The following is a 57671-nucleotide window of genomic DNA, read 5'->3' as shown; positions in this document are numbered from 1 at the left end:
GATAATACCAGTTTACATGGCTGTGACATAGAAAATTGACGAAAAATCCCCCATAGAGGCTATGGGGGACGATTTTTAATAAAATTTATTTATTTTAAAAATAAATTTTAAGCTACTTTTTCTTCTAACCCTTGCTTTTCCCATACTCTCGCTTTAAAGCTCATAAGTACTAAAACAATACCAACACCAATACTAAACAACGCTATTTGTAAGTATAGGTTAGGGATTTCTTGAACGTTATTCGGATCAAAGTTACCAGCGAGTAAGCCTGCGATGATATTACCGATTGAGTAAGTTAATACAAACACACCCATCATTTGACCTGTGTAGCGCTTAGGCGATAGTTTACTTACCGCACTTAATGCTACAGGGCTTAAACATAGCTCACCCACAGTATGTAAAAAGTAGGTAGTAACCAACCAGTAAGGTGCCACTTTTAAACCTTCAGCAGCGTAATGAGCCGCCATGAACATTACTAAAAAGCCCGAAGCCATAATAATTAAGCCCATTGCACATTTTACGCTGTAAGTAGGTGATACCATTTTCTTTGATAAATTAATCCAAAGAGCAGCAAAAAATGGTGATAAAGCAATAATGAATAGTGAGTTTAAAGATTGAAACCATGTTGTTGGAATTTCAAACGTACCAATTAGGCGGTCAGTGTAATCACGGGCAAATAAGTTTAGTGATGAACCCGCTTGCTCAAAACCAGACCAAAAACACGCAGAGGCAACACACACTAAAAATAGTGCCCACATTCTTTGTTTTTCTTCGCCAGTTAATTTACCTTTAAAATAGATAAGACCAAAATACACAAAGAATATAATTGTGAATATAACGGCTGTGTAACCGGCTACAATCGATGGGTTTATAACTATTACACCAGTCATTGCAGCTATTGTTACGCCAGTAACAACAGCGACAAATAATGCGATACCACCCCATGCACGTGAAGTACCTTTAGGGCCTAATGGATTAGCCGGTAAAGCGCTGTGCTTTGGTAAGTTATTAAGTGTGAGTTTGTACTGCACTAAACCAATGGCCATACCTACAGCTGCCGCACCAAATGCCCAGTGCCATCCTACGTTCTCCATAAAGTAACCACATACGTAGTAACCAAGTATAGAGCCCGCATTAATACCCATGTAATAAATAGCGTAACCGCCATCACGACGCTCATCAGCATCGCTGTATAACTGGCCTACCATTGCACTGATATTTGGTTTTAGTAAACCAGTACCTGTTGCTACAAATATTAAACCAATAAAAAATGAATAATCATGTGGAATAGCCAAAATAATATGGCCAATCATAATAATTATGCCGCCATACCATACTGCTTTTTGACCGCCAAACAATCTATCTGCTAGCCATCCACCAGGTAAACCTAAAAAGTATACCGAGCCTGTATATAGGCCATAAATTGCAGCAGCAGTTGCAACAGTAAAGGCAAGGCCTTCCTCTTGTAAACTTGCTGTCATAAATAACACGAGCATCGCTCGCATACCGTAATAACTCATTCGTTCCCACATTTCAGTGAAGAACAATGTTGAAAGTCCTTTAGGGTGACCAAACCAGCCACTATCTGGAGCTGAACTCATATTTACTTCCTAACTTTAAGTATTGTTATGATGGCCTTATAATTTTTTGCTTTAGCTATTTTAGGATTTGTAAATACTAAAATGCTCGACCAACAGTATATTATTTGTAGCTAAGATAATGATTTGCTATATGGTTGTAACACCACAAGGTAAGAGACACACCCTTATCCTAGTTACAATTGCGCTCAAGTATACATATACCTAAGTGCTAGGGGAAGTATTCGCGGTGTATCACCGTCCACCGCGTTAAAAGTCAGCGTAAGGGATAATTGGCGTTCCCGGAAACTCTAATGTGCCGTACACAGGGTTGAAATAATAGCGGATATAAAGCTGGCCAAAGTTTGGCTCGTAAAAATCTGAGCGATCAATAGCTAAGTAGCCGCCAAAGAACCAGTGTGGAGTTACACGATATTCAAAGCTACCTTCGATGTTGTACGATACGCCAGAACTGTCGTCACCCTCAAATACGGGGTCAACGCCGGTAATCGACTCTCTATCGTAGGCTTGAAGTTGAAGATCGGTATCATTTGGAAAAAAGTCAATGGCTTGGGTTCTCGTTTGTGAATACGATAAACCTGTTTTTAAGCGGTATACAAAGTCATCGCCCCAGCGTGCGTCATAGCTAACAGGGACCGATAAGCCTACATAGTTTTGTGGACTGTAATAACCACCATGTCCCCATGTTTCTTGACTTAGATTAAACTTATATGCCCAATGCAATAAACTTGCGCCAATAGTTAATTCACGCTTTTGATTACTAATTGCTCGGTAATATGTTCCACCCATAACTCTATAGCGTTGATTATCTTTGACATTTTGACCTCTATATAAGGTAAAATCGGCGCTGGACCAAAAGCCCCAATTGCCACCCAAGTCATGTGATAAGTTGGCCGTAAGGCCTGTAGAGCGAACTCCGCCCCAAATTTCACCTGTGTTTATGTCCTCAAGGCCAGCATAAGAGAGAACCGAATTTGTTACAGGTCGCTTTTCAAGCTCTAAACTATAATTAAAGTCGCCAAGACTATCAGCATAATTTACGCCCCAAACAATGTCTTCAATTAAAAAACCAAGTGGCGTTGTACCTACATCTACACGCCAGTTTTCATTTTGCCAACCTATACCAACATCAACACCTTTTTCTTCCGGGGTAACCTCATCTATTGCACAGGTAAAAATACATAAGGCACCTTGGCCATAACGACTACCAGCAAATTGTTCATCAAAACGTGTTGTTTGTGCACTAATACTTGTGGGGTCTATTTTTATAAACCCTTGTCCTTGCCAAAGTGGAAAGTAAGCTTCAATAGGTACTGAGCCGGCGCCAAGTGTAGCATCACTTTCTGTACTTGTTTGGCCGCTAAAGTTAACGCCAATGGCAATGTAAGCTTGGTTTTTGTTTTGCTCATTTATGAGCTCACGCTTAGCACCATTTATGTACCAGGGATCGGTTTCATCTATTATTAAAAGTGAGCTGTAAAGTTCTTTATCATTTAAGGTGCGCTCAGGCGAAAGCGTTTGTGCATACCAAGATTTTGCTTGCTCTGATTCATTAAAGTTGCTTGCAACTTGAGCGCCTAAATAACGTAGCTCTTGATCGTTTGGTGACTTATCAATAAGTTGTTTAGCTAAATAAAGCGCATCTCCTGAATAATTTAATTCATTTAAAGATGACATGATTTGGCGCTGCAAGTAACCCTCTTGTGAGGTGGTTTGTGTTATTGCTTGTTCTGTTACTTCTTTTGCCTGAAAGTCGTTACCAAGTTCTTTGTATGCATTTGCAATAGCAAGCATTGCTTGCGGCTCGATTGTTTGATTGCTTTGCACTTTTCGCTGATACAAAATCACTGCTGCTTCATATTGTTCTAGTGCCAGGTTTGCATTAATAAGTGCGGTAGTTGTTGCTGGGATATTTTTATATTTTTGATCTAGCTGATTGAGCTTAGCAATCAAATCACTACCGGTATAAAACTGGTTTAGATAGTTATTCTGCAATTGAACATACTGAACTGTGTCGGTTTCAGAGGCGCTCTCTGGTAACACGTAATCCTCAAACCAGCTTTTGATTTCAACTTTGTTACCTTGTTCTAATAACCATTGGCCTTGTAAAATATGCCAATAAGGCGACAATAATGGGTCAGATGACAGGGCACTTGAAAGTAACTTAAGTGCGTGTAGTTTTTCATCAATTTTGTACCAACTATTTGAAAGCTCGGCTTGCATTTCGGGTGTTAGCTCTCTCGCTTCTAAGTTACTTAAGTGATAAATAGCGACAGATTTATTTTTTAAATCAAGATATTGCTGACTTTGTGTAAGAGACTCATTGAGCAATAATTGCTGCTCTAGGGCAATAATATCGGCATCTCGGTTTTTAAAAGGAATGTATTTAAGTGTATCTAAAGCACCTTCATAATCATTTATAGAGCGTAAAAATAAAGCATGGCTATATCTTATTTGGGAGTTTAACGGGAATTGCCACAATACATTATTAAACAAATTACGTGCTTGCTGGGTAAGACCTTTTTGTTGGTATATAAAGGCTAAATCGTAATAAAGCCAAGGTTGCTCTGGTGAAAGTTCAATTGCCTGTTTAAGTAATTCTTCTGCTTTTTCTAGATCACCCTCATTAGTATACTCACTTGCTTTATCTCTTAGAGTATTACTAATTGCAGTTGCATAAGAAGGGTATATTAAATTTCGCTGCTTAGCATTTAATGAGTTATAAAAATTGCTAATTGATTTTTGGTTTTGATCAAGCTGCGCAATATTCAATAAGCCAAGTAAAGCATTTTCATATAAAGGGTTTGTTTTTAGTGCGCCTTGATAGGCCGCCGCTGCTTGTGTGTAGTTTCCTTGAGCAACTAACAATAAGCCTTTGTTATAAAGGAAAGCTTCTTGGTCATGATTTAATTGCTCAGCTAGGTTTAGTTTTAACTGTGCAGTTTCAAAGTCGGATTGCTCTATAGCGTCTTCCATTTCAGCCATGTACTGCCAAAACTTCGCAACAGTTGCGAGTTCTTTAAGTCCTTCACGCTCATCAAAGTTAGGTGTATATTTTTGAGCGGTAAAAAAATAGTAATACGATTTTTTATAGTCGCTTTTGGCTAAATATAAATACCCCAAGCTACGCATCACTTCTTTATCGGTTGGCCGACCTTTTAAAGCCTTTAGTAGCAGGGGTTCAGCTTCTTTTAATTTTTTTGCATTGAGTAAGCGATCACCCTTACGCCAAAGCTGATATGCAGGATCAGCAAGTAAGGCTTGTCTTACTTTTAAATCTCTTTGGAAGTCTTCATATTGTAGCTTACCTTTACTACTAAACGGATAAACAGAGAAGTAACGCTGGTACTGCTTAACTGTATTTTGAGTAAGCTCCATACTTTTTAAAGTTGCAAGCCAAATAAATTCGACTTCATTAATAAAGGTAGGACTTGCTCCGTATTTGCTTAAAATATCTATAGCTTTTTTATTTGTAGGGCTTTTTTTCAGCAAGTGCCGTGCATACGGAACTTCTACTTGACCTATATTCGAATAAGCTTTTAATAAGGTTTTATAACCCTTTGTTACGCTTTGCCATTGTGTATCATCTTGTGAGTACCAACTTAAGTGTTCTAGTTCGTAGCTCAAAGAAGGGTATACACCTTTAAACAATGAATTATAAATAGCCCTTGCTTGTTCATACCTACCAGCTCGAGCTAATAACTTAGCCTCCTGAATGCGTGCTTTATCAACACCTTCGGCTTTTGAAAGTGCACTGAGCTGAGCAACACAGGGATGTTGTATTGACCCCCCTGTTTTTATTTTATTAAGTAGCTGATTTGCCTTGCTGTATTGTTTATTAGCAAAGTCGTACCGCGCTAATGCACACTGCGTTTCTATTCTGGAAGGGGCAATCGCCAACAGTTTCTCTAAGCTGTCTTCAATAAGCTTTTTATTTTGCTGTGCTTCGCCAATATTTATTTGGCTTAATAGCCAATCAACAGACTGTGTATCAATATCATTGATTGTATTGGCACTTAACCCTGAGCTAAGGGCCAATGTACAAGCTAGGGCAAACCTTAACGGCATTCAGTGCTCCATGCTGGTTGTAGCGTCCCATCTGCTGTTATTGAAAAACGTTTATTGAATGCACTAGTACCAAATAGATTAAGTATACTGTCGTAATAACGAGTTCGGGTAAATGATTGATCGACCATTAGCTTTTGTTGAATAGCCATTACAACAGCGCTATCTGTATTTTCAGCAAGTAAAGGTAGTAGCGCTGAGTTAAAGCCAACAGGGCCTCTTTTTTCAGACTTTCCAGTTTTAGAAAAAGTGTTTAAAGGTACATACCCTCTATCATTAATTGTCTCTATAAAAGGCTTAAACTGTGCTAAAAGTTCTTTTTTGTAAGGTGCATCGTTTGCCATCATGCTGGCCCACAAATAGACTCTAATTGCGTTATAGCTACCTAAGTCAGTTGTTTTTCTATCATAGTAAAACCCGTTATTAGCATCATACATCACCCAGTCAGGGCTAACCCCTTTATTTGCGGTATCTAAAATAAGCTTGGCTGAGCCTTCGTGTAACTGATGCCAAGGGGAATGTGGGTATAGCTTTTTAAATTGCTGGTAAATAAACAAAGGTGAGTAGCTCGGGTTTAACTTAAAGCGTTCTTTATCAAATTCAAAACCTGATGGAGCGGGTAAAAGTGATAAACCAAGGCCTGAAATATATGCTGTTTCTTCACGTATTATACGCTGTGCAAGGACTGCGGCTAAAATACCGTAGCGGCGGTCATCCCAGAGCGTTGCCGCTTGCGATAAGCTATAAGCTATCCACAGATCAGAATCTGAGGCTGGGTTAGAATCTAAAATTCCGCTTTCTTTGTTTTTATTAGTTCCCCATTGCCATGCCGGTAAACGCGTACTTAAGTCGCCTTCAGATAAGTGCTCTTGAGTCCAGTTAAGCACTAAATCAAATGTTGCTTTATCATTTGCAATAACTGCAAAAAATAATGCATAAGATTGTCCTTCAGAAGTAGTAATGTTTTGCTCACTGCCTAAGTCTATAACTCGGCCATCTTGGCTTATAAAATTACTTTTAAATGTTTGCCACGCGCCCCATGGTTTACATTGTTCAATCTGTGCGCTGGCATTAAAAGTAATCAATGCAATCACAGTTAAAAATACATTAATGAGTGATTTCATTATTTATCTCCTTCAGCTAAGCGTTTGTATGTAAGCGCTTGTAGTAATCGCCATATAATAAATGAGATCAATAGCAGGGTTAAAATAGACAGTAGTGCAAGCACGAATGGGTGATCCGATAAGTGGAACCAAATTAAGGTATGCACTGGAATATGGCCAATAAAATACTGCTCGTCGGTTTTTATTGTTTTAATTCCTTGCGAGTTAATAACAGCTGCACTGCCTTTAATTTGTGCAAGAGATTCTGAATTCATTAGTGCACTATCTAATAAGTTAAATCCATTTAGAGACGTCGCACTGAGGGAAACTATAGAGCGCTCGGAATCAAACGGAGACTGAAAGCCTGTAATTACAGCCATATCGCCGGTGCTTGTTATGCTCACTTGTACTTTTTCAGATTCACTTTCATCATAAGCGCCGTTGTATATAGCTTGTTTTATAGCGCGTTGATTACCATTTAATAAAATATTAGTTTGCGAGTTTTCATCAAGTTCTTTAGCTGCGGTGCTAGCGTTGGCAATCACTAAAATGTCTTTATCATCCAAGTCAGCATTTTGATTTAAATGAGCAACACTCATTCTGTGAGTTGGGTAGCCTGTAATTGCACCAAAATGCCCAGTTAAGTTAAGCAGTACCGAAATTACTTGGGTTGTTGGTTTTTCGTCAATAAGCACTAAAGTTTGTTGTAAATCAGCATATTTAGTAAATGGAAAGCCACTATTAGCAAATACGTTTAAATCAGGCAATGCGATGTAATGGTCAAACCCACTTACGTCTATATTAGAGTTTCCATCTATTACGCCAAACTCACCACCAGGAGGGGCGGCTGGACATTCTCCTTTTTGCAGCACTGCAAATCTAAAGTCAAAGTTAAGCTCGTTTCTGTTAGCGAGCTTAATACCGTCTAACGAAAAATCTTCAGCACTTTGCGTTGTATCTGTATTGGCTATCAATGGCAGTAATGTTTTTGTTGTTGAGGGTGATGAATCGTCTTTTTTTAACAAAAAACCACTAATAAACTCTTGGTTGATAAGCATATTTAAGCGTGAATCTAACGTTTCACTTTCTGGAGTGTTTCTGTATTGCAACGTAATAGGAATGCCTTTTTCACGCCATGTAAATAAATCGGGCGCAAAACGAATATTTAATTTAATCGGGCCATTATTTAGGCCTTGTGCTTGTAATTGAGTTGGGTAGTCGATTAATTCATCAAAGTGAACAGGGCGATCACCTCGTAGCCAGCGCGGGGCATCGTATGCTTTGCGCAAGGGAAGTTTATTAATTGCTTCTATACTTGCGCTTCTGCCTGTCATTATTTTGTGCCCAAACACAAGCCCAGTTACTGCTGTTTTCAAGTCTTCTTCATCACGGCCAAGTATTAACAACATTTTGTTATATCTATGGATAGGGCTTGAGATAAGCTCTATGGTAGGCTTTTCAACATCTGGGTAGTCTATTAAAAAATCAGGTTTAGAATCGTTAGTAATAAATACGATGCTATGCTGCTCTGGTGCTTTATTTAAGATTACTGGGAAGTCTGCACCGCGCCAATCTGCTTGTGCACCAAACCAGCTAGATAAAGTCGCAGCTGCTTCAATTGCTTTTGTGCCTGGTGTTGTTGCAAATATAAATGGCAAATTTAATTTACCGTAGTCTTTGGTATCAAAAAATGGTTCGGGCAAATACTCCAGGCGGCTATCGATAGCTAATTGCTTTTGGTCAAGTGTGATGTTGCTCGACTTATTTATTTCAGTCCAAATAGAGCGGTTAAAATAGTCTTGGCATTGTAAATCATAATAGCCAACTAACTCAAAGCGAACCTGGTTGAAGTCTTGAACGTATTTTGCGTTAAGGCTTAAGCTGTGGTTAACCGTATTCTTAACAACGCTTAACTCATCGTTTATAGGTAAAACAGTAACTAGGTTATCGTTAAAATAAACTTTTAAATGCGACACATTAGCGATTAATGAAGGCGAATTAGTGTATGAAAAATTAAGCTTTAAATTTGTACTCAATTTATCAATTCTATTTGTAAAATCGACGCGTGAATTATTATTTATACCATCTAACTTGTAGTCATTAAATCCTAAAGCTTCAAAATCTAAACGTAGGCTTGAAACCTGTGCACTCTCGGGATACCCATTTATAAATATAGATTTATCATGTATGGGCTCTATAGCCATCACCTGATGAGCAATACTAATGAGTAACAATGTCAGAAATGTATTAAGTAGCTTTTTAATCATAATTATTATGCACTATCGGTTTTTTTGGAGTGAATGAGTTTACGTAAATGACAATATTGGTCATAAATTTAATAATAGGTTGTAACGGCCTAGGCGCATGAAATAATAGATTACTAAACCCCCTTAAACTTGTTTTTTGTACTTCTTTAAAGCTATACGAAGGACGATCGTGTCTAAAGTTATTCTGCCAATCTAGCCATGCATCTGCTCTTGAAAATGTACACTGAATGAAAGCACGTTGCTTTTCAAGCGACAAATCTTTTATGGTTAAACCTATTTGTTTTTTACGGGTATTACATACATGTGTGGTAAACGAAAACTGTTTATTACCACGGCTCATTAAGAGTTCTATTTTATCGTTTACACGACATAAGTGTGCATGTTCAGTTTCGATACCTACCCCATTATCTGAATAATCTGTAATTTTAACCTTTAGGGTATGTCCGTTAGCTAATCGAATACCTGCCGGGAAATTAGCTTTAATACGATGTGAGTGCCTTACTTGTCGAGCTTCTGCCGCTACAGCAACTGCAGCGCCAAGGATTATAATATTATAAATAGCCCAACCCATACTTATTATCAGTACGCCTATTTGGCTAGGATCGCCCAGAACGAGTCTTGAAACACCTACAAGTATACTTAATAAGTTAATGATTAAGAGAATTAGATAAGGCTTAGAAATTCCCCAGTCGTAATGCTCCTCATCGTTTAGACCACCTTTTTCTGTCACGTTAAACTTACCCTTATTAGGGTTAAATAAAGCCACGGTGGTTGGTTTTAATATATACCAAGCAAGTACTGATTCGTAGACTTCTCCCCAAAATGAGTACCTGTACTTACCTTGAATACGTGAGTTGGTCGCTTTTATTTGGATAAGCGTTGGCACGACATATATAAAGATGGCCAAAAATGGAGCGTAAATAATATATGCATTAAAGTATATAAGCGCCAAAGGGGCTGTTAGAAACACTATACGTGGAATACCCGATAAAAAATGCAGCATAGCATTTATGTAACATAAGCGCTGAGGAACACTTAAGCCTTTTCCCATTAACGGGTTATCGAGTCTAAAAATTTGCGCCATACCACGAGCCCAACGGATACGTTGACCTATATGGGCTGAAAGGCTATCGGTAGCAAGACCCGCTGCTTGCGGGATATTAATATAGGCTGTTTTATAGCCAGCACGCTGCATACGAAGAGCTGTATGCGCATCCTCAGTTACCGTTTCAAAAGCAAAGCCGCCAATGTCTTCAAGTGCTTCTCGTTTTAAAACCGCACAAGAACCACAAAAGAAGGTGGCATCCCACATGTCGTTACCATCTTGGATAAGCCCATAAAATAGCATGTTTTCGTTGGGGATCTGACTGTGGTTGTTAAGGTTTCGCTCGAATGGGTCCGCGGAGAAAAAGTGATGCGGTGTTTGAACTAAACATACTTTACTATCTTTTAAAAATTGTCCCATTGTCATTTGTAGAAATGAACGAGCGGGGACGTGATCGCAATCAAAAATAGCGATGTATTCGCCATCGGTATAACGCATAGCGCTATTCATGTTACCCGCTTTTGCATGATTGTTATCTGGACGTGTTAAATAGCCAACACCAACCTCTTTAGCAAATTCACCAAATTCAGGGCGTTTACCATCATCAAGTATATAAACGTTTAATTTATCTGCTGGCCAGTCAATGCTTAATGCCGCAAGTGTGGTCGGTTTGACAACACTTAAAGGCTCGTTATAAGTGGGTATATAAACATCCACCGTGGGCCATAAATCTGTATTTTTGGGGAGCGGAATAGGTTTACGTTCAAGCGGATTTATTGTTTGAAAAAAGCCTAAAATAAGCACAAGCCACGCATAAGTTTCTGCAAGTAATAATCCCGCACCTAACGTAAGTGCAACAGGGTCACCCCAATTTAAGGTTTCGGTATAGCGCCACCACAAATAGCGAGAAGAAGTAGTTACAGAGAGGGTGATCATGACAATGGTAGCCATTTGCCCTTTTACACGTTTAAGTGCATACGCTACGATTAATATAAAGCTGATAAAGACAGCTTGTGCTTCTAGGCTAAACGGAATGGTTATAAAGATCGCTAATAAGAAAAAAATAAATGCCAGCGTTAAATATTTAATAAGCTTATTTTGCCAAATTCGCGCTTCAGACATAGCTTTGAAGGCACTTTTTTTTGGAGCTTTTTTATTTTTTGATAGTAAGCGTCTAATTAATTTCCCTAATTTCAAATCGAACCAACGTAGCTGCCTTAGCACGTAGCTAACCCGATTATAAAAGTAATCGACAGCGGTTTCTTTTATAGAGTATGAGCTTTCTTTAAGCCTATTTTTAAAAAACATTAAAAATAGGCTCTGAATAATAAAGCGTATTATATTTGAATAAACATATGTTCTATAAGGAAGCCTTAGGTGCGGGTAGTAGCTGTAAAGCACCAGTTCAAAATCAAGTTTGTTTTTTTTAATATTTATAAATAACGAACTGAATAAAGTAATAAAAGGCATTAAGAAGGCTTCAATTACATTTACTTTATGCTGATTAAAGTAGCTATGAAATTTAAATAGAATATAGCGAACAAGTTTATCGGTAAATAAAATGCTCAACAGTATATATAAAGTACTGTGAATTGGACGATTGTAAAAAATGGTAAAGCTCATAGTTACAACGCAGCTTTACTAACAAGCCAGCCGGCGAGTGTTTCAAAGTCATCATTAGCAATACTATACGGCGCGCAGTTAAGGGCAACGTTTCTATAAGCCGTGGATTCCTTGATGACTTCATCGCTGTTAATAAAAAACGGTGCCATCAAGGGAAGGGTTGATTGCCAAAGTGAGAACAAGTCAAATTCTAAAACAGAGGCAGAGTTATAGCGATTAACTAAAAAGTAGTGTTTCCAACTAGAATCAGTACTTTTTAGCTTTTTAAGGCGTTTATATATTAAGCTGTGGCAAGTCGCATCGCAATTTATGAGCTCTATAACTATATCATTCGGTTCCAAAGGTAAGTGTGCTAAGTCGATATAAGAGGGACAATCGAATAGAAACCATGAATTTTGTGGGCAATCCAGCTTTTTGCAATTGTTAACAATGTGGGCAATGTCGTTTTGATCAACATTAATGTCACCAAAAGGTAAAAAAATGACACCGTCACTATCTTGATGGAAGTGTAAAAGTACATCTTCGAAATTGACTTCGTTACTCCAACCTTTGGTCGACTTCCAGGGCAGACCAAAATGTAAACCCAAGTCACTTTTAGGATCTAAATCTATTGCAATGACATTAACATGAGACTTTTTTAACACGCACGCGAGATTGGCAACAACAGACGTGCTACCTAATCCACCTTTGATACCTTTAACAAAAATTCTTTGCAACGTTAATTTACTCGCTATGACAGGGATTGATTGCTGCGTTTAGTTCATTATTTATTTCTTTTAATAAAGCATATTTATTGATTGTTTGAATATTTTTTTGTTTATTTACAATTTCAATGTAGTCTTCACGTTTACCACCAAAGCGAAGCGCTAGGTTTTCTATGTCACTAGATGTTAACGTTTGTGAATCTTTATAAGTTAAACTGTTCATCGTGGCCTTTGGGTAACGTTTTAATTATTTTTATTATAGGTGGACAATATTTGGCTATTATATATAGAATAACGGTTAAAACTAGTAAAAAAGTATTTTTTTATAGGGCGTTTTAAGTGCATAACTTTAACATAACGGGATTAGAGCCTGCAGCAAAAGAGTTAAAACCGGCTTCAAGTTATGCTGTTTTGGCTCCTTTGGACAATTTTGTTATTGAAGTGTCGTTACATTCAGTTAACGCAAGTTTGAATAATGATATATTTATAGTTTCTCAAGAGATTGAATCATTTTTTGATTCTTCTTTCTCTCATGCATTAAATTTAGCGTATGAACAAAGTAGAGTGCATCCTTTTTCTCTTTCCTCGGGTACACAGCAATTTACTGCTAGGCAATTAAATCAAAATATAATAAGAGAGATCAGTGCTTATAAGCGACTAAACAATGCACTTGTTTTGATTCACTTTAACACGGCGCAAATTAATAGTGTCGATGATGCAAGTTTAAAATTGATTATGAGGGAATATAATGACTTTTCCCAAAAAACAGGCGTTACCCTATTATTTTTGATATCAGGCCCTGATATTGCTAACTATCGTTTTTTATTCAGATGCCTCAATAAGTATTTAGATGGTTTAATGTTTGTTGATAACGACTCGGCTATGCGAGTACTCGAATATGACTACTGGGGTCACAGTAAAGGCATAATCGCGAGTGAGCATTTTCAATTATCAATAAGTGGTGATCAGTTTGTCGTGCAAGAGGCTTTAAATAAAGAAAACAAGTCACTTCAAGAGTCGGCTATTGCCGATGAGAACGAAGTTTGGCTAGTTCAAAATGTAGTACCAGAGGGTACTAAACTACCAGCACACTACAAAACGCTAAAAGATAACAATGCTTTATTTAATAAAGGGCCAAAAGTCGAGGCTGCTACATTAATTTTTTCAGTAACACGTTATACCGATTTATCGCTATTAGGTAAGCAGTGTTTCGAATTAAGAAAAAACTGTGGACGTTGGTTAAAGTTAGTTATTCAAAACGTTGATGGTGTTATTCGCCATCAAGATGAGTGCTTACTTTTAACATTGGGTGTAAACCTTATTTTGTATAGCTCCACAGAACCATCTAGGTTGTTGTCACAAGTACAATCAATACAAGGGTTTCAATACACAAGACCATTACCTCCATCGGTTGAGCATGTACTTAAATACACTGAAAACACGTTTTCTAAAGGGTATTTACCTTTTAACGAGTTTACAAAACAAGTAGAAGTTCACAGTGATTCTGCCGTAAACCTCGGTGTTAGCGGGGTATTAGTCAAATTAGAGCTTTTACCAAGAATAGATCCAATCCATCCCCTTCATTTATTTCATATCAAGCGTGAAGGAGATGTCTTTAGTATCGCAGAAAATACAGTGTACTTATATTTACACGCCTGTAGAGAGAATGATGTTAATAATGCAATAAAGCATTTATTTAAATTAACAACGAGTGATTTTTTTGCACAACAAAACGTAATATCAGATCATTTTTACATTCAACAAGAATGTAAGCAGCTTAGGCGTTTTTATGCGGGTAAGAAGCTTGTAGATTTCTCTAAACAATTGTCAGAGAATGAGAGTTATAAATTTGCCCCCGATATGCCGGAGAGTGTTATTGATAACTTAGAGGCACCTGAGCTTATTAATAAAGGTCGAGCCGATGCTAAGCCTTTTATAATGAAACTAAAGGGCAATGTATGAGTGTTAATCAACTTTTTTTGACCGCTTTTTTTGCGATGATATTAGGTGTTGTACTGTGTATGTTTGGTACGTACTTATTAACCCGTGTAAAACAATATTATTATAAGCTTACTTTTAAACATGAAGTACTAGAGCCTTATACACCAAATAAAACAAAAAGGGATAAGCAGTGAAATTGTCAGGCTTAGGGGTGTGGAACCTTTATTTTTTAGTTAAATTCGCGCTCTATTATTATGGTGCCATTGATTTTAACGTGCTCACTAATGCCGCTTTTGCAGCCATGTTAGCTATTGAATTCAAAAAGCCATTAATAGAAAAAGCAAAACATGCATTAGGTAGTGTACTCGCGGTTGTATTACTTTATCAGGACTCTTGGCTTCCACCAATTAACCGATTAACTAAACAAGCAGGAAATGTTCAAGATTTTAGCTTTGGTTATTTTATTGAGTTGCTTACTCGTGTTGTGAATGTTGATATGTTGTTGGCTTTGTTCGTGATGAGTGTGTGCTTTTGGTATACATCGCAGTGGATACGCTTCACAACAATGACAGTGGTAGGGCTATTAGTTGTAGGTTGGCAAGGCACCAATGCACAGGTTCAGGTAGTAAGCACAGCCCCTAATACTGCCGCAATAGCGAGAAGCCAGAGCAGTACTTCATCACCTATCGTTACAGAAGCGACACAGTCTCCGGATCAAAAGTTAGCTGACTTCTACCAGCAACAAAGTTTATTAATGAGCAACTTTCCTGCTCAAGTGAATGGCGAGTTGTTTGATGTAATTATATTAAATGTGTGCTCGATGGCTGTTGCTGATTTAAAGGCGATTGGCGTAGATATTACAGATATGTATAAAGATTTTGACGTAGTTTTTTCTGACTTTAACTCAGCGACTTCTTACAGTGGCCCTGCTGCTGTTAGGTTGTTACGTGCAAGTTGTGGGCAAACTAGTCAAACAGCCTTATTTGAAGATGCTCCTGAGCAATGCTACCTATTTAAAAATCTAGAAAAGTTAGGCTATGAAAATAATGTAGTAATGAATCACGACGGTCATTTTGATGAGTTCAAAGGGTTGATAAATAGATATGGTGGCTTAGACGGCACACCATTAAATATAGACTCAATGCCTGTTGCACTTAGAGGTTTTGATGACAGCCCAATATACTCAGATGAGGCTGTGCTAGATGGGTGGTTAGAGCAGTCAAAGGACTGTAAGCCTTGTGCTATGTATTACAATACAACAAGCTTGCATGATGGTAATCAACTTGAAAATCAACCAAGGGTAAACAGTAAAGAAACCTATCCAATCAGGCATAAAAACTTATTTGCCGATATCAATCGCTTTATTAAAAAATTAGAAAAGCGCGGTCGTAATGTTATGTTAATGGTAGTGCCTGAGCACGGCGCTAATTTAAAAGGTGATAAAGTTCAATTTGCGGGTTTACGTGAAATTCCTAGTCCTGCAATTGTTTCAGTGCCCGTTGCTATTAAATTTATAGGCCCTGATGTACAAAATTATTCGCAAATTGTGGTGGATGATTCTACTAGTTACTTTGCTCTTTCTGAGCTAATTAGTAAGGCATTACAAACCGATGTATTCGGTGGGAATAATAGTGTGGCGAACCTATTAGAAAACCTACCCGTAGCCCCTAAAGTCGCTGAAAACGAAGGCACAATAATGATGTATGTTAATAAGCGGCCTTATATCCAATTAGATGGTGGAGACTGGTCTGCCTACCCTCAAGATAATTAAGTAATCGCTAAACCTTGAGCAATACTTGCTGTAGACAAGCATTGCTCAAGGTCACATTTATTATACAAAAGCCATTTGTCCAAAAATGTTTACATTGAGCTACCTTCTCAATGCGACTTAGCGTATTATTCCACTAATATAGTTTTTCCTTCTTTGAGGATGTATGCGTCTAGATATTCACTGTGCTGATCGAATGGGTATTGCCCAAGAAATCCTTAATATATTAGTTAACTACAGCGTTGATTTAAAAGGGATTGAAGTCGATTCTGTTAATTGCCGTATGTACGTGAGCTTTCCTGAAATTGAATTTGAACAATTTCAAAAAATCATGCCTTCGATACGTTTAATAGATGGCGTTCATGATGTGCGTACGACCGCATTTTTGCCCTCAGAGCGTGAACATAACGAACTAAATACATTACTACGTGCATTACCCGATGGTGTTATATCAATTGATGCTAAAGGTTGGGTACGTTTATGTAACGATGCTGCATGTAAAGACCTACAACTTATCGAAAAAGACGTTATTGGAGCAAACATTAATAACTTGCTCAAAGGGTTTAACTTTACGCGCTGGTTAGAAGGCAAAGAAGTGCTTGGCCAAACTACACGTGTTGAAGTTGCTGGTGAAGACTTTATTGCCGACATTTTACCTATCGCAGTGCCGCAAGGTGGCGAAGGTGATGTACTTGCAGGTGCCGTTATTAATATTAAATCGCAAAGCCGACTAGGGCAGCAAGTAAGTGCCTTTAGGCGCTACGGGCAAGAAAGCTTTGCAACTATTCACAGTTTTAGTACCGCGATGCGCCGAATTGTGCGCGAAGCACGTAAAATGGCGCAATTAGAAGCGCCTATTTTAATTACTGGCGAGACTGGTACGGGTAAAGAGTTACTCGCTCGAGCTTGCCACTATGCATCGAATCGTTCTGTTAAGCCTTTTATTGCGCTTTCTTGTGCGTCGCTTCCTGATGATGTTGCTGAGTCTGAATTATTTGGCTACGCCGGATATGAAGAAAATACAGCGCCTAAACGTGGTGTATTGGAGCAGGCTGATGGTGGTACCGTGTTTTTAGATGAAGTTGGCGAAATGTCGACTCAATTACAAACTAAGTTACTGCGCTTTTTACAAGATGGTACGTTTAGAAAAGTGGGCGATGAAAACGAAGTTAAAGTAAATGTACGTATTATTGCAGCGACTCAAAAAGACTTACCAGCAATGGTACAAGAGGGCGTTTTTAGGGAAGACTTATATTATCGCATCAATGTGTTAACCCTTGAAATAGCGCCATTAAGAGACCGAAAAGCTGATGTTGGGCCGCTGGCTGAACACTTTATTCAAAAGTACGCACAGCAAAATGGTCATGCAATTCCATTGCTTTCACAAGAGTGTTTAAGCTTTTTACAGCAATACCCTTGGCCTGGGAATGTACGCCAGCTCGAAAATGCAATATACCGTGCAGTATCATTGTTGGATGACAGTGAGCTACGTGTAGAGCATTTGCAGTTACCTACTTTTACTCATGACTTAGGGTATTTAGAATCAGACTTTGAAGGCTCCTTAGATCAAGCTGTGAAACGATTTGAAGCTACTTTACTTCGTAAGCTTTATCCTGCTTATCCTAGTTCACGACAGTTGGCCAAGCGTTTAGGCTTAAGTCATACCGCAGTGGCAAATAAATTGCGTGATTACGGTATTAACCGTAAAACTGTAAAGGTGTAATAATAAGTTTTAAGGGCACTCGTTTTTAGTGCCCATATTTTTTAGTAACCCCATCGATAGCTATTGTTTCTATACCGCCTTCATTAAAGTTCATTACTATACTTCTTTGTTATGAGTAAAAAGTAACTACGACCATTGAGTTCATATAACATAGCCACCTTTTATCGGAACGATAAACGGCTGCTTTTTACTACAACGTTATGATCGTCAATGTGTCATTCAAACTCTTTAATAAAGCCGTTATTAAACGCCAGCCACCACACTTGACTATTATCTTTAGCAAGTGTGATTGCAACAAAGTAAGCGCTAGGTATTTGCCCATATTGTAGCTATTTGAGGCTATAGTGAACTTTTCAGCTTCCTGTTGTCATTTAAACCCAACTCCTTAATTACACCTGTTGGGTAGGTAAACGTCCCTTTGCTTGGCAACGAAAAGTCGGCAAACGCACTATAACTAGGTGTTATCAAAATAAGGGCAGGAATAACATTAATATTTAATTTCATGATTTTACTTTTTATTATAATAATGATTTAAGATTAAATTAGAAAATTCGTGTTAGTAAATGGCTGTGCTACACTCGTGTAAAATTAGCTGGTAAGACCTTTGTTGTGAACCTATATATTCGACTTTTATTATTATTTTTTAAAATTAAACGCAATCAGCATTATCAAGATTTACTCGATACAGTAGATATTGATTACAAAGCGTTGCCTACGGATTGCGATATTAATATGCATCTAACAAATTCTCGCTATCTTGCGATGATGGATTTATCTCGTACGTGGATGATCGAAAGAATTGGCTTATTAAAACAAGTAATGAAACGTCGTTGGTTTCCTATAGTGAATGCTACAGCTATTACTTATATTCGTGATATTAAGCCTATGCAGCGCTATACAATAAGTACTAAATTAGTGGGTTGGGATCATAAATATTTTTATATAGAACAAAAGTTCCATTCAGAGCGAGGCCTACATGCTGTTGCATACGTACGTGGTGTGTTTAAAAGTAAAAAGGGGATTGTGAGTATTGAAGAAATGCTCGAAGTAGCTGGCTTTGAAGGTCAAACACCTATTTTACCAAGCGAAGTTATGCACTGGAAAGAAATGCTAGAGCAGAAAAAGATAACTAACTTACCTAAATAACACTAACTCATATAGGCGCTTAGCGCCTATTTATGCTTTTATGTTTAACTTACCTTGAAAGTCTTGCCACCCAGGTGGAAATTGCCCTCTTAATACATACGAAAAAGCAATTAACTCGGCAATCACATAATACAGCTCTTTGGGGATTTCTTCACCAAGCTGTAAGTGTGACAGTGTTTTAGCGAGCGCCTCATCTTGGTGGATCATAATCCCTTTTTGCTCAGCGGCTGCTATTATTTCATCTGCTAATTCACCAAAACCTTTTACACTGACTGTGGGCGAGTTGCCTGCTTCGTATAAAAGGCCGATGGCTGATTTATCATTAGGTGCATTATTCATAATTAAACCTTAATGTTAATAATGGCGTGAGATTTATAAAAATCGCTGTGCTTAGCATCGCCTCTTTTTAAATTTAGCTCACCAACTTGTAAGCCGTGCTTAGCCAGTTTTGAACGAAGGTTATCTAAATGCGGGTGAGCAATAGCAGTTACTTCTTGGCTTGAGGCGAGTAGTTGGCAATCAAGTGCTTTATCCATTAACTCTGCCGTAATTTGTAGCTGGCCAAGTTGAGCGTAATCAAAATTTAGCCTTACAAACCATACATTTTTATCTTCTAATTTATCTGCACTTGGTTTTTTATATTGCCCCAGAGTTATTTCGGTTTGCCCTGCTTCAGGTGGCAGTTTCATAGGAAACAAAAACTGCGCTAGCGGGTTTGTATCAATTTGTTGATTAGGAGTAAGCGCACTTACTTGAGTAAGCGTGTTTTTTACTTGTACTATTTCGCTTGCCAATGCTTGTACTTGAGCTTGTTGTAATTGCTCGAGTATTTTGGGACCTGAATTGCCTGTTTTAAATGTAGGAATAAGTACTTGAAGTAGGGCATCTAAACCAGTTTGATTATTAAAGGTCAAAGGCGTGACTGATTGGCTAATAATAGGGGCTGCTAAGATACTAACCGCTACTTGCTCAAGCCCTTTACTAAAGCTACTTTGTAATGATTCGTTTGAAAGCAGTGTCGGCTGTATCGTTGCTAATATCTCACGTTGAACTGTAGTAGGGTTTATATTGCTACTCGATACCATTCTATTAAATGCCTGGTTAACTAGGCGAGTTAAATCGGGAGTGTTTTGTGTGGCTTTATGTGCTATTTCTGCAATTTGACTACTTAGCAAAGGTTTCTCAGTTACTATGTTTGGTGCTGTTACTGGTAAGCTTAATAATTTACTGAAAAGCTTAGCTTCAATAGGCTGCAACATTTGGCTTCGTGAAGGTATTTCACTGGGTAACTGATTTTGCACGCCTTTTACTGTTTTAAGCTGAAGTTCAGAGTCTTTTGGAATTAGAGATATCTGGATTTGTTGAGCGTTGTGCGTAGAGGATTGCCAAACATTTACACTTGCTTTAACTAACTGTGTTAACTGCATTAAAGCAGGCAGTTGATTAAAGTGTTTTTGTAATGCTGTATCTGGGTTTTTAATTTTATTTAAAGCGTTATCTACATGTTGAGTAATATTTGTTTGCGTTATTAAAGGCTTATCTAATTGTTTTAAAGCTTGAGTTAATGTGCTTTGGTTTTGCTCAGTCGTATTAGCACTCAATGAGAGTTTTGAACTGTGAGTAAAAGGTCTGCTTTCAAAATATTTAACAGCGTCGTTAATGCGAGTTTTAAAATCACTAAAGCTTGTTTGTAACCACGACTTTATAGGGCTGTTAGTACTAATTAAAGGGCTTGGCGTATTGTTTAAAGTTTCAGAAGGTAAAGCGATTGGCTGAGCACTCACAATGTTGTTAAACGCCTTAGTAAATGAGTTATTAAGGGTTACTTGCATTGTGTTTATTTGTGTTTTTATTAAAACTTTGTCGGCTTGACTCGTTAAGCCTACTTTTAAAGCGGTGTTTGGCAGTTCGCTCACTTGTTTGTTGTTTAAAGGTATTGTGAATGAGCCCTGTTTTTGTGGATGCGTTAAAATAGCAAGTTTGGGTGTTGTTTTTAGCTCAGCACTTGGTAATAAAGCCGTAAGTAGTTTAGTTAATTTTGTTTGCGCTAAGGGCTGTGAATGCACGGTATCTGCAAATCGATTTACAACATCAAGTTGAGCGCCTTTATTATTTGTACTCACGATTACTTTTAAAGGTTGCTCCGATGAAAGTATTTGCGCCACATCTTTATTTATAGCAATACTGGCATTGAGTTTTTCAATAACTAGTTTAGGTGAAGGCGAAAGCACTATTTGTACTGGCATTGGTTTGCTCTCTACCTCAGTGCCTGTATTTATGTAATTAAGTAAACGCTGTAATTGCGCCGGCTGGTTTAATGACACTGTTGTATTATTTGGCGTTATAGTGAGTTGTTTACCATCGGGACTTAATTGAATATTCGCACTTACTATTTTTTGCGTACTTGATGTTTCACTTGAGGTGCTCAGTCTTATTGTTTGCCAATGTTTATCTACAAAAACATCAAGTGTGATTGAGCTTTTACTAAATTGAATGTTTTTGGCCGCAATAACCTCATCGGGCAATTGTGTTAATTCATTAGTGTGCTTGTTGGTCGTTTGATTGTTAACCAATGAATTAGATAATGTTATTTGCGTTGGTGTATTCATTATTTTAAATCAAGTTTTCGTTAATCGATTATAAAGCAATATTCGTATTACCCTATCATTATGGTAGACTAACGCCTAATTTTTGGCATAGAGAATCGTCATCTTGTTACACATTAAGTCCGTCACCTGCATCAAGCAAGACCGTTGTTTGTTTGCGGATCTTAATTTTAGCCTTAATAGCGGTCAAATCATGCAATTAGCGGGTCCTAATGGGGCTGGTAAGACATCGTTATTGCGTATTGTAGCGGGCTTTTCTGTGCCTGACGAAGGCGCTGTTTTATTTAATCAGCAGCCTATTAATAAGTACTATGAAGAGTATGCACAAGAGCTGCTATTTATAGGTCATAAAACAGGGGTTAACACGCAGCTCACCGCAATCGAGAATGTACAATATTGGTTGCAAATTAATGGCTATCAAGACACTCCCGATCTGTACCCTATTTTAGCTAAGCTTGGCTTGGTTGGCCTTGAAGACGTGCCGGTAAGAATGCTCTCTGCAGGGCAGCAAAGGCGCGTGGCATTGGTGAGGTTATGGCTAAGTGATTGCAAACTTTGGGTATTAGATGAGCCATTTACTGCTCTTGATAAAAGCGGCGTAGCTTACTTGCAGCAACGCTTTGGTGAGCATTTAAAAACCGGCGGCGCTATTTTATTAACGACCCATCAAGACCTAACCACTCACTTTGATAACTTGCAAACGGTTACGTTGGAGTATCGTCACTAATGACTCGTCAACATTCTTACTGGCAGCTATTTAGCGCGGTATTTAGTAAAGATGTAAAGCTTGCATTTCGCCAGCGTGCCGAAATAGTTAATCCTATTTTATTCTTTTTGATCGTTATTTCATTATTTCCGTTAGCAATTGGACCTGAGCCCGGTCTACTTGCGAGAATGGCGCCAGGTATTATCTGGGTTGCAGCGCTACTTTCTACTATGCTTGGACTCGATAAATTATTTAGAGATGACTATAACGATGGCTCATTAGAGCAGTTAATTGCCTCTTCTTACCCGTTATCTTTATCAGTTTTAGGCAAAGTGGCTGCGCATTGGGTTGTAACAGGGCTACCACTGGTATTAATGACTCCGCTTTTTGCCTTATTACTAAATTTAGAAAGCCAATCATTACACGCAACCGTATTAACCTTATTATTAGGTACGCCATTATTAAGCTTTATAGGCGCAATAGGTGCGGGCCTGACTGTAGGACTACAAAAAGGCGGCATTTTAATGAGTTTACTGGTATTGCCTTTGTATATTCCTGTTTTGATTTTTGCAACGTCTGCTATCGATACCAGCTCCATGTCGCTGGATTATAGTGGGCAGCTTGCCATCCTTGGTGCCATGTTAGTTATTGCTATTATAAGTGCGCCAATTGCCATATCGTCAGCTTTAAAAGTGAGTGTAAGTTAATGTGGAAGTGGTTACATCCCTATGCTAAAGCGGAGCGTGCATATCAGCTATGCAATACGTTACTGCCTTATTTTGCCGTCGTTACGGTTATTACTATGATTGTTGGTTGGGTTTGGGGGTTAGGTTTTGCGCCTGCCGATTACCAACAAAAAGATAGTTACCGTATTATTTTTATTCATGTGCCTTCAGCTATTTTATCCATGGGCGCGTATTCCTCAATGGCGATAGCCGCAATTGTTGCACTTGTTTGGCAGTTACGTAATGCAGAGCTTGCAGTAATTGCTATTGCGCCAGTAGGGGCGTGTATAACTGCCATTGCACTTATTACCGGTGCCGCATGGGGTAAACCTATGTGGGGAGCATGGTGGGTATGGGATGCACGTTTAACCTCAGAGCTTATTTTATTGTTTTTATACTTGGGAGTGCTTTCGCTTTACCACGCTTTTGAAGATAAAAAATCAGCTGGTCGTGCGGCTTCAATTTTAGCAATTGTAGGGGTTATTAACTTACCTATTATTCATTACTCAGTAGAGTGGTGGAACACCCTACACCAAGGTGCAACTATTACAAAACTCGACACAAAAGCCATTGACCCTAGTATGTTTTGGCCACTCATGGTGAACATTTTAGCGTTTGCAGCATTTGTAGGTACTGTGACTTTAATTCGTCTTAAAAATGAAATTTTACAACGTGAAAAGCATCGCCCTTGGGTGCGAGCGTTGTTAAATAAGGGGTAGTTATGCAGTTTGACTCTTTTTCAGATTTTATTGCTATGGGAGGCTATGGATTTTATGTATGGCTTTCTTTTGGTACATGCGCACTTATTTTACTCGGTATTTTAATAAGCTCACTTAGAGACACCAAACGTATTATGGCCTCTGTAGAGCAACAAATAATACGTGAAGAAAGAATTAAAAAAGCTAAGCAGGAACAAACATCATGAACCCACGACGTAAAAAACGCCTATTAGTGATTATTGCAGTACTGTTTGGTATTGGTACTTCTATTGGTCTTGTGTTGTATGCACTACAAGAAAACATAAACTTGTTTTACACACCAAGCGAACTAATTGACGGTAAAGGCCCAAATAAAGAAAAACCACACATAGGTCAAAAGTTAAGAATTGGTGGTATGGTCGTGCCTGGCACTGTTGAGCGAAACGAGCAAAGTTTACAAGTAAGCTTTAAGCTCATTGATACAGGCCCATTAGTAACGGTTCGCTATCAGGGCATTTTGCCAGACTTATTTCGCGAAGGACAAGGGATTGTAGCGCAAGGTGTTTTAGTTGAACCAAATGTAATTGAGGCCTTTGAGGTGCTTGCAAAGCATGATGAAGAATACATGCCAGCAGAAGTTGCTGAAGCAGTAAAAGGCATCAAACACGAAAAACCAAAATACAACCTAGATAGCGGTAGTTAATATGATCCCAGAACTTGGTTATTTTTCTTTAACGCTTGCGATGGTGCTTAGTGTTTTACTGTGTATTTTTCCGCTTTGGGGCGCGCATACCGGTAATCTTCGTTTAATGCGTGCAGCCCCTTCATTAGCCATTGGGCAATTTGCTTTTGTACTGCTTTCGTTTGCAGCGCTTATTTATGCCAGTTTAACGGATGATTTTACCGTATCGTATGTGGCGTATCATTCTAGTAGTACATTACCTTGGTATTATAAAGTTACTTCTACCTGGGGTGGCCATGAAGGCGCCATTTTATTGTGGCTAGTTATGCAAGCAGGGTGGACCGCAGCGGTCGCTGTACGCTCTAAATCGCTGCCGTGGGTACTACGCGCGCGTGTATTGGGTGTGCTTGGGTTTTTAGGTGTAGGTTTTATGATGTACACCTTATTACTTTCAAGCCCTTTTGAGCGTTTATTACCTTATTTTCCGGTTGAAGGGCGCGATTTAAACCCGCTACTTCAAGACCCAGGAATGATTATTCATCCTCCACTACTGTACATGGGTTATGTTGGGCTATCGGTTGCTTTTTCTTTTGCTATTGCCGCACTTTTAACAGGCAAGCTTGATAATACATGGGCTAAATGGTCACGCCCATGGACAATGACCGCTTGGGGTTTCTTAGGCCTAGGTCTTACTATTGGCAGTTGGTGGGCTTATTCAGAGCTTGGCTGGGGCGGCTGGTGGTTTTGGGATCCAGTAGAAAATGCAGCGCTAATGCCTTGGCTTGTAGCCACTGCATTACTGCACTCCTTAAGCGTAACCGAAAAACGCGGTATTTTTAAATCGTGGACGGTATTATTAGCAATAGCTGGTTTTTCATTAAGCTTGTTAGGCACCTTTATTGTGCGCTCGGGCATTATTGTATCGGTGCATGCGTTTGCTACCGATCCTGATAGGGGCTTATTTATACTCGCCTTTTTAGGTGTGGTTGTCGGTGGCGGCTTAGCTTTGTATGCACTGCGTGTATCGCAGGTATACAGCGAAGGTCGATACAAGTTTGTATCGCGCGAAGTGGCGTTGTGGCTCAATAATATATTTTTAGTGGTTGCTACATTAATTGTTATGTTAGGTACGCTATTACCTATGGTCCATAAAGAAATGGGCTTAGGTAGCATTTCTATTGGCGAACCGTTTTTTAATAAAATGTTTGCCATTTTATTAGTGCCTTTTGCAATTTTAATGGGCATAGGGCCATTTTTACGCTGGAAGCAAAATAAATGGGCTTTTTTGCAAAACAAAATTTTAATGGGTGTATTAGCAAGTGTAGTAATAACCTGCACTTGGTTATTCTCAAGTTACGAGATCGTAAAGCCGCTTACGCTACTAGCGACAACGCTTGCAGTTTGGGTTGCTTTATCAACAGGGATTGATATTTACACCAAAGCAGCTGTGCATGGCACCTTAACAGAAGGGTTAAAACGCTTTACTGTAAGTTATTGGGCTATGGTACTTGGACATATTGGTATTGCATTTATTATTGCGGGTGTATCACTTACATCTGCTTATTCAGTTGAACGCGATGTATCTATGAAACCAGGTGATATTGCCCAGCTTAACGAATATGACTATCGCTTTGATGGTGTTAAAACTATTAGAGGGCCAAACTACAGTGGTCATGCAGGCGTTGTATCAGTTCTTAAAAATAATGAGCTAGTAACACGCTTACACGCCGAAAAACGTAAATATGATATCGGAATGCAATTTATGACCGAGGCTGCAATAGATGCCGGTTTTAAACGTGATTTATATTTAGCGTTAGGTGAGCAGCTTAGTGGCGATGCATGGTCGCTTCGAATTTACCATAAGCCGTATGTTCGCTGGATTTGGATTGGTGGTGTACTTATGTCATTTGCAGGCTTCATGATTCTGTTTGATAAACGCTATCGTACATCAGCTAAAACAGTGCGTAAGGCTACATCGGAGAGTGCTTTATGAACCGTAAACTTTTAGCTATTGCACCGCTTTTAGTGTTCGCTTTTGTCTGTGTGTTTTTATACCAAGGGCTATTTGCAAACCCAAGAGAGATTCAAACTGGGCGATTAGGCCAAGATATGCCAGCCTTTAACTTGCCTGATTTAATGCAAGACGGCAAACGCTGGACTAACGAGTCGTTAAAAGGCGAGGTGTATTTACTTAATGTCTGGGGGACATGGTGCCCAACATGTTTAGTAGAGCTTGGCTATTTAACTAAGTTACGTGAGCAAGGCGTTAAAATTATTGGTCTTTACTATGTGCAAGGTTACGACGCTGATTTTGATGGGCCATTCGATATGCAGGCTCTGCGCACAGACGTAACAGATATGCTTGGTCGCGCGGGTGATCCGTATCAATTTAATATTTTAGACTTGCACCGTACGCTTTCGCTTGATTTAGGTGTATCGGGCGCGCCAGAAACATTTTTAGTTGATAAAAACGGCAAGATTTTACTGCATCATACGGGTGATATAAATCCTCGAGTATGGCGCGCTAAATTTGCACCCGTTATGCAGGAGCTAAATTAATGAGAATTTTTTTATTAAGCCTTAGTTTTTTTATAAGCATGGCTGTAAGCGCTGAGCAAGATCGTTATCAGTTTGATAATAATGATCAAGCCGTGCGTTTTGAAGAGTTAACAAAAGAGCTTCGCTGCCCTAAATGCCAAAATCAGAATATTGCTGATTCGGATGCTGTTGTTGCCAAAGATTTACGTGACAAAGTGTTAGTACTTGTAAAAGAGGGCAAAACAAAAGACGAAGTAATTGACTATATGATTGATAGATATGGCTACTTTGTTCACTACGACCCTCCGGTTACGCCAGCTACGCTGGTGCTTTGGGTGTTACCAGTACTCATAGTGATTATTGGTTTTGGCTTTATTGTAATTCGTCAGCGTAAAGCGTCTGTAAAGCAAACGTGGAGCAGTAACGATGAAGCGTTGCTTGCAAAGCTTATTGCTGATAATAAACGTCAGGAGCAAAGTTAATGATTTTAATGTGGGCGTGTTTTGCTTTACTCACACTAATTGCTATCGCATTTGTGGCGTTACCTTTTTTACAAAAAGAGCGAGTGCAAACGATTACGCACAATGCTAATGCTGAGCTTATCAGCATATATGAGCAGCGTTTAGTTGAATTACAAACTGATCTAGATAACCAACGTATAGATTTAAAAAATCATAATGAATCGGTTATAGAGTTAAAACGTCGTTTGCTTAATGAGTTATCACCTGAAAAATCGCTAAACAGTAAAGGCAATAACCGCATATTTGCATTAACAGGCGCTGCTTTTGTTATTGCTTTAACTAGTGTGTTTTATACGTTTACCGGAAGTGAGCAACAAATTGCTGCATGGCATGATGCCATGGACAACCTTGCTGATTATGGTGAGCGTGCTGTTATGCAAAAAGGCGAGCCTCTTAGCCAAAATGAGCTGCAAGCATTTGCTTTAGCACTTAGAACAAAGCTTAGCGAAACAGGCGATGATGAAGTTGCTTGGATGTTATTAGGCCGCGTTGCAATGTCACTTAATGAGTTTGATATGGCGCAGCAGTCCTTTGATAAAGCACTGCAAATGAACCCTGATAATATGCAAGTGCTAATAAGCTTTAGCCAAGTTTTATTATTAGAGGGCAGTGAAGCTAATATGAGCCGTGCAGCGGGTATGCTTTCAAAAGTATTAAAAGTTGAGCCTACTAATTTAGATGCAATATCGTTATTAGCGTTAATAGCCTATGAGCGAAAAGATTGGCCTCAAGCTAAAGCTGCATTTGAAGTACTTCTTGCTAGCATGCAGAAAAATGATACGCGTTATGAAATGATTTCAGAGCGCATTGCAGATATCAATCAGCAAATGCAAGCCGAGGGCTCTGTTTTACCCGTTACTACACAAAGCGTTATTAATGTAACAGTTAAGCTTGCAGATGAGCTTAAAGCGCAACAACCACAAAATGGTATTTTGTTTGTATTTGCAAAAGCTGCGCAGGGCTCGCCCATGCCGCTTGCTGTTTTAAAGCTTGAAGAGTATAGCTTTCCTGTGAGTGTTAAATTAACAGATGCCAATGCAATGGTGGCTGGGCTAAACTTATCAAGTGCACAAGATATCGTTATATCTGCGCGAATATCTAAAGATGAAACGGTTATGCCAAGCTCAGGTGAGTTAGAAGGGTTTTCAGATATACTAGTACGTGAAGATGTGAGTGACTTCACACTTACAATTGATACATTAATACCTTAAGGACATTAGATGTTAAAGCATAGTTTTACTTTTTTGTGTTTACTGATACTTGCAGGGTGTGCGCAAGTACCAGAAAATAAAGTGGATGAACGAGATCCACTACAAAATATTAACCGTCCGTTGTACGACTTTAATATGGATGTACTTGATGCCTATATTCTACGTCCTGTCGCTGTAGGGTACGTTGAAGTAACGCCTGCCCCGGTTAGAAATTCAATTGTAAACTTCACTGATAATATTTCAGCACCAGTGGACATGATTAACGCTGGACTTCAAGGTAAACCAGGCAATGCAAGTGTGAGCCTCGCCCGCTTTTTAGTGAATTCAACTGTAGGTATATTTGGTATATTTGATGTAGCCAGCTCACTAGGTTTGAATCATGTAGATGAAGACTTTGGACAAACGTTAGGAGTGTGGGGCGTAGGAGATGGCGCTTATTTAATGCTGCCAGCAATGGGCCCGACGACTGCACGTAATTTAACAGGTGATGTTGTCGATAACTTTGTTTTACCGGAAATTGCGCTTACTACACCGCAAACTATTTTAGTATTTGTATTAAAAGCAGTAGAAGCGAGAGCGTCGCTAATCCCTCAAGAAGGTTTATTAAATGATTCACTTGATCCGTACCTTTTTGTAAAAGATATTTACTTTCAACGTCAAATTTATGAGCTGTATGATGGTAACCCGCCGATTAAAGAAGAGCCTGAAGACTTTGATGAAGATTTTTTAGAAAGTCTATAAAAGGTGATTGTGACATAAGCGTTAAGCCAACATAAAAAATGCCAGCAAATATGCTGGCATTTTTAGTTTTTTATTAGAGGTTATTATTCGTTAACCATTAACTGCATTTGCTCACTTACCCAGCCTAAGGCTTCGTGATAGGCATCGGGTACTTTATTTCCAAGGTTAAGTTCTTTAGTAAGCGCATTAGCGGCATCCCAATCTGCTTGTTCATAATATTTAACTAAGTTTAAATATTTAGCTAATAGGCCTTCGTCTTCTAATAGAGCCGCTTTAATGTCGTTCGACAAAGGAAGTTTTTTCATAACGCTTTGCATGCTTTCATCTAAAATAGCGTCCATTAGCGACATCATGCCGGTTAAAAACGCCATGCCTGTATCTTTAAATTGACCATGAGATATTGCAAGTAGCTCTGCAAAACGAGCGCGCGTGAGTGATAACCTAATTAGCTCTACAGGTTTGTTGGCAGACACTTGTGCTGCAAATAGTAGCGATAATAATTTTTTTATTTCGTTCGCGCCTAAAAAAATAAGGGCTTGTTTTATCGTGCTTATTTCTGCACGTCGAACAAACGCCGCTGAATTAGAATAACGAAGTAACTTGTACGATAGATTTACGTCTCGCTCAAACACATCTGTAATTTTTTGCAGATCTATATCAACGTTGGAGGTTTCGTATAAAAGCTCGGCTAAGGCCATCTCAGAAGGCGGCAGTGTTTTACTTTGTACCATTTCAGGTTTTGAGAAAAAGAACCCTTGAAAATAATCAAACCCAAGATCTAATGCTTGTTTATAAATATCGTAGGTTTCTACTTTTTCTGCAAGTAACTTAATGTGTGGGTGCGGTTTTAAATCGTTAATTATGGTTTTTATTGCATCTACATCGCACGATAAAAAGTCTATTTTAATAATATCTATAAATGGATAAAAATGACGCCATACAGGTTGATGCATGTAATCATCTAGTGCAATCGTATAGCCTTTGTCTTTTAAGTCTTTGACTATTGCTAATAAGCGTTTACCTGGCTGTACAGTCTCGAGTATTTCTACTACAACAGACTCTTTACTTAACATGCTAGGGTAACCTTTAAGTAAGGTATCTAAGGTAAAGTTAATATAAGCAGGCTTGCTATCGGTTAAATCTTCTAGGCCAAAATTAAATTGACTACCTTCAATTAATCGAGTTGTTGCTTGATCTCCGTCTATGTCAGGGAATACGTTATCAACGCCATCACGAAATAAAAGCTCATAACCGATGAGTTCTTTTTCTCGATTTAATATAGGTTGGCGCGCAGCGTAAAAATACATAAACAGTTCCGTTAGAAGTAATGTCAGTGGGCATTGTAATAATATATGGCAAAAGATTCAAAATAGCATTACTAATATTAGTAAGATTAAGAAGTTATCATTAATAATTTGGCGTTTTGTTTGCGTATTATCATTTTTTTTTGTTATTTTGATGTAAAAATATGCAATATGAATATTTTTAAATCAAGAAAATGTAACTAGTTGGAGATCTGCTCAAAAGGCATGATATAGTCATCGAGAATGGTTTTTACCCCAATAGTGTCTTAACTATAAAACTTTAAGAGTCATTATTCGGATTAAAAGCCTATTATTTAATTATTGTGCGGAGGCTAATTTGGAAACAGGAATGATTATTTCACTAGCGTTATACTTTATTGTAATGTTAGGTATAGGACTATATGCATATAAACAATCAACAAGTGATGTCTCTGGTTATATGTTAGGTGGACGAAGCCTTTCACCGAGTGTTGCAGCGCTATCAGCTGGTGCTTCAGATATGAGTGGCTGGATTTTAATGGGTCTACCAGGTGCGATGTTTGTTACTGGCTTTAGTAGTACTTGGATTGCTATAGGCTTGGTAATTGGTGCTTGGCTCAACTATTTACTGGTTGCTCCTAGGTTGCGTGTATACACAGAAAAAGCCAACGACTCTATCACTATCCCAGATTACTTCTCAAATCGTTTTAACGATAAATCTAACTTATTACGTGTTGTATCTGCAGTTGTTATTATCGTTTTCTTCACTCTTTATACTTCATCGGGTGTTGTAGCCGGTGGTAAACTGTTCGAAAGTTCATTTGGCTTGAGCTACGAGATGGGCCTCTATATCACAACAGGTGTTGTGGTTTTATACACTTTATTTGGCGGCTTTTTAGCTGTGAGCTTAACTGACTTTGTGCAAGGTTGTATTATGTTTGTTGCACTTATTTTAGTGCCAACCGTTGCATACTCTTTACTTGATCAACCTCTTGAATCTACTTTACATAGTGTAAATCCTGATATGCTTGATTGGATAGGTGCAGGCTCTGCGCTAGGTATTATTTCAGCAATGGCTTGGGGCTTAGGTTATTTCGGTCAGCCGCATATAATTGTACGTTTCATGTCTGTGCGTAGTGTTAAAGATATGCCAACAGCACGTCGTATAGGTATGACGTGGATGATAGTAGCCGCTATCGGTGCTGTAGGCACTGGTTTATTTGGTGCAGCTTACACGTACGAAAATAACATTGTGGTTGACGATCCTGAGACAATCTTCTTAATTCTTTCAGAGCTTTTATTCCACCCATTAATTGCAGGCTTTTTACTGGCCGCAATTTTAGCTGCAATCATGAGTACAATTTCTTCGCAGTTACTGGTTAGTTCAAGTTCATTAACAGAAGATTTTTATAAAACATTCCTACGTAAAGAGGCAAGTGACACAGAACTTGTAACTGTAGGGCGTATTAGTGTTGCTGCAGTTGCCTTGTGTGCAATTTACCTTGCATACGATAGAGACAGCTCAATCTTAAGTTTAGTAAGTAATGCATGGGCAGGTTTTGGTGCTGCGTTTGGTCCACTTGTACTATTTAGCCTTTACTGGAAGCGTATGAACTTTGAAGGTGCACTAGCAGGAATGTTAGTGGGTGCTGGTACAGTACTATTTTGGATATACTCGCCATTTACTATTGATGGTCAAAGTTTAAGTAGCTACATGTACGAAATTGTACCTGGCTTTATTTTAGCAAGTATTGCAATTGTTGTTGTAAGCTTAGCGACCAAAGAGCCTGAGCAAAATATCACTGCTTTATTTGATGAAGTTGAAAAAGAGCTTTAATAATTAGCTAATTTATCTAGTTTTTTATAGAACAAACGAAAGGCCAGAAGTGAAAACTTCTGGCCTTTTTTATACTCAATATTTGCTAATATCAATCTGCGAAATATTGATACTTACTTGCTCAATTAATTCCAATCCGCAATAAATATTTAGTCAATCTGAGAGATTAAATCTGACGCTAATTGCGTTAAACATCTTTGATATACGACTGTATGGATATAGGAAGTAGAACAATTCAGAAGCAATTGTCTATAACGACTAAATAACACCTATTTTGAGCTATTAAACAAGAGGTTTAGCTTTACTATTCGCTTTAATAAGCTGTTTATTTATTGCAGTAATGTATTTTGAAGTCATTAGAAAAGGTATGTCTGTAAAGCGTTAGTTCTTTTTAGCAAGTGCTATAAACCCAGTAATATGGTGTTTGTTTGACCTACACTAAAGAAGAGTTCTGATGCGTATTGTTGGTTTTAGTGCGTGTGTTTGGCGCCCTTAATTAACAATTGAAATTGCTTTTTGTTTGGGCTTTGAAATTAAACTAGGCGCTGCTTTGGTTTGTTGTTGTTTTAAAAACTCAGTAAATTCGTCTTTTGATAATGGTTTAGAGTAGTAATAACCTTGAACTGTTTCACAATGTAGTTTTTTAAGTACTTCTATTTGAGCTGCTTGCTCAACACCCTCGGCAACAACATGTAAATCTAAGTTATGCGCAATGGTGACGATTGAGTCAACCATATTGCGGCCACGCTCGGTTTTCATATCATCAATAAATGCTTTGTCTACTTTTAAGGTATTAAGAGGAAACTGCTTTAAATATGCTAAAGATGAGTATCCTGTACCAAAGTCATCCATCGCTAAGTGAATACCACGAGCGCTTAATGAGCGCATAATAGCAATAGCATCTTTAGGATCATCCATTACTGTACCTTCGGTTATTTCAAGCTCTAAAAAATATGAAGGCAATTCATTTTTTTGTAAAATGACATCAATACGTGAGGTTAAATCAGGTAAGCTAAATTGCTTTGCGGATAAGTTAACAGCGACTCGGCCGCTAAATAAGCCATCATCTAGCCACTTTTTTACATCTCTACATGCTTTATTTAAAACAACTTCACCAATTTCAATTATTTGTCCGGTTTCTTCGGCTATAGGTATAAATACACCTGGGCTGATAATACCTTTTTTAGGCGTGATAAAGCGCACCAACGCTTCCATGCCAGTTAGTTTTCCGGTACGGATATTCATTTTTGGTTGGTAATACACTTCAAAATGGTCTTCTTTCAAACCAAAGCGCATTAAGTTTTCTATTTGTAGGCGCTTAACTGCTTGGCGGTTCATGGTGTCGTTGAAAAATAAGTAGCTATTGCCCTTCTTTTTCGCGTGATACATCGCAGTATCGGCATTTTTTAATAAAAGCTCTGGTGTATTGCCATCCTCGGGAAACAAAACGATGCCTACGCTTGAGGTAATTGCTAGTTCGTGACCAGCCATTTTAAATGGGGTAGCAATGGCAGCTAAAAACTGTTTTGCCATACGCGTGATTACATGTATGTCGTTTGTATCTGACATAACGAGTGCAAACTCATCTCCCCCTAAGCGATAAAACACATCGTTTTCACGTGTGAGCTTGTTTAATCGCATTGCTAATTTAGCTAACAAACTGTCACCAAGTTGGTGGCCTAACGAGTCGTTTATTTTTTTAAAGTTATCTAAATCAAACACTAAAAGGGCATGATGAGAATTCAGTTTTACAAGCTTTTGCAAGTCAGTAAAAAATAAATTTCGGTTTGGAAGGCTTGTAGTACGATCTCGGTTAGATAAGTTATGTAGCTGTGACTCTGCTTTTTTTCGTTCAGTTAAATCTGAATAAACAACAACATAGTTAGTTATTTGGTTTTGATTATTTTTAATTTCATCTATAGAAATTTCAACAGGCAATAAAATTCGCTCGCTGTTACGTAGTTTTACTTCTTGTTGAATATGCTCATGCTCTTTAACAATTTCAATCACTTTATCTGTATAGCTTTGCTCATATCCAGATAGGTTAAAATCTTTGCCTAAATACTGTTCGCGCACGCCACCAAATAAAGTCAAAAAGCTGGGATTTATATCGACTAATTTAAAGTTTTTGTCATAAATGGCAAGCGCATCCGTCAATGACTCTACACATTTAGCAAAGAGGTTGAGACGTTCCTCTGTGGATTTTAACTGAGAAATATCGCGTACCGTGCCAGTCATCCTTAAAGGGGACAAATTGGCATCTTTTTCAATTATTTTCCCGCGATCAAGAACCCAATGCCAGCGACCAAATGTATCTTTGATACGATAAGTGGCTTCAAAAAAAGCTGATTGTTCAGCAAAGTGCACTTTTAATAAATGTTCAACCTGATTAATGTCATGGGGGTGTATAAGGCCTTTATTTGGTGGAAAGCCCATTAACGTTGTTGAGTCCATTAAGTATTTATCGTTTATACGTATCACTTCGCCTGTTTTAATGTTCCAGTCCCACAGCGTGTCACCGCTGCCTTCTACGGTGCTTTTAAGGCGCTTTTCAGACAGTCGAAGTTGGCGGCGTGAACGTCTAAGCTTATAAATAATAAATAACAGGTACGGCAAAGCAAGCGCAATAATGGCGCTTGCTAATACAAGAGTATCGTTTGGGTTGTAATGAAGTGAAGACTCAAAGGCAAAAAGCTTAAATGAGCTAGCAAGTACTACAAGCATGCTTAATTTTATTATTGTTGTTTTTATCATTTATTAATTACTTCTAATTTACAAATGATAATTTAAAACAAGCTCGACCGAGAGTCAAAGAGATTGCGAGTAAAGGGGCATATTTTGAGATTTATTCACTTTTGCTGAGCTTAATAGCTCATACCTTGGCCTATCTTCATTAAATAATGTAAGCGCATATGATTTTAAATCTTTTAGAGTTAATGCGTTTAGTGCCTCTAATAGACGTTGCTGCATATGAAACTCATGATCTCGGTTACAAATAGCTAGCCATAGACGCTGCGATCTCAAGCGCAGGTTTTTATCTTTTTCGGCAATATGCGTACTTAATCCGTGCTTTTGTTGTTGCCAGTCTTGCTCATCGAGCGCATCAATATTTTCAAGGTAATTGTTAATGAAATTATTATGTCGATGTAATAATGTTTTAGCATCAAATTTAGGCGACTGTACGTAAAACGCTATACCAGCTCGAGTGTTAAAAGGGGCGTAGCCTGCCCCCACTAAATAGCCAAGCTGTTGTGTTGTTCGTAGTTCATTAAAGTAATCTTGATTAATTAAGTGATTGAGTGCCATCATCTTTACTTTTTCGGCTACGCTGTCTGTTTGCGCTTGGTAGTAAATAACCATTGCGTGGTCGCTACATGGGAGTTCTAATTCGTACCGTGTCACTTTTTTTATTTCAAATAGTGGGCGGCGCAAATCTTCTATAATAGTGGCATGTTTTAAGTGATCAGCGACCTTTTTTTGAAATTCAATAGCATCGCTTTGCTGCCAGTTACCGTGCAAAAAAGACTCAACATGCAGCGCTTTAAAAAAACCTCTTCTAAATTCATTAAACTGCTGAAAACATGTGTTTTTTAAAGCCGATGCGAGTTCGCTTGGCCTTGGGTTCCAAGGCATGATTTTAGCGCCTATGATACTAAATAGTTCACTCACTGGTTTATTTTGATTGCTATTGCGCCAATGCCTTACTAGCTGCTTTTTATATTCAGCAAATCGTTTAGCACAAATCTCTACATTAAATAGAGCGTCTATTAATTGATCAGCAAGCTCTAGTTGGCTTGATGAAAGTCCTGCTGTATGTAGCGTCAAACCGCCTTGATGGGATGTTAAATGGTAACTAAGTCCAGCTAATTCTGCCGGATAAAATTGCTCGCCAACACTATCCATAAATAAATCCGTGAATAGCCGAGTAAGCGCCATGTGTTTTACGTCTTTCACCGCGAAATCTGAATCCATAGCTAAATAAAAGTGCCCCTTAGCTACACGAAAGGTGTTGTCTTGTTTGAACCAAAACTCAAAGCCGGGCTCTTTAACAAGTAATTCAGGTTTTTCTTGTGGCTTATCGACATCGTAAAGCACCACTTCTTTGGTTAAATAAGGGTTGGCTGTAGGTAACAGCATTTCACTCAGGGGCGTATTAATATCGCTTAATGCATCAAGCCAACTTTGCGATACTTGCTCAACTTTGTATGGGGTATTGTACCAAGCCGTTTTGTGTTCCGGCTCTACATCTGGATGAATCAGCACAATACGCATGTTGTATGGTGTTAACCATTGCATGGCCATTTCATGGGTGCGCTTATTAAAGCCTTCCATTAGGTAATCGCCTTGCACGTAATTAGCTTCGTCGTAATGCTGCATGTTAATGCTTAAATTACTTACCCAGTCAATTAAACGCGATTTTTCTTGGTTATCGAATGCGATTTGTAAAAGATTTTTTTTGTCTTGGTATAAGCGCGGTAGCTTTTCAGTGTTGTTATTAATTAGGCAAATGTATTCAAATACCATTTCAATAATATCTTCAAAGTACTCAATTCCCTCATCAGTAAGGGCTAAACTAATATTAAAATCTTTAAAGTTACTACCATTAATACCACCACCAGCTGAAAGTGCATTGATCCAGCCTTGCTCTTTTAAAATTGAATAAAGGGAACCCGCGCCTTCATAGCCAAGTAGGTGAGCAATAAAGCTTACTGTTTTATGGCGATAAAAGTCGTCAATATTTGGCATAGCAAAACTAACAATAAGCTTTTGCATATGTTTGTGAGGTTCAATGTGTAATACCTTGCCTAAATCTTGTTTACGATAAAGTGGCTCGTTTATTTCTGGCTTTTCGAGCTTTTTATTACCGCTGATTGCGGCAAAATAGGTTTGCGTCCAACTTTGTAGTGTGTCTAGTGCTTCATTTGCACATATGACTAGTGTCATCCACTGGGCTTGGTAATGATTATTAAAAAAGTCACGCAGCTCATCGCTAATACAACGCTCTCTATCAGCTAAGGTTTGCAGGTTACCGACCGAAAACTTAGCAAATGGATGTGCAGGATTGACTGTTTCTTTATGTGCTTGGTAGATGCGGCGGCCATCATCTTTTATTTTTAGCTTAAACTCGGCCTCAATCGCGTTGCGTTCTTTTTCTGTTTCTGCGGGGTTTAATAAAGGTGCAATAAAAAAGCGGCTAAATTGTTCAAGCGCTTCTTCAAGCTTCTGGTTATTAATATCAAAAAAGTAACAAGTGTGCTCTGTACCAGTCCATGCATTCGTGTTGCCGCCGGCTTGAGAGACAAAATTATTAAAACTACCTGAATTAGGGTATTGGTCTGTGCCTAAAAAAAGCATGTGCTCTAAAAAGTGTGCTAAGCCTTGCCTATCAAGGGGATCGTCAAAGTGTCCGGCATTTACTGCCATAGAGGCAGCCGCTTTTGTTGCATCTTTATCTTGCACTAATAGTACTTTTAGACCATTGTCCAGTGTAATGGCGCGGTATGCTCTGTTATCATTGCGACTGATATTCAAATGATGCTCCTGAAATTAAACGTTTACTTGTTAACAACAGATGATGGCTTCAGGAAAGCGAAATGCAGCTTAAAGAATTACCTGAATCTCATGAAAGAACTATTTAAGAAATAAATAGGTTTATGTTGTTAATATAGCGGACAAACGGGCAAACTGGCTACTGTTTTATATTCTTTAATCGGTTGATTTTTTATGAAAACAATCCTAATTATGCGCCACGGTGAAGCAGCTCCAATGCAGGCTGATGATGCGGCTAGAAATTTAACCCAGATAGGGCATGACGAAGCCGAAAAAATGGGTATTTGGCTCAGTAGAAATTACCACCCAGATGCGTTGTTAGTTAGCCCTTACATTCGTGCACAGCAAACGGCAAATGGCGTAGCTAAAAATAATGCTTTTACATTTAGCGAAACAACGTCTGATGTTATTCCACAAGGGAAGCCGCAAGTTGCCGCAGATTATCTCGAAACCCTTATCGCTACACACCCTGAGTGTAATACGTGGCTTGTAGTTTCTCATATGCCAATTGTTAGCTATTTAGTTGACCAGTTGAGCCCAGGTAATATGCCAATTTTTAATACAGGCGCAGTTGCTGTAATTAACTACGATGAAGAAACCCGGCGCAGTAGTTATTTAAGTATTAATGCACCTGCAAACGTCTAAATAAATAATTGAGTAAAGTAAAAATGACTATTGAACGCCTTCAAACAGGTGCGCGTATGAGCCGCATTGTAAAACATAATGGAACCGTATATTTGTGCGGGCAAGTATGTGCAGATGCGCAAAAAGATATTAAAGAGCAAACACAAACCATGCTCGACAAAGTTGAGCAGCTATTAAATGAAGCCGGTAGCTCAAAAGCGCATATGTTAAGTGCGACTATTTATGTAAAAAGCATGGAATACTTTGCCGATATGAACGCTGTCTGGGATGCGTGGGTACCAGAAGGATATGCACCAGCACGAGCATGTGTAGAAGCTAAAATGGCACGCGATGCCTTACTCGTTGAAATATCTGTTGTAGCGGCTTTAAAAGCTTAATCTAAATGACGAAACCGCCTGTAGTACTTATAACCGGAGCAAGCCGTGGGATAGGTGCTGCAACAGCATTATATTTTGCAGAGCAAGGGTATAGTGTTTGTATAAACTATAAAACCGATCAAGCAAGTGCACTATTAGTTGCAGAAAAAATAAAGATGTTTGGCGCAAAAGCCGAGATATTTAAAGCTGATGTATCGTATGAGCCTGATGTGTTGGCTTTATTCTTATTTATAGATAAAACCTTTGGACGACTTGATGTACTCATAAACAATGCAGGTATATTAAAAAGTCAGATGACGTTACTGGAAATGGATGCAGAGCGTATAAATCATATCCTGAGTACAAACATTACAAGCGCATTTTTATGTAGTCGAGAAGCGCTTAAAAGAATGAATAGTGGCGCTAGTATAGTAAATGTATCATCGGGAGCTGCTAAAACAGGTGCACCTTATGAGTATATAGATTATGCCGCTTCAAAAGGCGCTATAGATACATTGACAATTGGTTTAGCAAAAGAAGTTGCTACGCGAAATATAAGAGTTAACTGCGTTCGTCCTGGACTGATTTATACAGATATGCACGCAGATGGCGGTGAGCCCAACAGAGTTGACAATTTAAAGCATAAACTACCGCTTGGTAGAGGTGGTAAGGCAGAGGAAGTTGCTAAAGCAATTTACTTTTTAGCTTCTAATGATGCCTCATTTACAACGGGAAGCTTTATTGATGTCTCTGGCGGTTTGTAAAACTACAAGAGTATGGCTAACCAAAGGGTAAAGCTAAACATACATAATATAGTAGATAGTACGACAGTTCCTGCAAGTGTTGCTTGATGCTGCTTTAACTGACTCGCAATAAGGTATGCATTAACCCCAACTGGTGATGCACTAAGTAACACGAGTACATTTCTTATTTGTTCATCTAATTGACAAATATAGGTTGCGACAATAAATACACCTGCAGGCAAAATAAGTATTTTTAATATGGAAGATATAAGTGCAGGCAGCCAATTTGAGGCAATTGTATAAAATACTAAATTGGCACCTAATACAAATAACGCACATGGAATAGCTGGTTTTGCTAATAAATCGATTCCCTTGGCTAGATCATCAAACAGCGTTATCCCCGATACATTTATAACTAAACCACAGCCAATACTCAGTACAATAGGATTTAGTACCATACTTTTTGCAAAGTTATACCATGAGAAGTCTTTGGCATTTCCTTTTGCGCCAATTAAAAAGGTGAGGGCAAATAATAATGTGCTGTGAAAGGTAATGATCATAAATGCAACCGCTATCATTTCTTTACCAAGCGATGCTATTACAATGGGAATGCCCACCAATACCATATTCGAATAACTACCTGCTAAACCAAATACGCTATGCTGTTGATAGTTTATGACCTCATTATTACGGGATGGCTTATTTAAGTAGAAGCGATCAATTAAAATGCCGAGCCCAAATATGCATAAAACAGGGATGTAAAAGCTTAAAAATGCGCTCGGGCTAATGCTCTGCTGCAAGTTTATTTGCGACATGTTTAATATTAAAAATGCGGGTAAACTGACATAAAAAGTGAACTTACTTAGTCCTGCTATATGTTGCTCGTTAAAAAATTTAAGTCGGCAACAGCTATAACCCAGTGCAACTATAAAAATTAATGGGAATATAATTGAAAAAATATGCACCGGTTAAGTCCTTATTTAACGTCTAAATTCATCGCTTTGCGGTAAATTAATTAAAATAAGTACAGCGCCTTTACCGCCGTATTCTAATGGTGCTTGGTGCATTGCAATTACATCAGGGTGCTGCACTAAATATTGAGGAATCTTATGCTTTAATATGCCGCCTCCAATACCATGCACTACACAAGCGCAGTAATAATGGCGTTTTTTACATTCGTGTATTAACCCAGCAAGTTCATCTTTGGCTATTTCTTTATTTAATCCATGTAAATCAAGGGTCAAGTCGGGAGCAAAATCACCACGGCGTAACTGTTTAGGTAAAAAGGTATCTTCACCTTCTTTTACGTAATTTACAGTGCCATGGGTATCAATATCGGGAATATACTCATCTGAGAAATAAAATTCAGATTGTGCCTGTTTTTTTTGCTGGGCAAATTGCTTTGCTTGTGACACCTTAGGCTTTGTATCAAAACGATGAGTATCTTGTTTAAATACCTTAGCGCCTGTGATTGTTAGACGAAATAAGTCTATGTCGTCGTTGCTTAGGGAAGATTGTGATGGTGTGTCTTTTTTCATAACTATTACCTAAACAAAAAAACGTAAAAACGCAGCGCAAAAGGCGGTACAATATCAAATGAAGTGCAATTGTAATTTGCCCAGCCAATATAGGCAATGCAATCGTCTTAAAGATTAAAACAGTCAGTAAGCTAAAACAGGTAAAATATATGAGTGATTTACAAATAGAAGAAGCAACACTTGAAGAAGCTGTTGCAGAACTGTCAACTTTACATGACTGGTTACGTTGGACTACAAGCCAATTTGCAAGTAGTGGTATATTTTTTGGACATGGTACCGATAACGCATGGGACGAAGCGGTAAGCTTGTTACTTCCTGCGCTTAGTTTACCTGTAGATGCGCCAAAAGAATTAATGCACGCGCGTTTAACAAGTACAGAAAAAAATCAACTTGCAAGGCTAATAGCCGAGCGTATTAACGATTGTACCCCAGTACCTTATTTAACAAACATAGCATGGTTTGCGGGTATGCCATTTTATGTTGATGAACGTGTATTGATCCCTCGCTCGCCTTTTGCAGAATTAATTGCTAACAGATTTGCACCTTGGCTTGAAGAGCCGCAATCGGTAAATAGAATTTTAGACTTATGTACGGGCTCTGCATGTATTGCTATCGCGCTTGCACAAGCATTTGAAGACGCGCAAGTAGACGCTGTCGATATTTCATATGAAGCACTTGAAGTAGCTGATATAAATATTAGCGATTACATGTTAAGTGAACGCGTATTGCCTATTCAATCAGATGTATTTAGCGGTGTACCAGGTCAAAAATATGACCTAATAGTGGCAAACCCACCGTACGTTGATGCCGAAGATATGGCTGATTTACCGCGTGAATTTCATCATGAGCCAGAGCTTGGTTTAGCATCGGGGCACGATGGTCTCGATGTTACTCGCACAATTTTAAGCGAAGCAAGCGAGCATCTAACTGATAACGGTTTGTTATTTGTAGAAGTTGGTAACTCTATGGTACATATGGATGCACTATATCCAGGCGCGCCGTTTGAGTGGGTTGAGTTTGAACAAGGCGGGTTAGGTGTTTTTGTAATTACTAAAGCACAGCTTGACGAGTATTTTGCAAAATAAACTTTAAGGCCGAGCCAAATGTGCTCGGCTACTTGGTAGTCATTAGGAATGAGGAAAGTTAATGGCAGGTAATAGCATAGGGCAGTTATTTAAAGTGTCCACCTTTGGTGAGAGCCACGGCGTTGCATTAGGCGGCGTAGTTGATGGTACTCCCGCAGGCCTTGAGATCACAGAGGCTGACTTACAAATTGATTTAGATCGCAGAAAGCCAGGGCAAAGCCGTTATACAACGCAGCGCCGTGAGAGCGATCAAATAAAAATATTAGCAGGCGTTTTTGAAGGTAAAACCACAGGCACTAGTATTGGTTTACTGATTGAAAATACCGACCAACGTTCGCAAGATTACGGCAAAATCAAAGATGTATTTCGTCCAGGTCATGGCGATTACACCTATTGGCATAAATACGGCCTGCGCGATTATCGCGGTGGGGGTCGCTCATCAGCTCGTGAAACCGCAATCCGTGTAGCGGCAGGTGCAATTGCTAAAAAGTATTTAAAGCAGTTTCATGGTATTGAAGTAAAAGCATGCTTAAGCCAACTTGGTCCTATTAAAGCAGAAAGTTACGACTGGGATGAAGTTGAAAACAACTTATTCTTTTTCCCCGATGCAAGCAAACTAGAAGCACTTGACGAGTACATGCGTGATCTAAAAAAACAAGGCGACTCAGTAGGCGCTAAAGTAAAAGTAGTAGCGAGCAATGTACCTGTTGGGTTAGGCGAACCAGTATTTGACCGATTAGATGCTGAAATTGCACATTCACTAATGAGCATTAACGCAGTGAAAGGCGTTGAAATTGGTGATGGTTTTGATGTAGTAGAGCAAAAAGGCTCAGAGCATCGCGATGAGTTAACCCCAGAAGGTTTTACATCAAACCATGCGGGTGGTGTTTTAGCGGGTATTTCTACAGGGCAAGATATTATCGCTTCAATTGCGCTTAAGCCTACATCAAGTATCACTATCCCAGGTAAAAGCATTAATACTGAAAACGAAGCAATAGAGATGATCACCAAAGGGCGTCACGATCCGTGTGTTGGTATTCGTGCAATTCCTATTGCTGAGGCGATGATGGCTATTACATTAATGGACCACTTACTGCGCCAGCGCGGGCAAAACCCACATGTAAACCACGAACATGGCCCAATTAACGGTTCTGTTTAATTGTTTATGATTATAAAAAAGCGCGGACTACCGCGTTTTTTTATGTCTGTAATTTGCTTTAAAGCCTTTCAGTAGTTGTTCAACTAAGCCCTATATACTGTAAGCATGGAGGGTAATAATCATGAACGATAATATAAATGAACACTCACAACTTAAAACTCAAGCAGCAATAGCGCGATTAGAGCGCTTTAGTAAATTAACCGATAGCAGCATTGGTATTCCATTTACTAAATTTAATATAGGCCTAGAGGCGGTGATTGGCTTAATACCCGTAATAGGAGATGCGGCAGGGCTTATTTTATCAAGCTATGTACTAGTAGAAGCGCAGCGTTTAGGCGTGAGTAAACGTATAAAGAGTAAAATGATTATCAATATGCTCATTGATTTTGTAGGCGGCTTAGTGCCATTTTTTGGTGATATATTCGATGCATTTTTTAAAGCCAATACCCGTAACACTCGGCTTTTAAAAAAGCACTTGAATAGCCAGCTTGTTAGCCAATACTAAAATTTATTCTTTAGTTCTTTAAATTTTAGTATTGTATATGCAATGTGTATTTGGTTACTGCATTAAAACTTATCAAATTACGTTTTCACTATAGGCGCAGCAGTATTATCATTTTGTGTTGCGCTGACGCGTATTGTTAGCATGGATTACTCAGGCATAAACCGAATGCTGCATATTAGTTTGCTTCAGAGAAAGATATTTAACAGTCCCACCACTTTTACTTTAAAGGTAAAAGCCCGTACAATTCGTCTCGTTTTTAATGCGCTATTTTAGCGCTATAACCGAGACGAATTAACCAAATCTTATGCACCAAATAGCTGATCTAATTTCAATTTTTGATACTGCTTTTTATCATAGCTATAACACTCGCTTAGTCAAAGGCGATGATGAGCCTATTTATTTGCCTGCCAATAATTCAACTGCATTTAATCAGGTGGTGTTTGCCCATGGCTTTTACGCGAGTGCTTTGCATGAAATAGCCCATTGGCTTATTGCAGGGGCTGAGCGTAGAAAGCGTGAAGATTATGGTTATTGGTATTGCCCAGATGGGCGAGACAAACAAAAGCAAGCTGAGTTTGAAAACGTAGAAGTAAAACCACAAGCCATTGAGTGGTTACTCAGTAAGGCCGCAGGGTTTGAATTTAATGTATCGGTAGATAATTTAAATGGTGAGCAAACTTGCCGATTTGATTTTCAGGCTAGGGTCCATCAGCAGGTTTTAATATTTATAGAGCAAGGTGTTAACGCACGCACTCATACACTATTAAAAGCGCTAAGTAATTTTTATAATACGCCTTGGCCATTAACTGCTCAGCAATTTAATTGGCATCACCCACAGGAGTTGAAAAATGCAGTTTAAGTTAGGCTTAATCATTAACCCTGTAGCAGGTCTTGGCGGTAGTGTTGCCTTAAAAGGTAGTGACGGTGAAAATACAGCTGCAAAGGCTATTGAGTTAGGCGCGCAAGCTAAGGCCAACAGCCGTACTCAAGCAGCGCTTGAAGTGCTATTACCTTATAAAAGTCTGCTTACAATTTACACCGTAAATAGCGATATGGGCGAGCACGCAGCAAAAGCGCTGGGTTTCAATGTTGAAGTTGTTTATAGCGCAAATACACTAACAACGCCTAATGACACTGAAACAGCAGCCAAAATACTCAAAAGCTTAGGCGTAGACCTATTACTCTTTGCTGGTGGCGATGGTACTGCACGCAATATTTGCCACGCCATAGAAGATACTGTCCCCGTGCTTGGCATACCCGCAGGCTGTAAAATTCACTCTGGGGTATATGCTATTACACCTAAAGCCGCTGGCCGCGTAGTAGAAATGCTAGTAAAAGGCGAGCTGGTTACGCTTGCAGATGCTGACGTAATGGATATTGACGAAGAGGCGTTTAGGCAAGGCACCGTAAAAGCTAAACGCTATGGTGAAATGCAAATACCAAGCGAGGTACGTTATGTACAAGCAGTTAAAAATGGTGGTAAAGAAACAGACGAATTAGTGCTTGCCGATATTGCAGCGCATGTGGTTAGCGAAATGGATGAAGACGCTTATTACATTATGGGTAGTGGCTCAACTGTTGAAGCAATAATGCAAGAAATGGGGCTGGATAATACTTTATTGGGCGTAGATTTAATTAAAGATCAAACCCTTATAGCGCAAGATTTAACGGCTGACCAACTACTTGATTACACCCGCAGTCAAGCAACTCAACTCGTTATTACGCTCATCGGTGGGCAAGGGCATATTTTTGGCCGAGGTAATCAGCAATTAAGCCCTGAGCTTATTCGCAGCATAGGTAAAGACAATATTATCGTAGTGGCTACTAAAACCAAATTACAAGCGCTGAATGGCCGTCCACTTATTTGTGATACAGGCGACAGCACTTTAGACGACGAATTAACAGGTTACATTAAAGTAACCACCGGCTATAACGACCATATTATGTATGCTGTCGGTTATGATAACCAGGAGAAGTAACACAATGAGTTTAGTGAATTATATTGATGCTGCGCAGCAATACTTTGATGATTTAGTAATAAAAGCAACCGATGATGAGCTGTTTGCTGGCGGTTATTTACGAGGTCATTTTGACCTTGCCGTAGGTTATGCAGAAGTAGAAGAGCTTACAATTTCTATTGATGAGCTCAATGAAACCGTAGAGCAAAGCTTAGTTAAAGCTTACCGTAATGGTGAACTCAATGAAGAAGATAAAACACTAGTTGTGCGCCTGTGGGAAGAAGTAAAAGCACTTGCTTAACTAAAATCCATCTAATATCCATTAGAGCGGCTTAATATATTAAGCCGCTTTTTTGTGCCCAAAATAGATTTATTGGTTAATTTACTGTTGCATCTTAATGGTATATTGTTACGGAAATCTATTTTGGGAGCTATTAATGAATAACAATAATCAAGCTGCAGTACCTTCGGGGCTCATTGCTCGCTTTTTAAATTTTGTGGAGCGAGTAGGTAACAAGCTCCCCGATCCCGCTATTATCTTTTTATTTGCAATGTTACTTATTTGGTTATGCTCGTGGTGGTTATCAGGTGTAAGTTTTGAAGCCCTTGATCCACGTACAGGCCAAGCCATCGTTGTAAATAACTTATTAGAAGGCGACTCACTCGCTTCGTTTTTATCCTCTATGGTAATAACATTTACAGGCTTTGCTCCATTAGGCGTGGTACTGGTTGCTATGTTAGGTGTTGGTGTAGCTGAGCACTCGGGTTATATCAATACAGGCCTTAAGCTCATGCTAAAGGTAACGCCTAAACAGTTACTAACACCGTCAGTAATTTTAGTTGCTATTGTAAGCCATACAGCAACCGATGCAGGCTATGTTTTAGTGATCCCTTTAGCGGGAGTTATATTTTTTGCCGCTGGACGACACCCATTAGCAGGTATTGCTGCCGCATTTGCCGGCGTAAGCGGCGGGTTTGGTGCTAACTTTATTCCATCAGGGATAGACCCATTACTGCAAAGCTTTACGCAAAGCGCGGCGCAAATTATTAACCCCGATATGTCGATTAACCCCCTTAATAATTGGGCATTTACTTCTGCGTCGAGCTTATTTATTGTGCTACTAGGTTGGTATATTACTGACAAAATAATTGAGCCACGTTTAAAAAATACACCGCTTAATGAAGATACTCAAAACTTACCCGCGTTTGATGAAGCTAAAAGTGATGAAAAGCGCGCCTTTTTTATAGCCAGTAGCGTAATGATTGCAGGGCTTGTATTACTTGCATTTGTGTCTGCCCCAGCCGATTCAGTAATGCGCAGCGCCGATGGCTCACTGACTAATTTTAGATCGCCCCTTATGCAATCTATTGTGCCGTTAATCTTTTTATTATTTTGGATACCTGGTGCCGTGTATGGTTTTACTGTCGGTACCTTTAAAACCTCAAAAGATATGATAGACGCCATGAGCACCGCGATGAGTGGTATGGCTTATTACATTGTTATGGCGTTCTTTTGTGCGCTGTTTATTGCTGCGTTTTCTAAGTCTAACTTAGGGGCGTTAATGGCCATTGAAGGGGCACAGCTTTTAAAAGCAATGGAGCTGCCTAGCGCCGTAACTGTTGTGGGTATTATATTTCTAACCGGCTTTGTAAATTTATTTGTTGGCTCAAGCTCAGCAAAATGGGCGTTACTCGGGCCTATTTTTGTACCAATGTTAATGCAACTAGGTATATCACCCGATTTAACCCAAGCTGCTTACAGAATAGGAGATTCTAGCTCAAACATTATCACCCCACTCATGCCGTACTTCCCATTGGTTGTGGTGTACTGCCAAAAGTATGTAAAAGACACCGGTATAGGCACGCTTATCGCGCTTATGATCCCCTACTCAATCGCGTTTATGATTGGTTGGAGTATATTCTTGTTAGGGTATTGGGCACTCAGTATTCCGTTAGGGTTAGATGCGAGTTACGTTTATCCGGCGTTACCTTAACTTAAACCCTAATTTATGAACCTCACTCACTTGAGTGAGGTTTTTATATAAAAATACTACAATGTAAAAGGAAGTTTTAATTACCTTTCTAAATCTCTCACTATATAGCCAAACAAACTGGCCTCACCAACGATATACACATAATCGTTTTTGTTGTTCATTATTGTAGACTTATCGTCGTACCATCTAAAATCGTGAATTTCATTCGTTTTAGGATCTTTAAAGTATAAACGAGTACAACTATCTTCATACTCAGTGCCACACTCTTGTACATCTGTGAGGATATATTCCTTATACCAATAGTCGCCTTGCGTGTAGTAAGCCCATAATTTAATAGGAACAGAGAATAAAAAATAGAGGCTTGCATAGATTAACAAAGGGAGTAATGGGTACGCGAAGATTAGAGATAACTTTGTTTTTGTATCTGAAACACTATATTTAATATGCTCTCTGTATTTACTGCAGCGTCTATATTTATTGAATATAAGTATATTTAAGTAGATAAATACTGCACAACAGATAATAGGGAGGGTTATAAAGAAAACAACGTCGTATAGTCCATTTGAGATGAATGGTGGGTCTGTAAAGTCCATTAAAATAGGTATAGTGATGCATAATAAAATGGGGAGTACTATTGCTACAAATAGCAAATTGTCGTAAATCTTTTTCAATTTTAATTCGTCCGTGAATTATAGCATTTGCTTAGTTTATAGAATTTTTGTTTTTACTGAAGCAGTGGCTTTAAAACAAAAAAACCTTGGCACTTTCATGACAAGGTTTTTTACAACATAAGCTATAAAGCTTAGTTAGATGTGAAGCTCACTGGGCGACGTTCTTTACGAGGACCGCCACGCTTATCACCGCGTTGGTTGTCTTTGTTAAAACTACGCTTTTTATCACCACTTGGGCGTTCAGAACGCTCGCCACGTGGCTCAGCAGGGCCTTGATCTTGTGTAATTGTCATACCCATAGGGCGTTTACAAATAAACACTTTTTGGAAGTGATCAAGTACATCTTTAGGCATGTTTTGCGGTAACTGTACCGTACTGTGACTGTCGTGAAGACGGATGTCACCAATAAACTTGCTCGAGATGTCAGCTTCGTTAGCAATAGCGCCAACAATGTTTTTAACCTGTACGCCATGCTCACGACCCACTTCGATACGGTAAGTATCCATAGGTCCAGCATCACGGCTGTTGCGTTCACGAGGTTTACGTTCTGCACGCTCACCACCACGTTCGCCACCGCGCTCGTTACGACGTCCGCGATCTCCACGGTCATTGCGTGAGTTGCGGTCATTACGTTCGCGAGGTTGAATTTTAACTTCTTCAACTTTAATTGGTGATTGTTGCTGTGCTAAACACAATAACGCACCCGCTAAGTCTTCAGGAGCAAGCTCAAGTTTTTGAGCCATATTTGCAGCTACTTCGTTGAAGAACGTAATATCTTTGTTTTCAAGTGCAAGCGTAAGCTTTTCTTGTAATGCATTGATACGTTTTTCTTCAACTACTTTAGCTGTAGGTAATTCAACCTGAGCAATTTCAGATTTAGTATGACGAATGATATTTTTAAGTAAATAACGTTCGTTATGCTTAACGAATAAAATTGCTTTACCAGTACGACCTGCACGACCTGTACGGCCAATACGGTGGACGTAGGCTTCAGAATCTTGTGGGATATCGTAGTTGATAACTAAGCTTAAGCGGTCTACATCAAGACCACGTGCTGCTACGTCTGTTGCAATAACAACGTTTAGCATGCCATTTTTTAAGCGATCTACAGTGCGCTCACGCGCTTGCTGGTTCATGTCACCGTTAAGTGGAGCTGCAGAGAAACCTTCGCGCTCTAATAATTCAGCAAGTTGGACTGTATCGTTACGAGTACGTACGAAAACAATAGCACCTTCATATTGCTCAGCTTCTAAGAAACGAACAATCGCTTTGTTTTTGTGTACGTGTGCATTCCAAAACACTTGCTCAACAGATGATACTGTAGAGTTACGCGCAGAAATATGAACCTGTTCAGGGTTATTCATATATTTGCTGCTGATGTTTTGAATTTGCTTAGGCATGGTCGCAGAGAAAAGACATGTTTGCTTTTCACGTGGCGTTTTTTCCATGATGTTTTCAACATCATCGATAAAGCCCATACGTAACATTTCATCGGCTTCATCAAGTACAAGTGCTTGTAAAGCATCAAACTTGATAGTGCCACGGTTAATGTGATCAATTAAGCGACCAGGTGTCGCAACAATAATTTGTGCGCCACGACGAAGTGCGCTTAATTGAATGCTGTAGCTTTGGCCACCATAAAGTGCCAATACTTCTACACCACGAGTGTGTTTTGCATATTGTTCAAATGCCTCAGCAACTTGGATCGCAAGCTCACGTGTTGGAGTGAGTACAAGGATCTGTGGCTGTTTCACAGACGGGTCAATATTATTTAGTAATGGCAGTGCAAATGCTGCTGTTTTACCTGTACCCGTTTGTGCTAGTCCCAGTACGTCCTTTCTTTCTAGCAATAACGGTATACATTGAGCTTGGATTTCAGATGGTGTCTTGTAACCCAACTCTTCAACTGCCTTCAAAATTGCAGGAGAAAGATTTAGAGATTCAAACGTGACTGGTTCTGACATTAATACGCCTCAACGAATTTAAAGAGGCGCGCATTATATAGGATTCACGAGGCAAATGCTTGTATAAATTACAACTAATTTGTATGTGATTGATGTTGGTCGAAATTTAACCAGTTTAATTGTTTGATTTATTAAACTGGTTAACAGGTTGGCTACAAACCTTATTTATAAAGACCTAGGTTTTCTTTAGCGTATGCTTCAAATTCTGTAAATCCACCGATGTGAGTTTGGTCTACAAAAATCTGTGGGACAGTTGGGCAAGGTTTGCCTGCTGATTTTTCAAGGTCAGCTTTGCTGATACCTTCTTTGATGATATCGATATAGCGAAATTTAAAATCGTCGCGTTCATTTGATAGTTGCTCGGCAACGTCTTTAGCACGTACACAAAATGGACAGCCTTCACGGCCAAAAATTACTGTAAGCATAGTTGTCTCCTCAATTTAATTAGTATCATTTTAAGCGATTAAAAAATTATTAAAAGACAAAAAAAGCGATTAGACCATTCTAATAAATTCATTAATTAAGTTATGCCTCGCAATCTGATTTGCAATATGCAAATAAACAGGCGCATTTCACACTCTTGATAATTAAGCTTATGAAAATAAGCGATTTTATAAAGGTACATTTGTGGCACATAACTTGATGAATAATATTCATAGATATTTTAGGTAGAGTACTTTATGAATAATAACAGTCACGTTTTAGAAATTATCCAAGCGGTAATAGGTAAATATTGTGTAACCCAAAAACGCAATTTCTCGGTGACTCTAATTAATAAGCTGCAATGCAATTATGTGTGTTTGCAAGTCTCTCCTGAGCAGATAATAGCGCAATGTGAAGAGTTTTTAACACCTGGTTTAACATCAGCAAAAAATAGCTTTTTGCTTACAGTGGAAGCTAACATTCAAGGTGTAAGCTTTCATTACTGGGTTGATGATGATCAGCAAGTCACGTCATTAGATGTGCATGGCCTTTTAGCAACTAAAGAGTCAGTAAATTTAGCGCTTGATATTAATCAAAATGTAGATGTTTTAACTCATTGTGAACTGTTATTTAAGAGTTGCTTAAAAATGTCAGCGCACACTCATGACCGATTTGGCTTAAATTTTAAATTATTTAACAGTATGACGAGAGAGTCGATACAGCTAGAGGATTTGAGACATTTACATGGCGATGATTTAATAAATAAGCTAAACAATGACAGTTTAAATAATCATATCAAGCTTTGTTCAATAGATGATATTAACAATTTAAGCCAAGAACATAAGTTCTCTAAAAGAGTCCTTGGCTGGCCTTTTTTTGATACTGACTTAATTGCTATTTTAGCCACGCTACATACACAAACGCGTTTATCAATTTTAGTTGCTGATGATAGCCTGCCAAGCCAGATAGCAACTAAGGTAATGCTAGAAATGCTTGGGTGCTCGGTAACGTGTGCTGAAAATGGTGCGAGTGCATTATCTCTTGCCCAAAAGGAGACATTTGATTTACTACTGCTAGATGAGCGTATGCCTGGTATGTTTGGCAGTGACGTAGCTGAGCAATTAATTAGTCAAAACACACCCAATAACGATACACCTAAAGTAATTTTAACGGGGATTACTGGAGATGATCAAATAGCTGAGTTATTTAAAAAAGGGATAACGCATTACTTACAAAAACCAGTAACAAAAGCGGTACTTGAAAAATTTATTAAACCTTGGCAGCTTGCCTCATAAATGGCTCTATAGGGAGATACTATGCACGATTTATCTAAAAGCGCGCTTGTGTTAATAGGTTTTCAAAACGATTATTTTTCACCTAAGGGTGTTTTGTATGACGTGGTGGAAGAGTCGTCACGAGTCACTGGCGTAGTAGAGAATACGCTTTCTTTACTGAGTCATTGCGCAGAAAAGTTCGCGATAGTTATAAATACTCCAATCCACTTTACACAAGATTACAGTGAGCTTAAAAATCCAATTGGCATACTAAAATCAATTGTTGATGCCGGAGCATTCAAATCAGGGTCTTATGGTGCGCAAACTATCGATCAATTAAAAGAGTACAAACATGTAATTAATGAGATCCCAGGAAAACGAGGACTTAATGCTTTTACTCATACACACCTAGCTCAAACGCTTATAAACAATAACGTAAATGAAATTATATTAGCAGGAACCGTGACTTCTATTTGTATAGATTCTACGGCGCGTTCTGCTGTTGATTTAGGCTTTAACGTTACTATTTTAAGCGACTGCACATCGAGCCGTACTCCATTTGAGCAAACGTTTTACTGTGAAGAAGTTTTTCCTTTGTATGCGCGAGTGAGTAGTAGTCATGCTTTTACAAAATAATGGAGAGGGTATGGATAAAAATGACGAACTCCAAGTACAAATTCAATATGCACTAGTTGAAAAACTGTCTAATAGTAATCGCCGACAAGCAAAGCTATTAGCTATATTAGACGAGTGTATTTTTGAATGTGATAAACACTTAAACCTTACCTATATCAATGAGGCCTGGCAAAACAAGCTCAACTATTCAGTGGATGAATTAATAGGCTCAAATATAACTAAGCTAATGAATAGCGAAGATATTATGCATTTTGTTGCTTATAGTTGTAGCTTACTTGAAGGGAAGTTGCCGCCAAGCACAGAGATACAAATCAAAAATGAAGCAGGATTAACAAATTGGTTTGAACTTAGGTTAGTTTATGATGGAACGAGTGGATTTATTGGTTCCCTATACGATATTCAGCGTCATAAAGACTTTCAGTTGCTACTTACCCAACAACAAAAATATGTAAAGCGATTATCGCTTGTAGCAAGTCACACTAATAACTTAGTAATTATTACTGATAAATTTGGTTTAATAGAGTGGGTTAATAATAGTTTTGAAAGGCTTACAGGTTACACTTGTGATGAAGTAATTGGTATTTCTCCTGGTAAATTATTACAGGGCCCAAAAACCTGTAAAGAGAGCTGTAAAGTAATGTCTCATGCAATTACTAATGGTTTACCTTTTCAGGTTGAAACAGTTAACTATGATAAAAACGGAAATCTCTATTGGGTGGCTATTGATGCTAACCCAGTTCGAGACGATGCTGGCGATATAAAACATTTTATTGCAATTGAAACTAACATCACACAACGTGTCAAAGCAGAGCAGGCTATGGCAGAAACAGAAGATAACTATCATTCTGTTGTTGATAACATTCCTGATATTGTTTTGCGCCTTGATACTGATGGCAAACTATTATTTATCAACAAAGCATGGCAGAAGGTTTTAAATTCTCAGGTAAAGCAAAGCATAGGTTTACCATTAATAAACTTTATTGCTAAAGGCGACATAGAAAAAATATCAAGCATTTTGGCAAACTATAAAACGGGTAAACGCGACATCTGCCGCTTTGATGTGCGTTTAATTAATGCTCAGGGCAGTGACAATTGGGCTGAAATAACACTAACTCCTATCTTTAATGATTACGACAATAGCTTGTCTTCCATCGCAGCGACCCTTGTTGATATACAAGAGCGTATTGAGGGTGAGAAAATTTTGCTAGAGGCTAAAAACCAAGCAGAAATGCTCGCCGAATCCAAAAGCCGTTTTATGGCTAATATAAGCCATGAAATTCGAACACCGTTAAATGCTGTAATTGGCTCGGCTGATATTTTGCATAATACAGGCTTAACAAGCGAGCAGATGCGTTATACGCAAATGATTAAAACAAGCTCTGACGCTTTACTTAGTGTTCTTGATGACGTACTCACCTATTCGCGCTTTGAAGCACAGGCAATTTCTTTAGACAACCAACCATTTAGTATTGATACATGTATAGAAGAAGCGATAGATATTGTCACGGAAAGTGCTTTGCAAAAAGGGCTTGAAGTTATTTTTGATTTTTACCCTGATGTGCCAACTCAGGTAGTTGGTGATCACGCACGTATAAGACAAATAGCGATAAATTTATTAGCTAATGCGATTAAATTTACAGAGCAGGGTGTTATTACTGTTACGCTAAGGTGTACGCAAATTACGGGTGATGACCTAACTCTTCAGCTATCGGTTAAAGATACAGGGATCGGCATAGCAAAAAGTAAAATAGAAAGTATGTTTATGCCCTTTATACAATCTGACAACTCAATAACCCGACAACATGGTGGAAGCGGGCTAGGGCTTGCTATTTGTAAGCAAATTTGTGATGTTGTTAAAGGTGATATTTCTGTTACTTCCGAGCTTACTAAAGGTAGTGAGTTTGTGGTTAACTACCCACTTAAAATAGATACCACTGATTCAATTTTAAGAGAAGGGTTTGCAGCGAGAAGCAAAAAGCCTAAGGTGTGGATTATAGGCACTAATAAACTACTACAATCAGCTCTTAAACATACCTTAACTCGATTCTCAATCTCTTTCGATTGCTACGCGGTATTTCCTAGTACACCTAAATTTGACAATCCACCTGATGCTATTGTGCTGATAGAACCAAAAATTTTAACTCAAACACGTGAATGCATTGATTCGTATAATTTTCTCCATACCCCATGTTTACTTAACATCGATTTAAAAGGTAAAAGTTTATTACCAAAAAGTGCAAGTGACAGTGTACTAACTATAAATGGGCCGTTTAAAGTATCGCACTTACCACGTGCTATGAGTTTACTCGAAGAGCAGCTATTTCATTTAGATATAATATATACAAACCGCGAAGATAAAGAGGTTGTTCAATTTAATAACAAGCCTGCAGAACTCAATGGCCTTAATGTACTCGTAGCAGAAGATAACACTAATAATCAGATTGTGATTAGGCAGTTTTTGGAGCAAAAGGGTTGCAAAGTAAGTATTGCAAATGATGGCCAAGAAGCAATTGCCATGGTTAAAAGTAAAAAAATAGATCTTATTTTTATGGATATTCAAATGCCTATTCTAGATGGTATTTCCGCAACAAAAGCGATAAGAGATCTTGGTATTTTAACGCCTATTATTGCGCTTACTGCGAATGCTATTCATGGCGATAAAGAGCGATTTATCAATGCAGGAATGAATGACTACTTAGCTAAGCCAATAGTTAGTGGCACTCTTTTTTCTTTACTCGAGAAGTACACACCGCAACATGTATCTGAATCAAAGCATTTAAAACTTGTTAGATTAGCTGAGGTATGGGAAAAGCTAAAATAAATATAAGAGTCATATTTATAATGTGTAAGCACATTTACTAAACCTCAAAAACTAATCTTTTTGAAGTAATTAAAGTTATTTATGTAGTATTTAAAGGTTGTATTTTTAATCAAATTTTCATAATGAATTGCATATTGCAATTCAATATGGAGGTAGTAGTGATAATATTGTTAGTATGAAATTTCATTAATACTTAATTTCACACTAAACCATTGATTTAAAAGATTAAATTATTTTTGTGTTTTATCCGCACTAGTTGGTATGGCTTTCGCAATATACCTATTAAGTAAATATGATTTAAATGTTTTACATTTTAAGAGGTGCGCAATGCAAACAAATACAAAAGCTAAACAACAGCCTAAAAGTATCAGCTGGGTTTTAACCCCGGAGATTATGGTTTTATCTTTTCTGCTTGTAGCAGCCTTGGTTGTAACGATTACTATACTGAGAGATTCAAGTTCACTTGAGCCGTTAGTCGATGTGAATTCAACGTCGTTTTTACAATCTGACATTGACAATACCCAATTTGTAAGCGAAACATTTGACGCTAAAAACATAAATTATGCACAGCACCTAGATACTCCAAAAAGAGATGAAAACGTAACTTTTTCAAACTGAGACTTTTGCGCAGGTAACTATGTTGCCTGCGTTTTTTTTACCTCTCTGATATCTCCTCCCTCCGCACATAAAGTCGCCGCAATCATTTGCTAAAAAATTAATATGATTCATCTGTTGTTCTAAGCATTCTTTAATAAGCCCCTAGGTAGCAATACAGTTAACAGATTTACTGCATTGCAATGTGAATTGCAAAATGCAAATGTAGATTGATATAAGTTTGTTTTTACTTTCAATAAATTAAGTGTTTGATTTGTATGGCTTTTAATTGCACCGGTATGCAGTGAATATGGTCTGTAACTTGCTCTATTTAAAGTAGAATATCAGTCGAACTATGGAGCAAATAATGAATGCATTTAATACCCTAGAACCCACAAACCCAATAAACTTAGCTAGGTGGCATGAGCTTGAGCAAATCATGACTGATGCAATGCAAAATAATTATTTTAAAATGGTTTACCAGCCCTTAGTTTCACTTGCATCAGGTAAGCTCGTAGGGTTTGAATCCTTGGTTAGATGTGATTCACCTCGGTTTGGCATTGTTGGACCAGACGAATTTATACCTCATGTAGAGCAGTCTGGCATGATATTAGACTTAGGCGATTGGATTTTTGAACAAAGCTTATCTGACTTAAATCAAATGCGACAACTAGGTATGACCGATCTGACTATTTCATTAAATATTTCACCAGTACAAATTTTAGATGGAGACGTGTTTTCAAAAGTGATGGGGCTGCTTGAGAAACATCGCATACCTCCACAAGCTATAAAAGTTGAGTTAACAGAGACTGCGCTAATTCATAGTCCTACCAAAATAGCAAAAGCATTCGAGAATTTTCACAAAGAGGGCGTGAAAGTATGGATAGATGATTTTGGTACTGGTTATGCGTCACTTGGTTTACTGCGTCAGTTTGATATTGATGGTTTGAAAATAGACCGTAGTTTTGTAAGTGGTATTGCTATTAACAATGAAGATTTTACTCTATGCAGCGCAATTATTGCGATGGCCCAAAGGTTAGGTTTAGAAACTGTAGCAGAAGGCATAGAGGAGAATGAGCAGTTACAAATATTAGAGCAATTAGGGTGTGATATAGCTCAAGGTTACCTACTTGATAGGCCGCAAACCTTATCTAAAAGTATAGAAATTTGGGCTCCATGAAATATAGCACTCATTGTGATTTGCAAAATGCAAAAAACAAATTA

46 protein-coding genes are annotated in these 57671 nt (G+C 38.5%); 30 read left to right on the top strand and 16 right to left on the bottom strand.

From position 1 onward, the window contains the following. Positions 1 to 107 precede the first annotated feature (107 nt). From J8L71_RS07750 to bcsR, 7 genes are all read right to left on the bottom strand, one after another. On the bottom strand, positions 108 to 1601 hold the full coding sequence (locus J8L71_RS07750; protein ID WP_211000026.1) for a peptide MFS transporter: 1494 nt from the start codon (positions 1599 to 1601) through the stop codon (positions 108 to 110). 246 nt (positions 1602 to 1847) lie between these two features. Further along, entirely contained in the window at positions 1848 to 5666 is a 3819-nt protein-coding gene (locus J8L71_RS07745) for a cellulose synthase subunit BcsC-related outer membrane protein (RefSeq protein ID WP_211000025.1), read from the bottom strand. After that, on the bottom strand, positions 5657 to 6787 hold the full coding sequence (bcsZ, locus tag J8L71_RS07740; RefSeq protein WP_211000024.1) for a cellulose synthase complex periplasmic endoglucanase BcsZ: 1131 nt from the start codon (positions 6785 to 6787) through the stop codon (positions 5657 to 5659). Before bcsZ ends, J8L71_RS07745 begins: the two co-directional genes overlap by 10 nt. Next, a complete protein-coding gene (gene bcsB, locus J8L71_RS07735) occupies positions 6787 to 9033 on the bottom strand; it encodes a cellulose biosynthesis cyclic di-GMP-binding regulatory protein BcsB (RefSeq protein ID WP_211000023.1) in 2247 nt (748 codons plus the stop codon). Before bcsB ends, bcsZ begins: the two co-directional genes overlap by 1 nt. Further along, positions 9026 to 11701: a UDP-forming cellulose synthase catalytic subunit gene (gene bcsA / locus J8L71_RS07730; protein WP_211000022.1), complete on the bottom strand. Its 2676-nt coding sequence runs from the start codon at positions 11699 to 11701 to the stop codon at positions 9026 to 9028. Before bcsA ends, bcsB begins: the two co-directional genes overlap by 8 nt. 2 nt (positions 11702 to 11703) lie before the next feature. Then, complete coding sequence (bcsQ, locus tag J8L71_RS07725; RefSeq protein ID WP_211000021.1) at positions 11704 to 12417, bottom strand: cellulose biosynthesis protein BcsQ; 714 nt, start codon at positions 12415 to 12417, stop codon at positions 11704 to 11706. A 7-nt stretch (positions 12418 to 12424) separates the two neighbouring features. Then, entirely contained in the window at positions 12425 to 12628 is a 204-nt protein-coding gene (gene bcsR / locus J8L71_RS07720) for a BcsR/BcsP family cellulose biosynthesis protein (protein ID WP_211000020.1), read from the bottom strand. 116 nt (positions 12629 to 12744) lie between these two features. Here bcsR and bcsE point away from each other — a divergent pair, with 116 nt between their 5' ends. From bcsE to J8L71_RS07700, 4 genes are all read left to right on the top strand, one after another. Continuing rightward, positions 12745 to 14367: a cellulose biosynthesis protein BcsE gene (gene bcsE / locus J8L71_RS07715; protein ID WP_211000019.1), complete on the top strand. Its 1623-nt coding sequence runs from the start codon at positions 12745 to 12747 to the stop codon at positions 14365 to 14367. Positions 14368 to 14536: 169 nt separating this feature from the next. Then, positions 14537 to 16117, top strand: coding sequence for a cellulose biosynthesis protein BcsG (gene bcsG / locus J8L71_RS07710; protein ID WP_211000018.1), 1581 nt, complete (start codon positions 14537 to 14539; stop codon positions 16115 to 16117). A 163-nt stretch (positions 16118 to 16280) separates the two neighbouring features. After that, positions 16281 to 17837: a transcriptional regulator TyrR gene (gene tyrR / locus J8L71_RS07705; RefSeq protein WP_211000017.1), complete on the top strand. Its 1557-nt coding sequence runs from the start codon at positions 16281 to 16283 to the stop codon at positions 17835 to 17837. 609 nt (positions 17838 to 18446) lie between these two features. After that, positions 18447 to 18983, top strand: coding sequence for an acyl-CoA thioesterase (locus J8L71_RS07700; RefSeq protein WP_211000016.1), 537 nt, complete (start codon positions 18447 to 18449; stop codon positions 18981 to 18983). 30 nt (positions 18984 to 19013) lie between these two features. On the opposite strand, the gene J8L71_RS07695 is transcribed toward J8L71_RS07700, so the two are convergent. Together J8L71_RS07695 and J8L71_RS07690 are read right to left on the bottom strand one after the other, a co-directional pair. Then, a complete protein-coding gene (locus J8L71_RS07695; RefSeq protein WP_211000015.1) occupies positions 19014 to 19322 on the bottom strand; it encodes an EscU/YscU/HrcU family type III secretion system export apparatus switch protein in 309 nt (102 codons plus the stop codon). Positions 19323 to 19324: 2 nt separating this feature from the next. Further along, entirely contained in the window at positions 19325 to 21592 is a 2268-nt protein-coding gene (locus J8L71_RS07690; RefSeq protein ID WP_211000014.1) for a flagellar hook-length control protein FliK, read from the bottom strand. A gap of 103 nt (positions 21593 to 21695) precedes the next feature. Between J8L71_RS07690 and ccmA the strand changes: the two genes are divergently transcribed. From ccmA to J8L71_RS07640, 10 genes are read left to right on the top strand one after another with little or no spacing between them, the layout of a single operon-like run. After that, positions 21696 to 22316 (top strand): cytochrome c biogenesis heme-transporting ATPase CcmA, encoded by a 621-nt coding sequence (ccmA, locus tag J8L71_RS07685; RefSeq protein WP_104642251.1) that lies wholly within the window; start codon positions 21696 to 21698, stop codon positions 22314 to 22316. Further along, positions 22316 to 23002 carry a heme exporter protein CcmB gene (ccmB, locus tag J8L71_RS07680; protein ID WP_211000013.1) on the top strand — a complete coding sequence of 229 codons (687 nt, stop codon included), beginning with the start codon at positions 22316 to 22318 and terminating at the stop codon, positions 23000 to 23002. The genes ccmA and ccmB overlap by 1 nt, the downstream gene beginning before the upstream one ends. Beyond that, entirely contained in the window at positions 23002 to 23739 is a 738-nt protein-coding gene (locus J8L71_RS07675; RefSeq protein WP_058547366.1) for a heme ABC transporter permease, read from the top strand. The genes ccmB and J8L71_RS07675 overlap by 1 nt, the downstream gene beginning before the upstream one ends. Before the next feature lie 2 nt (positions 23740 to 23741). After that, positions 23742 to 23945 (top strand): heme exporter protein CcmD, encoded by a 204-nt coding sequence (gene ccmD / locus J8L71_RS07670; protein WP_211000012.1) that lies wholly within the window; start codon positions 23742 to 23744, stop codon positions 23943 to 23945. Further along, positions 23942 to 24421 carry a cytochrome c maturation protein CcmE gene (ccmE, locus tag J8L71_RS07665; RefSeq protein ID WP_058547368.1) on the top strand — a complete coding sequence of 160 codons (480 nt, stop codon included), beginning with the start codon at positions 23942 to 23944 and terminating at the stop codon, positions 24419 to 24421. The genes ccmD and ccmE overlap by 4 nt, the downstream gene beginning before the upstream one ends. 1 nt (position 24422) lies before the next feature. Then, positions 24423 to 26393, top strand: coding sequence for a heme lyase CcmF/NrfE family subunit (locus tag J8L71_RS07660; RefSeq protein WP_211000011.1), 1971 nt, complete (start codon positions 24423 to 24425; stop codon positions 26391 to 26393). Then, positions 26390 to 26959, top strand: coding sequence for a redoxin family protein (locus J8L71_RS07655; RefSeq protein WP_211000010.1), 570 nt, complete (start codon positions 26390 to 26392; stop codon positions 26957 to 26959). The genes J8L71_RS07660 and J8L71_RS07655 overlap by 4 nt, the downstream gene beginning before the upstream one ends. Further along, complete coding sequence (locus J8L71_RS07650; protein ID WP_211000009.1) at positions 26959 to 27420, top strand: cytochrome c-type biogenesis protein; 462 nt, start codon at positions 26959 to 26961, stop codon at positions 27418 to 27420. The genes J8L71_RS07655 and J8L71_RS07650 overlap by 1 nt, the downstream gene beginning before the upstream one ends. Then, the gene (gene ccmI / locus J8L71_RS07645; protein WP_211000008.1) at positions 27420 to 28670 is read left to right on the top strand and encodes a c-type cytochrome biogenesis protein CcmI; all 1251 of its coding nucleotides are present in this window, start codon (positions 27420 to 27422) and stop codon (positions 28668 to 28670) included. Before J8L71_RS07650 ends, ccmI begins: the two co-directional genes overlap by 1 nt. A 9-nt stretch (positions 28671 to 28679) precedes the next feature. Further along, the gene (locus J8L71_RS07640; protein ID WP_211000007.1) at positions 28680 to 29411 is read left to right on the top strand and encodes a VacJ family lipoprotein; all 732 of its coding nucleotides are present in this window, start codon (positions 28680 to 28682) and stop codon (positions 29409 to 29411) included. Between the two features lie 83 nt (positions 29412 to 29494). Here the strand turns inward: J8L71_RS07640 and J8L71_RS07635 are convergent, their stop codons facing one another. Beyond that, positions 29495 to 30718, bottom strand: coding sequence for an HDOD domain-containing protein (locus J8L71_RS07635; RefSeq protein ID WP_211000006.1), 1224 nt, complete (start codon positions 30716 to 30718; stop codon positions 29495 to 29497). Positions 30719 to 31052: 334 nt separating this feature from the next. On the opposite strand from J8L71_RS07635, the gene putP reads away from it, so the two are divergent. After that, positions 31053 to 32531, top strand: coding sequence for a sodium/proline symporter PutP (gene putP / locus J8L71_RS07630; protein ID WP_211000005.1), 1479 nt, complete (start codon positions 31053 to 31055; stop codon positions 32529 to 32531). Between the two features lie 492 nt (positions 32532 to 33023). Here the strand turns inward: putP and J8L71_RS07625 are convergent, their stop codons facing one another. Beyond that, entirely contained in the window at positions 33024 to 35285 is a 2262-nt protein-coding gene (locus J8L71_RS07625; protein ID WP_211000004.1) for a bifunctional diguanylate cyclase/phosphodiesterase, read from the bottom strand. Positions 35286 to 35339: 54 nt separating this feature from the next. Continuing rightward, positions 35340 to 38063, bottom strand: a complete 2724-nt coding sequence (locus J8L71_RS07620) for an insulinase family protein (protein ID WP_211000003.1) — start codon at positions 38061 to 38063, stop codon at positions 35340 to 35342. Between the two features lie 192 nt (positions 38064 to 38255). On the opposite strand from J8L71_RS07620, the gene sixA reads away from it, so the two are divergent. The 3 genes from sixA to J8L71_RS07605 are packed head-to-tail and all read left to right on the top strand — an operon-like array spanning position 38256 to position 39846. After that, complete coding sequence (sixA, locus tag J8L71_RS07615; protein ID WP_211000002.1) at positions 38256 to 38726, top strand: phosphohistidine phosphatase SixA; 471 nt, start codon at positions 38256 to 38258, stop codon at positions 38724 to 38726. Positions 38727 to 38749: 23 nt separating this feature from the next. Continuing rightward, complete coding sequence (locus tag J8L71_RS07610) at positions 38750 to 39103, top strand: RidA family protein (RefSeq protein WP_211000001.1); 354 nt, start codon at positions 38750 to 38752, stop codon at positions 39101 to 39103. A gap of 5 nt (positions 39104 to 39108) precedes the next feature. Then, positions 39109 to 39846, top strand: a complete 738-nt coding sequence (locus J8L71_RS07605) for an SDR family oxidoreductase (RefSeq protein ID WP_211000000.1) — start codon at positions 39109 to 39111, stop codon at positions 39844 to 39846. 2 nt (positions 39847 to 39848) lie between these two features. Here the strand turns inward: J8L71_RS07605 and J8L71_RS07600 are convergent, their stop codons facing one another. Then, positions 39849 to 40790: an AEC family transporter gene (locus J8L71_RS07600; protein WP_210999999.1), complete on the bottom strand. Its 942-nt coding sequence runs from the start codon at positions 40788 to 40790 to the stop codon at positions 39849 to 39851. A 15-nt stretch (positions 40791 to 40805) separates the two neighbouring features. After that, positions 40806 to 41363: an endonuclease SmrB gene (gene smrB, locus J8L71_RS07595; protein WP_210999998.1), complete on the bottom strand. Its 558-nt coding sequence runs from the start codon at positions 41361 to 41363 to the stop codon at positions 40806 to 40808. Positions 41364 to 41512: 149 nt separating this feature from the next. Between smrB and prmB the strand changes: the two genes are divergently transcribed. The 7 genes from prmB (at position 41513) to J8L71_RS07560 (ending at position 48064) form a co-directional block, all read left to right on the top strand. Then, the gene (gene prmB / locus J8L71_RS07590; protein WP_210999997.1) at positions 41513 to 42448 is read left to right on the top strand and encodes a 50S ribosomal protein L3 N(5)-glutamine methyltransferase; all 936 of its coding nucleotides are present in this window, start codon (positions 41513 to 41515) and stop codon (positions 42446 to 42448) included. A 61-nt stretch (positions 42449 to 42509) separates the two neighbouring features. Then, positions 42510 to 43607: a chorismate synthase gene (gene aroC / locus J8L71_RS07585; RefSeq protein ID WP_210999996.1), complete on the top strand. Its 1098-nt coding sequence runs from the start codon at positions 42510 to 42512 to the stop codon at positions 43605 to 43607. Between the two features lie 121 nt (positions 43608 to 43728). Further along, positions 43729 to 44112 (top strand): DUF4112 domain-containing protein, encoded by a 384-nt coding sequence (locus J8L71_RS07580; RefSeq protein ID WP_210999995.1) that lies wholly within the window; start codon positions 43729 to 43731, stop codon positions 44110 to 44112. Between the two features lie 304 nt (positions 44113 to 44416). Beyond that, the gene (locus tag J8L71_RS07575) at positions 44417 to 44971 is read left to right on the top strand and encodes an elongation factor P hydroxylase (protein WP_210999994.1); all 555 of its coding nucleotides are present in this window, start codon (positions 44417 to 44419) and stop codon (positions 44969 to 44971) included. Then, entirely contained in the window at positions 44961 to 46091 is a 1131-nt protein-coding gene (locus tag J8L71_RS07570) for an ATP-NAD kinase family protein (protein WP_210999993.1), read from the top strand. The genes J8L71_RS07575 and J8L71_RS07570 overlap by 11 nt, the downstream gene beginning before the upstream one ends. A 4-nt stretch (positions 46092 to 46095) precedes the next feature. Next, the gene (locus J8L71_RS07565; RefSeq protein ID WP_138682243.1) at positions 46096 to 46371 is read left to right on the top strand and encodes a YfcL family protein; all 276 of its coding nucleotides are present in this window, start codon (positions 46096 to 46098) and stop codon (positions 46369 to 46371) included. Between the two features lie 136 nt (positions 46372 to 46507). After that, entirely contained in the window at positions 46508 to 48064 is a 1557-nt protein-coding gene (locus J8L71_RS07560; RefSeq protein ID WP_210999992.1) for an AbgT family transporter, read from the top strand. 802 nt (positions 48065 to 48866) lie between these two features. Here the strand turns inward: J8L71_RS07560 and J8L71_RS07555 are convergent. Together J8L71_RS07555 and J8L71_RS07550 are read right to left on the bottom strand one after the other, a co-directional pair. Beyond that, positions 48867 to 50699: a DEAD/DEAH box helicase gene (locus J8L71_RS07555; protein WP_210999991.1), complete on the bottom strand. Its 1833-nt coding sequence runs from the start codon at positions 50697 to 50699 to the stop codon at positions 48867 to 48869. A 161-nt stretch (positions 50700 to 50860) separates the two neighbouring features. Beyond that, complete coding sequence (locus J8L71_RS07550; protein WP_004587283.1) at positions 50861 to 51124, bottom strand: GrxA family glutaredoxin; 264 nt, start codon at positions 51122 to 51124, stop codon at positions 50861 to 50863. Between the two features lie 255 nt (positions 51125 to 51379). On the opposite strand from J8L71_RS07550, the gene J8L71_RS07545 reads away from it, so the two are divergent. The 5 genes from J8L71_RS07545 to J8L71_RS07525 all read left to right on the top strand — a co-directional run bounded on the left by J8L71_RS07545 (position 51380) and on the right by J8L71_RS07525 (position 57627). Further along, complete coding sequence (locus J8L71_RS07545) at positions 51380 to 52417, top strand: response regulator (protein ID WP_210999990.1); 1038 nt, start codon at positions 51380 to 51382, stop codon at positions 52415 to 52417. Positions 52418 to 52438: 21 nt separating this feature from the next. Beyond that, on the top strand, positions 52439 to 53032 hold the full coding sequence (locus J8L71_RS07540) for an isochorismatase family cysteine hydrolase (RefSeq protein ID WP_210999989.1): 594 nt from the start codon (positions 52439 to 52441) through the stop codon (positions 53030 to 53032). 10 nt (positions 53033 to 53042) lie between these two features. Then, complete coding sequence (locus J8L71_RS07535) at positions 53043 to 55853, top strand: PAS domain S-box protein (RefSeq protein WP_210999988.1); 2811 nt, start codon at positions 53043 to 53045, stop codon at positions 55851 to 55853. Positions 55854 to 56180: 327 nt separating this feature from the next. After that, positions 56181 to 56471 (top strand): hypothetical protein, encoded by a 291-nt coding sequence (locus J8L71_RS07530; protein WP_210999987.1) that lies wholly within the window; start codon positions 56181 to 56183, stop codon positions 56469 to 56471. A 343-nt stretch (positions 56472 to 56814) separates the two neighbouring features. Continuing rightward, complete coding sequence (locus J8L71_RS07525) at positions 56815 to 57627, top strand: EAL domain-containing protein (RefSeq protein ID WP_247655234.1); 813 nt, start codon at positions 56815 to 56817, stop codon at positions 57625 to 57627. Positions 57628 to 57671: the final 44 nt, after the last annotated feature.

Source organism: Pseudoalteromonas sp. MMG007 (assembly GCF_018100985.1).
GTDB lineage: Bacteria > Pseudomonadota > Gammaproteobacteria > Enterobacterales > Alteromonadaceae > Pseudoalteromonas.
The sequence above is the reverse complement of the archived record's forward strand: the minus strand, read 5'-3'. Positions and strand labels throughout refer to the sequence as shown.

Excerpts from the sequence above, each read along its gene's own strand:
- J8L71_RS07655 (WP_211000010.1), top strand. The coding sequence starts at position 26,390 with ATGAACCGTAAACTTTTAGCTATTGCACCGCTTTTAGTGTTCGCTTTT.
- tyrR (WP_211000017.1), top strand. The coding sequence starts at position 16,281 with ATGCGTCTAGATATTCACTGTGCTGATCGAATGGGTATTGCCCAAGAA.
- smrB (WP_210999998.1), bottom strand. The coding sequence starts at position 41,363 with ATGAAAAAAGACACACCATCACAATCTTCCCTAAGCAACGACGACATA.
- J8L71_RS07610 (WP_211000001.1), top strand. The coding sequence starts at position 38,750 with ATGACTATTGAACGCCTTCAAACAGGTGCGCGTATGAGCCGCATTGTA.
- J8L71_RS07525 (WP_247655234.1), top strand. The coding sequence starts at position 56,815 with ATGAATGCATTTAATACCCTAGAACCCACAAACCCAATAAACTTAGCT.
- ccmB (WP_211000013.1), top strand. The coding sequence starts at position 22,316 with ATGACTCGTCAACATTCTTACTGGCAGCTATTTAGCGCGGTATTTAGT.
- bcsA (WP_211000022.1), bottom strand. The coding sequence starts at position 11,701 with ATGAGCTTTACCATTTTTTACAATCGTCCAATTCACAGTACTTTATAT.
- bcsZ (WP_211000024.1), bottom strand. The coding sequence starts at position 6,787 with ATGAAATCACTCATTAATGTATTTTTAACTGTGATTGCATTGATTACT.
- J8L71_RS07675 (WP_058547366.1), top strand. The coding sequence starts at position 23,002 with ATGTGGAAGTGGTTACATCCCTATGCTAAAGCGGAGCGTGCATATCAG.
- J8L71_RS07635 (WP_211000006.1), bottom strand. The coding sequence starts at position 30,718 with ATGTATTTTTACGCTGCGCGCCAACCTATATTAAATCGAGAAAAAGAA.
- J8L71_RS07660 (WP_211000011.1), top strand. The coding sequence starts at position 24,423 with ATGATCCCAGAACTTGGTTATTTTTCTTTAACGCTTGCGATGGTGCTT.
- ccmI (WP_211000008.1), top strand. The coding sequence starts at position 27,420 with ATGATTTTAATGTGGGCGTGTTTTGCTTTACTCACACTAATTGCTATC.
- J8L71_RS07550 (WP_004587283.1), bottom strand. The coding sequence starts at position 51,124 with ATGCTTACAGTAATTTTTGGCCGTGAAGGCTGTCCATTTTGTGTACGT.
- J8L71_RS07625 (WP_211000004.1), bottom strand. The coding sequence starts at position 35,285 with ATGATAAAAACAACAATAATAAAATTAAGCATGCTTGTAGTACTTGCT.
- J8L71_RS07540 (WP_210999989.1), top strand. The coding sequence starts at position 52,439 with ATGCACGATTTATCTAAAAGCGCGCTTGTGTTAATAGGTTTTCAAAAC.
- J8L71_RS07745 (WP_211000025.1), bottom strand. The coding sequence starts at position 5,666 with ATGCCGTTAAGGTTTGCCCTAGCTTGTACATTGGCCCTTAGCTCAGGG.
- ccmE (WP_058547368.1), top strand. The coding sequence starts at position 23,942 with ATGAACCCACGACGTAAAAAACGCCTATTAGTGATTATTGCAGTACTG.
- sixA (WP_211000002.1), top strand. The coding sequence starts at position 38,256 with ATGAAAACAATCCTAATTATGCGCCACGGTGAAGCAGCTCCAATGCAG.
- J8L71_RS07695 (WP_211000015.1), bottom strand. The coding sequence starts at position 19,322 with ATGAATAATGCACCTAATGATAAATCAGCCATCGGCCTTTTATACGAA.
- bcsR (WP_211000020.1), bottom strand. The coding sequence starts at position 12,628 with ATGAACAGTTTAACTTATAAAGATTCACAAACGTTAACATCTAGTGAC.
- J8L71_RS07545 (WP_210999990.1), top strand. The coding sequence starts at position 51,380 with ATGAATAATAACAGTCACGTTTTAGAAATTATCCAAGCGGTAATAGGT.
- J8L71_RS07565 (WP_138682243.1), top strand. The coding sequence starts at position 46,096 with ATGAGTTTAGTGAATTATATTGATGCTGCGCAGCAATACTTTGATGAT.
- J8L71_RS07530 (WP_210999987.1), top strand. The coding sequence starts at position 56,181 with ATGCAAACAAATACAAAAGCTAAACAACAGCCTAAAAGTATCAGCTGG.
- J8L71_RS07575 (WP_210999994.1), top strand. The coding sequence starts at position 44,417 with ATGCACCAAATAGCTGATCTAATTTCAATTTTTGATACTGCTTTTTAT.
- J8L71_RS07570 (WP_210999993.1), top strand. The coding sequence starts at position 44,961 with ATGCAGTTTAAGTTAGGCTTAATCATTAACCCTGTAGCAGGTCTTGGC.
- J8L71_RS07650 (WP_211000009.1), top strand. The coding sequence starts at position 26,959 with ATGAGAATTTTTTTATTAAGCCTTAGTTTTTTTATAAGCATGGCTGTA.
- J8L71_RS07560 (WP_210999992.1), top strand. The coding sequence starts at position 46,508 with ATGAATAACAATAATCAAGCTGCAGTACCTTCGGGGCTCATTGCTCGC.
- ccmD (WP_211000012.1), top strand. The coding sequence starts at position 23,742 with ATGCAGTTTGACTCTTTTTCAGATTTTATTGCTATGGGAGGCTATGGA.
- J8L71_RS07555 (WP_210999991.1), bottom strand. The coding sequence starts at position 50,699 with ATGTCAGAACCAGTCACGTTTGAATCTCTAAATCTTTCTCCTGCAATT.
- J8L71_RS07605 (WP_211000000.1), top strand. The coding sequence starts at position 39,109 with ATGACGAAACCGCCTGTAGTACTTATAACCGGAGCAAGCCGTGGGATA.
- aroC (WP_210999996.1), top strand. The coding sequence starts at position 42,510 with ATGGCAGGTAATAGCATAGGGCAGTTATTTAAAGTGTCCACCTTTGGT.
- J8L71_RS07640 (WP_211000007.1), top strand. The coding sequence starts at position 28,680 with ATGTTAAAGCATAGTTTTACTTTTTTGTGTTTACTGATACTTGCAGGG.
- J8L71_RS07580 (WP_210999995.1), top strand. The coding sequence starts at position 43,729 with ATGAACGATAATATAAATGAACACTCACAACTTAAAACTCAAGCAGCA.
- J8L71_RS07750 (WP_211000026.1), bottom strand. The coding sequence starts at position 1,601 with ATGAGTTCAGCTCCAGATAGTGGCTGGTTTGGTCACCCTAAAGGACTT.
- J8L71_RS07535 (WP_210999988.1), top strand. The coding sequence starts at position 53,043 with ATGGATAAAAATGACGAACTCCAAGTACAAATTCAATATGCACTAGTT.
- J8L71_RS07690 (WP_211000014.1), bottom strand. The coding sequence starts at position 21,592 with ATGAATACACCAACGCAAATAACATTATCTAATTCATTGGTTAACAAT.
- bcsB (WP_211000023.1), bottom strand. The coding sequence starts at position 9,033 with ATGATTAAAAAGCTACTTAATACATTTCTGACATTGTTACTCATTAGT.
- prmB (WP_210999997.1), top strand. The coding sequence starts at position 41,513 with ATGAGTGATTTACAAATAGAAGAAGCAACACTTGAAGAAGCTGTTGCA.